We start from the raw sequence: 56950 nt of genomic DNA, 5'->3' as shown, positions 1-56950 counted from the left end.
GACGTCCTTGCAACCCAGCAAACGGGCGATTTCGTATTCCGGAACCTTGTCCACCGAGTACGAGCTGAAACCCTCGACTTCGGACGGGTCGATACCGGCATCTTTCAATGCCGCCAAGGTGGCTTCCAGCGCCAGGCGCAGTTCGGTGCGCCCGGAATTTTTCGAGAATTCGGTCGCGCCAAGGCCAACAATGGCCGCGCTGCCCGATAGTGACGATTGCGTCATGTGTGCTGTCTCCCGCGATCAGGGCAGAACCAGCGCGACCGTACCGGTCACGTGGTTGCCCATGGAATTTTTGCCGCTGAGGGTGATTTCCACCGTGCGGGTGGCGGAGTCATGGCCGGTAACCGCGCCATTGAAGGTCATGCTGTCGCCGGGATAATTCGGCGCGCCGAGCTTGATCTTCAGCGAGGCAAAACGCGCCTCCGGGCCGGCCCAGTCTTCGACATAACGCTGCACCAGCCCGTTGGTGGTGAGGATGTTCATAAAGATGTGCGGTGAACCCAGGGCCTTGGCTGCGTTCAGGTCATGGTGGCCGGGGAAGTAGTCGCGGGTGGCAATAGCGCCGCCGGTGACCAGGCCCACGGTGATCGGGATCGCCAGTTCCGGCAGGGTTTCGCCGGGGCGCACGTCGTCAAAGCGCTTGGTGTTCTGCAAGGTCATATTTCCATCCCAGCTTGTCGTTATGGCTCAGCCAGTCGCCGAGGCGTTCAAGGCTTGCTGCCGATCCACCCAGGGCACAGCCCAGAGCGCGGCTCCAGTAGAGAAAGCGATGCATCGGGTAGGTCAGGTCGACGCCGATACCGCCGTGTACGTGCTGGGCGTTATGCCCGATCAGATGCCCCGCTTCGCAGGCTTGCCAGGCCGTGGCCAGGGCCTCGCTCGGCGCAGGCAAACCGGCGTCGAGGCGGTAGCACAACTGCCACAGGCTGCTGCGCAACGCTTCAAGGGCGATATGGGCATTGGCCATGCTCATTTGCACCGCCTGAAAACTGCCGATACTGCGTTCAAACTGGCGACGCTCGGTGACGTACTCCACGGTGCGGCGGATCTGTTCGCTACTGACCCCCAGTTGCAGCGAGGCCAATGCGGCGATGGCACGGGGCTCCAGCCAGCTCAAGGCGCTGGCCGGGAGCAATTGCCCGGCGCTGATCAGCAACCCGTCGATATGCAAATCGGCAATCGCCTCGCCGTGAGTCATGCGCCCCGGTACGTGCTTGATCGCCTGGTTGACCAGTTCGATCAGAGCCAGCCGGGGCTGCCCCTCAACGCTCACCAGCAACAGCGCAGCCTGTGATTGTTCAGCCAGCGCCAGCGCGCCAACCCGGCCGTCGATGCGCCAGCCACCGTCAGTTGGCCGGGCGTGCAACTGCATGCCCTGGGCGTTATCCAAACCGCTCAAATCAAGGGTCAGCAGTGCCCTGCCCGCAGCCGCTTCAACTGCCCACGACTGCAATGCGGGATCGGCAAACTGCGCCAGGGTCGCGGCCGTCAGTTGATGACGCCACAGCGGCACCTGCCCCAGCGCCCGTCCCTGAGCCAGCAGCACCTGCATCAACTCGGTCATGCCCAGCCCGCTGCCACCCAGGGCTTCGGGGATGGCCAGAGCCTGCAGCCCAGTTTCCACGCACAGTTGCCACAGCGGCTGCATATAGGGCTGTTCGCTGGTGTCGAACTGGCGCAGGCGGTCATCGGTGCAATAGTCGGCAAATACGCTACCGGCCATTTCAGCGATAGCGCTCTGGTCTTCGGTAAATTCGAAATCCATGCTGGCTCCCTTACCCGACCACAGGTCTGAACAGAGGCAAGGTCAGCTCGCCGTCGAAAGTCTGGAACTCCAGTTGCAAGGGCTGGCCAATGCTCAGCTCTTCGCGCTTGACGCCCACAAGCCCTGCCACCAGACGCACGCCCTCTTCCAGCTCGATCAGACCGATCGGGTTGGGGTGGTCGAACGGTGCAACCTCGGGGTAATGCATGATCACGAACGAATACAGGCTGGCGCGGCCGCTGGCCTGCACACTGTCCCAATCGAACGAGTGGCATTCGATACACACTGGGGCGGGTGGATGGCGCAGGGTCTGGCACTGGGTGCAGCGCTGGATCAGCAGCTTGCCCGCATCACAACCTTCCCAGAAAAACCGCGTGTCATCGCTCATGCCCGGCTTCGGACGCTTGACCACAGGTTTGTCTTCAACCTTGGCCGGGGCAGCTTCAACGGTATGGTTGTTGGCCGGGCGGAACTTGAATACCCGAAACAGCAACTGGCCCACGGCTTCATCGCCACTTTTGTGCTCAACGAAGTAGTTCATCACCAGGGTGACGAAAAAGCCCGTGCCCAGACCTGTGGTTTTCTCATCACCGACCGAGTCCAGCCGAGTGGTGTAGTAGACTTTTTCGCCCGGGCGCAGATTGCGCTCGAAGGTCAGTTCGGAGTTGACCGCGACCACCGACGGATAGCCGTAAGACTCGATCAGCTTGAGCACTTCATACGGGTTCTCGGTAGTCGAACCCGGTGCGTAGTTGTTCAGGTGAAAGCCTTCCATGCACCACACCTGCAACATCGCGGGCGGCGCCACCAGCCCGTCATGGGCGCTGTTGGCGGCAAAGGCCGGGTCGGTATAAAGCGGGTTGTCCACGCCCATGATCTCGCACCATTGGCGGATCATCGGGGCGTTGACTTCGTCCCAGGCGTAGACGCGACCATATTCACGCCCCACCAGGGCGCGCACGTCGGTTAGCAATTGAGAATCAGCCAAGTTCGTCTCCTGCGTGTCAAGTGCAGCAACCCCGTGGTCGCCGCTGAAGGTCGTCAGTGCGCAGCGCTCAAAAAAGCCGGGCGTTCGCCGCCGCCGTGCAACAACAGATTGCAACCGCTGGCATAGCCGGCCATGGGCGATGCGATAAACAGGCAGGCATTGCCGATGTCTTCGGGTAGCGCCATGCGCCCGGCCGGAATCCCCGCACTGACCGCTGCGATGCCCTGTTCGTCGCCGTAATGCAGATGCGCCTGCTCAGTGCGTACCAGTCCCGGACTGACCGCGACCACCCGCACCTTTGGCGCCCATTCCACGGCCAGCGATTGCACCAGGGCCAATACACCGGCCTTGGCCGCGCCGTAAGCGGCGGTGCCCGGAGACGCGCGCAAGGCGCTGATGCTGCCGATAAACACGATGCAGCCGCCCTCGGCCTGTTGCTGCATCAGGGCGTTGGCCTGTTGCGCAACATTCAAGGGGGCGATGAGATTGAGGCGGATGATGCCTTCGTGAAAACGCGGCGAAGCGCTGCCAGCATCGGCCGGTGGGCTGCCGCCAGCATTGTTGATCACCACATCGAGCCGACCGAAATCAGCGCGAATACCATCGAACAACGCCTTGAGCGAGTCCTGATCGCGCACATCGCAGGCCATGAAAACCGCCTGCGCCGCACCCGCCTTGGGCAACACTTCTGGCGTCGCCCTGCCGCACACAATCACCTGTGCTCCTGCTTCCAGAAAGCTGCGGGCGATACCTGCGCCGATGCCTTTGGTGCCACCGGTGACCAGTACCACCTTACCGCTGTAGTCCAGCCCTGAGAGTTGGCCCATGACGTGCTCCTTTTCTACTGATGGAGCCACTCTAGGGACAATCCTGGGGCTGCTCGTCGTCTGAACGGACGATGAAGCCCACCCGGCTGAACGCAACAATCCAGCGCACGCTGTGGTGACAGCTCCCGTTAATGAGGAACCCCATGTCAGACCCATCTGCCGCGCCGGTATTGCTTGAATTCCCGACCCCGGGTGTGGCCCTGCTGCGCCTTAACCGCCCCCAGGCCACCAACGCCCTGAGCCTTGAGCTGCAGGCGCTGTTGTCGCGCTACTTCATTGAGCTGGCTGAAAACCCACAAGTGCGTTGCATCCTGCTGACGGGTGGCGACAAGGTGTTTGCTGCCGGTGGCGATATCAACAGCATGGCCGGTGTCGGCCCCATCGATATTTACCAGCGCCATACCGAGCGCGTGTGGGCGCCGATCCAGCATTGCCCGAAACCGGTGATTGCAGCGGTGTGCGGCTACGCCTACGGCGGTGGTTGCGAGCTGGCGATGCTGGCCGACATTATCGTGGCCGGGCACAGCGCGAAGTTTTGCCAGCCTGAAATCCGCATCGGCATCATGCCCGGCATTGGCGGCACCCAGCGCCTGGTGCGAGCGGTCGGCAAGGCCAAGGCCATGCGCATGGCCCTGACCGGGCAGCCGATCACGGCGCATGAAGCCTGGATTTCAGGCTTGGTGAGTAACGTTGTGGACGATGCCGAGGTACAGGCGTATGCCCTGGAGATGGCCCAACTGATCGCCGCCATGCCGCCGCTGGCTGCCGAACAAATCAAGGAAGTGATTCTGGCCGGGGTTGATGCGCCGCTGGAGACGGGCCTGGCACTGGAGCGCAAGGCCAATGCGCTGCTGTTTGCATCGAGGGATCAGAAAGAAGGAATGCAGGCATTTATCGAGAAGCGGGCGGCGCGGTTTGAGGGTAATTGAGAAGCCGCTGAGGAGCGCAGCCTCGCTGCGCTCCTCAGCGGCTACACCCCAGAATTGGGGCTAACCCTGCATCTGCGCCCTTAACTCGTTCTTCGCCACTTTGTTTGACGCATTCACCGGCAGCGCTTCATAGAACCGCACCATCCGCGGCACCTTGTAGTTGGCCATATGCTCACGCGCCCACAGGATCAAACCGGCTTCATCCATTTGCTGGCCTTGACGCAACACCACGCAGGCACACCCCACTTCCCCCATACGCTCGTCCGCCACACCGATCACCGCCACCTGGGCAATAGCCGGGTGCTCGATCAGGCCGGCTTCAATTTCCGCCGGGTAACAGTTGAAACCTCCAACGATAAACATGTCTTTAAGCCGGTCAGTGATACGCAAGTTGCCAGCTGCATCCTGCTCTCCAATATCGCCGGTGTGCAGCCAACCTTCACCGTCGATGGTTTCAGCCGTGGCCTTGGGATCTTCAAAATAGCCCTGCATCACATGAAAGCCGCGCAGGCAAATCTCCCCCGTGCCGCCCGCTGGCAAGGCGCGGTTTTGTGGGTCGCGGATGCTGACTTCGGTACCCGCAATCGCCCGGCCACTGGTGCCTGCAATGATGGAGGCCGGGTCGCTCGGGTCGCAAATGGTCGCCAACCCGCCACACTCAGTCAGGCCATAGGCGGTGGTGACGACCGAGAACCCCAACTCGCGGCGCATGCGTTCGATCAGGATCGGCGGGATGGTGGCCGCGCCCGTCACCGCAATCCGCAGGCTCGACAGGTCGGTTTCGGCCAGTTTGGGATGGGCCAGCATCGACAGGTACAAAGTTGGCGGCCCGGGCAACACGTTGATGCGTTCCGCGGCGATGCGCTGAAACACCGCTTCGGCATCGAACACCGGATGCGGCAGGATCGTCGCACCCGCCAGCAGGCAGGTCAGCCAACCTGCCTTGTAGCCAAAGGCATGGAAAAATGGATTGATCACCAGATATCGATCACCGGCCCGCAAGCCAATTACCGTCACATACTCGCTAAAGGCGCGGACATTTTGCCCATGGGCGCTCATCACGCCCTTGGGCTTGCCCGTAGTGCCGGAAGTAAACAGCAAATCGCTGAGGTCATCAGCGCTCACATCGGTCGCACGCAACAGCGCAGCAGACTCGCTGATGGCCGCCCCCAAAGATAAAAAGCCATCCCAGTCCAGACCGCTGCCGCTGTTTGCCGTGGTCTCGCCCAGCAACACCAGACAGTTGAGACTGGCCGGTCGATAAGGCGCCAGCAGAGCCAGATAATCCGTACCCAGAAAGCTCGGTTGCACAAATAACAGGCGACTGCCGCTGCGTTGCAAAATGTCGGCGGCTTCGCTGCCTTTCATTCGGGTGTTGATGGGCACCATCACGGCACCCGCGCAATGGATGCCCAGTGCGGCGATAATCCAGTCACGCCCATTGGGCGCCCAAATCGCCACTCGATCACCTTTACCGATGCCTTGGGCCATCAGGCTGCGGGTCACAGCCAGTGCCAGGCGCGGCAAATCGCTGTAATCGGTGCACTCGCCATGCTCTTCAATGGCTGTACGCCCGGCATGTAGTTTCGACGCGTTGAACAGCATGTGCGGAATCGAACGCGGCAGGCTCTGTTGCAGGCTGGAAGTCATCGGTCACTCGTCTGGCTGATTATTCGGGAAAGCACACGCGCAGTTGCTCGCTGTTAGGCACTGACTGACACGCCAGCACCCAGCCATCGTTCAGTTCTTGTTGGTCCAGGGCGTCATTGCGCAGCATCTCAACACTGCCGCGCTCAACTGTGCACATGCACGTTGCGCAGGAGCCCACCAGGCAGGAACTGGGCGGTTTCAAACCGGCGCGCTGCATGGCGTTAAGCAAGGTTTCGCCTTCGGCACAGGGCACTTCAAACTCTTCGCCGTCCAGACGCACCGAGAGCTGGCTGCCAATCACATCGGTGTTGACCGGGGCCGGGGCAGCTACGCTGCCCTCTTCGGGCAACGACACAAAGCGCTCGACGTGAATTCGCCCGTGGTCCATGCCGATGTCGTGCAAGGCACTGACGGCGGCATCCATAAACGGGCCGGGGCCGCAGATAAACGCCTGGGCATGCACAAAGGGCCGGGCCATTTGTGCCAGTTGCGCCACCGCCGGAATACCTTGTACCGAGTCCAGCCAGTGAATCACTTGCAGGCGTTGCGGGTAGGCACTGGCCAGGGCTTTGAGCTCGGCAGCGAAGATCACCGAAGCCTCATCGCGGTTGGCGTAGATCAACAGGATGCGACCTGTGCCTGCGATCAGCGCCGAGCGCAAAATCGACAGCACTGGCGTGACCCCGCTGCCGCCGCCAAACAGCACGAAGTCATCGTCAAAATGCCGTGGCACAAACACCCCGGCCGGAGCCAGCACCTCAAGCTGATCGCCTTCACGCAATTGCTGGCACAGCCAGTTGGATGCACGGCCATCGCGTACCTGCTTGATGGTGACGCGCAACGGCTCGTCTTGCAGCGGCGTGCTGGACAACGAATAACAACGCGGCAACCAGCTGCCCTCAAAGGGCACTCGCAAGGTCAAGAACTGCCCGGGCCTATAGGCAAACTGTTCACGCAAGGCCGGGGGCACGTCGAATACCAGGGATCTGGAGTCCGGTGTTTCAGCCACGATCTGCGCGACGCGCAGGGAGAAATAGGAAGGTTGGCTCATATCAGATACTCATCACAAACTGGCCGCTGTCGATCCGCAGCTCGATACCGCTGATGGCCCGCGACTCGTCACTGGCCAAAAACAGCACACTGGCGGCGACATCTTCGGGTAAACACATACGCCCCATGGGGTCGGCGTCGATGGTCAGGCTCCAGGGGTCCAGCCCGGCCGGCAAACTGGCGGTGGTCATGGGGGTGAGGATGCCGTCCGGGTGCAGGGAGTTGCAGCGGATGCGGTACTTGCGCCGACGGCACAGCACCGCCACCGTGCGCGACAACGCGGCAACCGCCCCTTTGGAGGCGCTGTACGCGACGTAGTCATCACGCCCGGCAATCCCGGCAATGGAGGACATGTTGATGATGGAGCCGCCCTTGCCCTCTTTCATCAGGCTGATGGCGGCCCGGCAGCCCAAAAATACGCTGTCCGAGTTGATTCGCTGCACCCGCTGCCAGTCAGCGTAATCGGTGTTTTCAATATCGCCCTTGAGCAGAATGCCGGCATTGTTGAACAGGATATCCAGGCGCCCATGACGCTGGCGGATAGTGTCGATCACCCGCGTCCAATCGGCTTCGCTGCTTGCATCGTGCTCAATGAACTGCGCCCCGGGGCCGATTTCTTCGGCCAGGGCCAACCCGGCAGCAACATCGATATCGCTGATCACCACGCTGGCACCTTCACGGGCCAGCAGCAGAACAGAGGCCTTGCCCACGCCACTGGCACCGCCGGTGATCAATGCAACCTTGCCTTCGACTCGTGCGCTCATAAGGTCACCCCTGTAGCTTCTGTGGGAGCGAGCCTGCTCGCGAAGGCATCAACCTGATCTGACTGATGTACTGCATCGCGAGCAGGCTCGCTCCCACAAGAGGCTGACAAGCCAGCCCGGCGCCCCGAAAACACGCAGTCAGCCAGTGACAAGCCGCTGATGTACAGGTGTGAAGCCACGCCAATAGCGGTGCGCCCGGCACTGAACAGGCCGGCAATCGGCAGGCCCTGTGTGTCGAGGACTGCGCCGTTGGATTCATCGACTTTAAGCCCGCCCAACGTCAGCGCCCCCAGGGGGAATATCGGGTTGCCGACGCTGATATCGCAGGCATAGAACGGCCCCTTGTCCAGTACCTGACGGCTGCCTTGGGACTTGCCAAAAGCGTCCGGCCCTTCGCCACGGGCAGCAGTGTTGTAGGCGCGTAACGCACAGCTCAACTCACCGGCCTGCATGCCACAGGCGTTTGCCAACTGGTCGGGGTTGTCGCCCTTGCGCACCTTGAACAACATCAGGGCCAGTGCAGGCAGGGTCTGGAACCACCAATAGCCGCCGAACAGCGCCTGGCGGATCGCCTGTTTGCGCAAACGCGCATCCAGCACCAGCCAGGCCTGACCGCCCTGTTCTTCGCACAGCGGTTGGCCGAGGGTGGCGCCGTACACTTCTTCATTGCAAAAACGCTGGCCGTTGGTATTGACCACAATCCCCTTGGGCCAGCAGTGCGGCGGGTTGATAAAGCGCCAGGCTGAAACCCGTCCCAAGCGCTCGCTTTTGCCCCCCACTGACCGCCCCAACAGCAAGCCACTGCCATCGCAACCGGTAGCACCAACCTTGAAGTTGCGGCGAAAATCGGGCGCGTAGTCGCGGATCAGCTCGCGATTGAAGATAAAACCGCCGGTGCTGAGAATGACTCCGCGTCGGGCCCGAATCAGTACCGGTTGACCGTGATCGCGCTCCAGCTGGCTGAGTTTTTGCCGCAGGCGGTCACAGTACCCGGGGGCGAAATTTTGCAGGCGCTCAGCTCGCGCCGCCAAGCGTGCGTGTAGCCGGGCCGCGCGGCTGCCCTCAGGCAGGCTCCAGAGCTCCGCGCCAATTACCCGGCCACTGCCATCCACCACTAACCGCCTCGCGGCGGATTGCAGCAAGGGTTGCACCCCTGCGCGCAGACACGCGTCTTTCAAGTGGCCGTAAAGCACAGCGCCACACTGGCCCTTGCCCACGGTGCGGTGCCCGCGTGGTGCCGGTGACTGAGTACCGGCATGGGATGGCACCAGCTCATTGCCGGAGTAATACAAAAAATAGCCATCGGACGGGTAAGAGGTTTTCCCCCCTGGCGGCACGCTGTGGGCGTAACTCGCACCATGACCTTCAAGCCAGTTCAGGTTACTGACACTGTCATCGCAAAATTTTTGCAGGGTTGTATCACTGACTACGCACTGAGTTTCATGCTTGAGGTAATCAAACATTGCCTGGGAACTGTCGCTAAAACCGGCAGCCTGTTGGTGCCGGGTTCCGCCGCCTGCATACACCACGCCACCGCTTTTAGCGCTGGCGCCGCCGCCGGTAAAACGGTCGGCAACGATCACATGGGCACCAGTACTGCAGGCTTCCAGCGCGGCACAGGCACCCGCCGCACCCCAGCCGATCACCAATACATCGCAGGTGTCGTGCCAGTCGCGGCCGCTCAGTCGGTCGGCTTGCAATGGCGCCAGGATCTTGCTTTTGCTGCTGGTGTTTCTGCTCCGGCTCATAACAGCACCCGTGCCTTGTTGCTCGCTGTTGCCGATACGCCGCTGGCGATATGGTTAGCGGCGATATAGCCGAAGGTCATGGCCGGGCCCAGGGTGCCACCGGCGCCGGGATAGCTGATGCCCATCACCGAAGCCGAACAGTTGCCGATGGCATACAGACCGGGGATCGGCTCACCGTCTTCACGTACCACCTGAGCGTGTTGGTTGGTCAGCAATCCGCCTTTGGTGCCGATATCCCCGGCATCCAGACGCATAGCGTAATACGGGCCTTTGCGCAGCGGCGCCAGGCACGGGTTGGGTTTGATATTGCTGTCGCCGTAATAACGGTCAAATACGTTACCACCACGGTCGAAGTCCAGATCGACACCGGTTTGCGCGTAGCGGTTGACCTTTTCCACGGTGCTGCTTAATCCTTGGGTATCAACCCCGATTTGCCGGGCCAGCGCTTCCAGGCTGTCGGCCTTCCAGTACACGGTGTTGAGCCATTCCTTGCGCAGTCGACTGTCAGGCACCACCTGGGCGGGCATCAGCGGGCCCATGGCGTAGGTGAAACGGAAATGACCGTCAAAAATCACCCACGACGGCACCGAGCGGCCGCCCGTCTTGTGGTTGTCGGTGTACATGGCGTCGACGAACTCCAAATACGGCGCTGCCTCGTTGACAAAGCGCTGCCCCAGCCCGTTGACCACAATCGCCCCAGGGAACGCCCGCTCGGCAAATACGCCACGGGGTTTTTCTTCGCCGGGTACGGCAATGGTCGGTGCCCACCAGGCCCAATCCATCAGTGCCGTGGCGGCGCCAATATTGAGCCCGGCTTCAAGCGCAGCCCCGGTGTTGTTGCCCGGCGGCGTGGCGCTCCAGCTGGCACGGGTGGGTTGCGGCAGGTACTTCTCGCGCAAGGTCTGGTTTTGCTCAAAACCGCCCGAACCAAAAATCACCCCACGACGGGCCTTGAGTTCGAGGATTTTGCCGCCGGTTGCAACTTTGATCCCGCACACCCGATCACCGTCGAGCAGCACATCCTCAAAGTTGGTGTTGAGCCAAAGCGGTACGTTGCGGTCCATCAGGGAGCGGCGCAACGAGGCCACCAGCGAACTGCCCAGGGCAGCGCGACGATCGTATTTGCTTTTGCGGCGCCATTTGAAATCAAGCTTGTAGCGTGCCATCAGCTTGAAAATCAGCCATTGCCAGCCAAAGCTGCGGGCCATGGCCTTGTGTGCGTCGCGCGCGGTCCAGGCGATGCGCCCCATCAACAGGGTCGAGGGCGAAGGCTTGCGCAGGTTGGGCAGTTCTTCGGCAAGCAGGCTGGTGTCGAACAACTCGGGGTCCAGGGTACGACCGCCCGGCAATGCGCCGGGCAGTTGCGGATAGTAATCGGGGTATTTGTCGGCCACTGCATAGCGCACGCGACTGTTGTCGGTGAGCTTTTTGATCATCGGCGCAGCGTTATCCAGATACGCCTGCAGGCGCTGAGAGTCACCATGCTCAGCGGTGGCGGCCTTGAGGTACTGCATCGACAGTTCAGGGCTGTCCTGGCCGCCTATCGCGGCAAAGTAATGGTTGTTCGGGATCCAGATACCGCCGCCGGAAATCGCAGAAGTCCCCCCATATTTGTCGCTTTTTTCGACAATCAGAACCGACAGGCCCTGATCAGCCGCAAACAGGGCCGAGGTCATGGCGCCGGCACCGGAGCCGACAACAATTACGTCATAGCTGGACTGAGACTGATCGTGAGCCGTCATTATTGTTATGCCTTGCGCTGAGGTCTGAGGTTTAGTGCAGGATCAAGTCAAACAAACGGGTCTGCATTGGGCAGGCCCAGTTGCACAAGGCCATAACTACGACGGTAAGCCGCCTCGTTATTGGCGATATGCCCGCGTGCCTGGTGCAGATCGCGGAAGAAACGCGCCACCGGGTTGGTGTTGTACAAGCCCGAAGCCGCCATGCAACGCAGCAAGTCGCTGACTCGGTCGGCGCACACATTGGTCACATGGGACGACTGGTAGCGATACAGCAGGCGGGTCTCAACATCCGGGTATTCTCCGGCGCCAGCCAGCGCCAGCAGGTGTCCGTAGTTGCGCATCAGCACCAGTTTGAGCGAGTCGACAGTAATGATGGCTTCGGCCACGACGGCCTGGGCAGCCGGGTCTTCGGCAGTTTTGGCACCGTGCTTGCCGATGTGTTTTGCCGCGTTGTCACGGAACTCGTTGATTGCCCCTTGCAGCGCGCCCAGGGCCGAAGTCGATACGGCGCGGGCAAACACCTGGGCAAACGGGATGGAGTACATCGGGTTGGTATTGACCAGGCGCCCCGGTGTGGCTTCGATGCTGTAGTTGTTGGTGCGCTGTACCCGATGGGCCGGGACAAACGCATCTTCCACGACGATGTCGTGACTGCCGCTGCCGCGCAGGCCCACGACGTCCCAGTTCTGCTCAATGCGATAGTCGCTGGCCGGGATCAGGAAAGTGCCATGTTCGGTGGGGCCGGTTTCGTCTTGCGGCACGATGCCGCCGAGCAGGCACCACTGCGCATGCTGGCTGCCGCTGGAGAAACCCCAGCGCCCGCTGACCTGATAACCGCCCTTGACCGGCGTGACCTTGGCCACCGGCATATAGGTCGAAGCCACCAGTACTGAGCTGTCTTCGCCCCAGACATCGCGCTGGGCCTCGACCGGGTAACGCGCCAGTTGCCACGGATGCACGCCCACGACCCCAAAAACCCAGGCGGTGGACATGCAGCCTTCGGCCAGGGTCATCTGAATTTCAAAGAAGGTGCGCAGGTCGACTTCATGCCCGCCCCACATCTTCGGTTGCAGGGCACGAAATAAACCGGCTTCTTGCATATCGCGCACGGTTTCATCGGGCAGTTTGCAGTCCTTGTCCGCCTGGGCTGAACGGCTTTTGAGCGCAGGAATCAGATTGCGTGCGCGTTGCAGCAGCTCAAGCTCAATCGGACTTTTCTCTCGTAGCTGATCCATCCGTGTGTTCTCCGTCAGTCTCTCGCTGCGCGAATGCGCGGGCGGTGTATGACGGATAATCCCGCCAGGCGGGATGTGGATCATCGTCAAAGTGGACTAGTCGGGATATCGCGGGGAGGCTGGCTATCACCACAACCCTCTCCCAAAGAGAGAGGGCTCGGGTGAGGATGCCTTTAAAGTACTGGCAACTTCGCGAAAGGACGATCCAGCTCGATCTGTGCCCCCAGGCGCAGCAACACGTCTTCCCCACCCAGCGGCCCGGTGAACATCATGCCGATGGGCAGGCCGTTGTCGCTCATGCCGACCGGCAAGGACAGCGCCGGTTGCCCGCTGACGTTGGCCAGCACGGTAAAAGACGCGCTGCCCATGGCGTTGTGGGCATAGCTCTCCCAGGGCTGATTGAGGCTCAACAGGCCCAGATCCGGAGTGACGTTGGCTGTCACCGGCGACAGGATCACGTCGTACTTCTGAAACTGATCTTCCATGTAGCCGCCGATGCTTTCGAACGATTGACGCGCCCGGTACAAGCCCTCCCCGGTGACCTTTTGCGCATTGCCCAACACTACCTGAGTGATGCGCTCGTAGTCGTCGGCTGTGGCGCTGCGGCCCAGCACTTGTTCGCGGTCGTGAACCATCGTCAGTAACGCATCGCCAATTACCGAACCGTGGGCACCGAACAACTGTCGCGGGTCGATGTTGAGTCGCAGTTCTTCCACTTCATGCCCCTGCGCTGCCAGGCGTTTGGCCGTATCGTCGAGCACCCTGACTACGGCGGGGTCCAGCGGTGCGCCGGTCAACGAGTCGCGCACTACGCCGATACGCAAACGACCGGGCGCAGTGCTCAGCCCTTCGACATAGGGCCGGACCAGTGGTTTGGCCCAATACGGGCTGCCAGCCTCATGCCCCTGCCCGACATCCAGGAACAACGCCATATCGCGCACATTACGCGACACCACGTTAGCCACGCTGGCACCAAACCAGCCTTCATATTTACCCGGCCCGCTGGGGGTGCGGTAGCGCGTCGGCTTAAGCCCGACCAGGCCGCAATAGGACGCCGGTATACGGATCGAGCCGCCACCGTCAGTGGCATGGGCCACCGGCACAATACCTGCGGCAACGGCCGAAGCCGCACCACCGGACGAGCCACCTGCGCTCTTGGCCAGGTTCCACGGGTTGCGGGTTTGCCCCCACAGCAGTGACTCAGTGGTGGTGGTCAGGCCGAATTCCGGGCAAGTGGTTTTGCCAAACGGCACGGCACCGGCCGCCTGATAGCGCGCAATCAGGGTGCTGGTGTGAGGTGCTGGCGGCGCATCCTTGTACAGGCGGCAACCGTTGGTGGTACGGGTGCCTTCAAGGTAGGTATTGAGGTCCTTGATCAGGATCGGCACCCCGGCCAGCGCGCCAGTGCTCGATGCGCCACTGGCGCGCCGGGCCTTGAGCAGCGCGTTGGCGTATTCGTCATGACGCATATTGACGGCGTTGACCTTGGGGTTGACCGCATCGCAACGGGCCATCGCCGCTGCAAGCAGGTTCTCCGGGCTCAGCTCGCCCTTTTGCACGGCGCGGGCCATATCCGTGGCATCCATCGCCCCGTACTCGGCGGGCGAGATCCCGGTGCCGCTGGTGGCATTGGCAAAGCGCCCCAACAGACCGGCCCCCACAGCCAGGGCGCCTGCCTTGAGTACGTGACGACGCTGCCAGCCAGTAGGTTCTTCAGGTGTTTCAACAGGGTTTTGCAAGGTCAATCTCCAGAACATATCTTGTTTTTATTGAGGACTTACACACGGTGGGAGCGAGCCTGCTCGCGAAGGTTACGACGCAATAGAAGTCTTCGCGAGCAGGCTCGCTCCCACAGGGCAGCCGTTTTTCAGTCGGCCGTTACCATCGATTGCATGGTCGGCAAAAAATGCTCGCCATAGGGCGGCAGGAGGCCCCATTCGCGGCGCGGATCATGGGTTGGGGCTTTGTAAACACTGCGCATGTGGCTGAACTCAAGAAACCCTTCGCGGCCATGGTAGTGCCCCATGCCAGAGGCGCCTATCCCGCCAAACGGTGCATCGTGCAAAGCTGCGTGCATCATCACATCGTTGATGCTCACACCACCGGAAATGGTGTTTTGCAGCACATGACGCTGCTCCTCTTCACTTTGGCCAAAATAGTACAGCGCCAGCGGACGCTCCCTGGAGTGGATGTCATCCAGCGCTGACTGAAGTTGCTCATAGGGCAGCACCACCAGCGCCGGGCCGAAAATTTCTTCGCGCATGACCTGGCTGTCGCAGGGCGGGTTGATCACCACTTGTAATGGCCGCCGACGTGAACCGGCATCGGCCTCAAGCGCCTGCGGATAGCTTTCGACCCGGGCACCACGCGCGCGGGCGTCTTGCACATAACCTTCTACACGCTGCAAATGCCTGGCGTTGACCACCGCCACCACATCCGGGTTGTCTTGGGTGGTGGGCAATAGCTCACTGTAGGCCGCACCCAGCAGGTCGATAAAATCTTCCATCTGCTCTCGCGGCACGTACACCAGGTCCGGGTTGATACAGATTTGCCCGCCGTTATTGGCCTTGGCCACCGCAATGCTGAAGGCTGCCTTGCTCATGTCAGCGCTGCGGGAAATGATCACCGGGGACTTTCCCCCAAGCTCAAGAGTCAACGGCACCAGATTCTCTGCGGCATTGCGCATCACCGAGCGTGCTACCGCGGTACTGCCAGTGAACACCAGATGATCAAAAGGCTGCGCAGTAAACACCTGCGCCAGTTCGGCATCACCGGTCACCAGAGCAATTTCCAGCGGGTCGAACCACTCGGCAAAAGCCTGGGCCAACACCTGAGCGGTACGTGGCACCACTTCCGAGGGTTTGAGAATGGCCCGGTTGCCCGCCGCCAATACGCACGCCAGAGGGCTGAGCAAGGTAAACAGCGGTGCATTCCAGGTGCCAAGAATGCCGATGGTGCCTTTGGGTTGATGCATCACCCAGGCTTTGGCGCCCATTTGGTCATAGGGTGAAAACACTTGGCGTGGCTCGTCTTCAACCCAGTGCTCAAGATGATCGCGCGCATATTTGAGCGATGCCAGCGAGCCCAGTACATCATTCATCAACGAAAAACCCTGGGGTCGGCCGCCAAAATCTGCATCCATAGCCTCGATCAGCGGCTGCTGGTAGCTCACCAGCAGTTCTATCACGCGCTGGATCCGCGCCCGGCGCAGCTCTGCGCTGACGGGCCCGGCCGCGACAAAGGCCTGTTTCTGCGCCGCCAACAGGCTGGGCAGCTGTTCTGGAGCAGTGCTGCTGAACGTCATGGATGAGTCCTCTGATACACCGGTTCGATGAGCCGACGCTAGCGAACTGCGCCCCGGAATGCCTCGTCCAATCGGACGATAATCGGCTGGATTCGTTAGTCCATTAAGACGATGTAGCACCCTGCGCCGAGGGGAATACTGCCAGCACGAAAATCCAATCCATGAGGTTCGTCATGGCAATGCAAAGCAGTTTCGATCCGCAGGCATTCCGTACCGCGCTGGGCACCTTCACCACCGGGGTGACGATCATCACCACCCAGGCTGAAGACGGCTCTCCCATCGGCATTACCGCCAACAGTTTCAATTCGGTGTCGCTCAACCCGCCGCTGGTGCTGTGGAGTCTGGCCAAGTCCGCTCGCAGCCTGCCGGTATTCAGTTCCGGCAAGCACTGGAACGTGCATGTGCTGTCGACCGAGCAGGAGCCTCTGTCTGGGCGCTTTGCGATGCAGGGCGAGAACAAATTCGCCGAGATTGAACTCGACAACGGGATCAGCGAAGCGCCGCTGCTACAAGACTGTACCGCCCGCTTCCAGTGCCGCACCGCCTTTCAATATGAAGGCGGCGATCATGTGATTTTTGTTGGCGAAGTGCTCGCCTTCGATCACAGCGACCGTGCCCCGCTGGCCTTTCAGAGCGGCCAATACGCACTGGCGACCCGCAAACCACGCAGCGAGTTGCGCTTGGCAACCACCCCGCCACCGCCGGAGTGCAGCTACACCGAGGACTTGCTCGGGTATTTGTTGGGTCGCGCTCATTACCAGTTGCTCGATGCCCTGCATCGCCTGCTGAGCAACCAGAAACTGGACGAGCATGCATTTTTTATCCTCTCGGTGCTGTGCATCCGCGACAACCTGACCCTCAACGAAATCAACACCTTCGTCAGCTACACCGGGCATGTGGTCAGCGTGGCGAGCATGCGTTTTCTCGAGAAGCAGAACCTGGTCGCCCTCGAAGGCAGCCAGCAAGATCCGTGCTATGTACTGACCGCCACCGGCCGCGAAGCTTCGCTGCAACAATTGGCGCTGGCCAAGGCGGTGGAAGAGAACGTGTCGGCCAAACTCGGCCCCGGGGATGCCCAGGCCCTCAAGGTGCTGCTCAAGCGCTTGATTGCCGCCAGTGATCCCGGTTTGCCTGATCTGTGGGCGCCCCGCTAAGTCTTTAGCCAAAAAGGAACAGGACCCCTTATGAACATTATTCAGCGCTTCAACCTGACCGGTAGCGTGGCCGTGATCACCGGCGGCGGACGCGGCATTGGCCGTGGAATCGCCTTGGCCTACGCCGAAGCAGGCGCCGATGTGGTACTAGCAGCCCGCACCCTGAGCGACGTTGAAGGCGTGGCCGAAGAAGTACGTGCCCTTGGCCGCCGGGCCCTGGCCCTGACCTGCGATGTGAATGACAGCGAGCAGCGCAGCGCGCTGGTTACCCAAGCCCGTGAGCAGATGGGGCGCATCACCCATCTGGTGAATAACGCTGGCGGCGCCGGCCCTAATGATCCGCTGACACTGAGTGTTGAACGCTTTGAAGAAATCATGCGCTTCAACGTGTCTTCGGCCTATCACCTGAGCCAGCTGTGTGTGCCGCATATGCGCGAGGCAGGTAACGGCAACATTATCAATATCACCTCGGGTGCGGCGCGTTATGCGCAAACCCAATTCAGCGCCTACGGCACCGCCAAGGCTGCGCTGAGCCATATGACCCGCTTGCTGGCCCAGGATTTCGCACCACTGGTGCGGGTCAATGCGATTGCTCCTGGCCCGGTCCTGACCGACGCCCTGAACCGCGTCCTGCCGGTGGCCATGCGCGAAGGCATGATCAAGGCAACCCCGCTGCAAAGTCTGGGCGAAGTTGAAGATATCGCCGCCGCTGCGCTGTACCTGGCCACCCCGGCTTCGCGCTGGGTCACCGGCAAGATCCTGGAAGTGGACGGCGGCGCCGAATCGAGCGTTTGGCCGGGCTAATCCAGCACACATAACAACTGTGGGAGCGGGCTTGCTCGCGATCGCATCAATGCGGTTTATCAGATAGACCGCGTCGCCTGCATAGCGAGCAAGCCCGCTCCCACAAAGGGATTGGGTTTTAGAGAGAGCGTATTAATGGACACACAGTTGATTGAAGCCCTGGGCGATGAGTTGTTTCACGCCTTGCGCGAGCGCCGCAGCCTTGCGCCCCTGACCCAGCGCTACCCGGACTTGACCCTGGAAACCGCCTACCGGATTTCACTGCGCTTTTTGCAGCGCCGCCAAGCCCTGGGCGAACAGGTAATCGGCAAAAAGATCGGCGTCACCAGCCGTGCCGTGCAAGAGATGCTCGATGTGCATCAACCCGACTTCGGCTTTTTAACCGATCGCATGCAAGTGGCTGACAACAGCGATGTGAGCTTTGCCGCCAACCATCTGGTTCAACCACGAGCCGAAGGCGAAATCGCTTTTATTCTTGGCGAAGATTTGCACGGTCCCGGCATTACTGCCGAGGACGTGATGGCCGCCAGTCAATGGGTGGTGCCGTGTTTCGAGATTGTCGACTCGCGCATCGCCGACTGGAAAATCCGCATCCAGGACACTGTGGCCGACAACGCTTCGTGTGGCGTGTTTGCCCTCGGCGAGCAGCGCATCAACCCCCGTGAGCTGGACCTGGCCAAGGTCGAACTGCACCTGCTGAAAAACGGCCTGCCCGCCGGTAACGGTTTTGGCTCTGCAGTCCAGGGCCACCCCTGCGAGGCCGTAGCCTGGCTGGCCAACACCCTGGGCAAGTTCGACATCCCGTTTCGCAAGGGTGAAATCATCCTTTCCGGTGCTCTGGCGCCGCTGGTGCCGGTGCAACCCGGCGATGAGGTCAGCCTGACCCTCAGCGGCCTGGGCTCGGCCCGACTGCGCTTTGTGTCCTAAACCCCGTTCGAGACCTTTCCCATGACCAAAAAGATCAAATGCGCCCTGATCGGGCCGGGCAATATCGGCACCGACCTGCTCTACAAGTTGCTGCGCAGCGACGTGCTGGAGCCGGTCTGGATGGTAGGCATCGATGCCACGTCCGAAGGCCTGAGCCGTGCCCGCGAAATGGGCTTGAAAACCACCAGTGACGGGGTCGACGGTCTGCTGCCGCACGTGCTGGCGGACAATATCCAGATCGCCTTCGATGCTACATCGGCTTATGTCCATGCCGAGAACAGCCGCAAACTCAACGAGCTGGGCGTGCTGATGATCGACCTCACCCCCGCTGCCATTGGCCCGTACTGCGTGCCACCGGTCAATCTCAAGGCCAACCTCAAGCGCGGCGCGATGAACGTCAATATGGTCACCTGCGGCGGCCAGGCGACCATTCCGCTGGTAGCTGCAGTAAGCAGCGTACAACCCGTGGCTTACGCCGAGATCGTGGCCACAGCAGCGTCCAAGTCAGTCGGCCCGGGCACACGTAAAAATATCGACGAATTTACCCGCACCACCGCCAGCGCCATCGAGCAGGTAGGCGGCGCGAAAAAAGGCAAGGCGATCATTATCGTCAATCCGGCCGAACCACCGCTGATCATGCGCGACACCGTGCATTGCCTGACTGAAACCGAGCCGGATCAGGCCGCGATCAGCCTGGCCATTGCCAACATGATCGAGCAAGTACAGCAGTACGTTCCAGGCTACAAGCTGGTGAACGGGCCGGTGTTTGACGGCAATCGAGTGTCGATCTTTATGGAGGTCGAAGGCCTGGGCGACTACCTGCCCAAGTACGCCGGCAACCTCGACATCATGACCGCCGCCGCTGCGCGCACTGCCGAGATGTTCGCCGAGGAAATCCTCAAGGGCGAGCTGCAACTCAAGGCATCTAACCCTCAACCTGCCCTCGCTTAAGGAACCGACCATGGATCTTCGCGGCAAAAAAATCACCGTGCATGACATGTGCCTGCGCGACGGCATGCACCCCAAGCGTCACCAGATCAGCCTGCAACAGATGAAAGACATCGCCTGTGGCCTGGACGCTGCTGGTGTGCCACTGATTGAAGTCACCCACGGCGATGGCCTGGGCGGCAGCTCGGTGAACTACGGCTTCCCGGCGCATACCGATGAGCAGTATCTGTCGGCGGTAATCCCGATGATGAAGCAGGCCAAGGTCTCGGCCCTGCTGTTGCCCGGGATCGGCACCGTGGATCACCTGCAAATGGCTTATGAGCTGGGGGTCAACACGATCCGAGTCGCCACCCATTGCACCGAGGCCGATGTTTCGGAGCAGCACATTTCCTATGCACGCAAGCTGGGTATGGACACCGTGGGCTTTCTGATGATGGCCCATATGAACAGCCCTGAAGGGCTGGTCACGCAGGGCAAGCTGATGGAGAGCTTCGGCGCCAACTGCGTTTACCTCACCGACTCGGCCGGTTACATGCTGCCCCACGACATCAAGGCCCGCGTAGCAGCCTTGCGTGAAGCGCTGCACCCGGACACCGAAATCGGCTTTCACGGCCATCACAACCTGTCGATGGGCGTGTCCAACTCCATAGCCGCCATCGAAGCCGGGGCGACGCGGATTGACGCCGCTGCTGCCGGGCTGGGCGCCGGTGCGGGCAACACACCGATGGAAATTCTGGTGGCGGTGTGTGACCGCATGGGCATTGAAACCGGAGTCAGTGTGTTCGGCATTCAAGATGTCGCCGAAGACCTGGTGGTGCCGATCATGGACTTCCCGATCCGCAGCGATCGCGATGCCCTGACCATGGGTTACGCCGGGGTATATGGCTCGTTCCTGCTGTTCGCCAAACGCGCCGAGAAAAAATACGGTGTACCGGCCCGCGAAATCCTGGTGGAGATGGGTCGTCGCGGCATGGTTGGCGGTCAGGAAGACATGATCGAAGACACCGCTATGACCCTGGCCCGTCAGCGGGCCTGAGGCTTTGCTCCTTGCCAAAGGCGCTGACCGGGTCAGCGCCTTTGGTGTTTTTATCTGACAGGAAATCAACCATGCCCAATGCTCAGGTCGGCTGGCGCAGCCATGCTTTGCTGTTATTGCTGGCGGCCATGTTTGCCGACAACTTTGTCGGTCGCCAGATTTTGGCGGTGATGATTGAGCCGATCAAAGCAGAATTCGGGGTCAGCGACACAGCGATGGGGCTGATTTCCGGTCTGGCCTTTGCTGGGGTCTACGCCCTGCTCGCCTTGCCTGCTGGGCGCCTGGCCGATCGTATGTCGCGCACCCGTTTGCTGGCGATGGCCTGCCTGTTATGGGCCGTCGCAACCATGGTTTGCGGTCTGGCGGTGAGCTTCTGGATGCTGGCCTTGGCACGTATGGCGGTTGCGGTCAGCGAGTCGCCGACCACCTCGGCGTCAATGTCGATCATTGCCGATTTATACCCGCCCCATCGGCGCTCGTTTGCCATCAGTTGCTTCACTGCGGCACCGACCTTCTCCGCGGTTATTGGCCTCAGCCTCGGCGCGTGGGTCGTCGAGCACTATGGCTGGCGCACGGCATTTATCGTGATCGGCATGCCCGCATTGTTGTTTTCCACGCTGCTGGCCTTTGTCGTAAAAGACCCGACCCGGGGCCGCTGGGATCTGGCCAGCGCCCATGCTGCACACCCGCTGCAAAGCATGGGCAGCGAGGCGCGCAATCTCTGGGCCCTGCCCGCCTACCGCTGCCTGGTCATGGCGGGTGGCCTGACTACGCTGGGCTCCTATGCTATCGGCATGTGGAACACCAGCTTCCTGGTGCGCTCCCACGGTTTGTCGCTACAACATGCGGGGCTGCTGGCCGGTTTTATCTGTGGCGGGTTTGCCGGGATCGGCGCGTTGTTCAGCGGCTGGTTAAGCGACCACCTGACCCCGCGCAATCCGCACTGGCAAGTCGGGATCCCGGTGATTGGCCATGTAGCGGCACTCAGTGCGCTGTTCGCCTACCTGCTGTGGCCCAACACGGTGTGGACGCAATTGGGCAGCGTGCCCATCCCCAGCTCAATGCTGTGGTGTGCGTTCTACAGTTTTTTTGCGGTGTGGTGGGTGGCGCCGTCTTACAACCTGGTCACGCAACTGGTCCCGGCCAACCGCCGAGGTACGGCGATGGCCTTGCAGACCATTATCTCGACACTCCTGGGGGTCGGGGTCGGGCCATTGCTGGCCGGTCTGTTCAGTGATGCCCTGCAACCAACCTTCGGCGTTGAGTCGCTGCGCTATGCGTTACTGCTGGTAAGCCTGCCGGTGGCGGGTGCGATCGTGCTGCTGATCCGCACCTCCAGCCATGCCGCGCAAACCCACTATTTGCCTGCAGAACGTGCCGCGTAGTCATCGACAAATTTGCGGGTCAGCTCATAAGACGACAGCTCAGCCGTGCGGCCGGGACTCAGGGCAAAACCCTGGCCTGCCCACAGATTGATAAAGTCCCCAGAGCCTGCGGGCTCTGACTTGGCCTTGAGTGGCAGCAACACACCGCCGGCCAGTGGAAAGGCTGGCGCCTGGGGATTGATCGGGCCCAGTTCGCGCATCACTCGATTGACGATGCCGCGAGCGGGTCGGCCGGTAAACAGGTTGGTCAGCGCCGTGTCGCTGGAACCCGCTTGGCGCAATGCGCGGTGATGAGGTATGGCCAGCTTGGCCTGCGGGCAAAACAGATACGCGGTGCCGATTTGCACAGCACTGGCACCCAGCGCAAACGCAGCGGCAATACCGCGCGCATCGGCAATACCGCCAGCGGCAATCACCGGCACGGATACCGCATCGACAATTTGCGGGACCAGGGCAAAGGTGCCGATTTGCCGGGTCAGCTCATTGCTCAAGAACATCGCCCGGTGCCCTCCAGCCTCGTAGCCTGTGGCAATGATCGCATCGCAACCGTGGCGTTCAAGCCACTGCGCCTCCTCCACCGTGGTGGCGGAACTGAGGATTTTCGCCCCACAGGCCTTGACCCGAGCCACCAGTTGCGGCGCCGGCAGGCCGAAGTGAAAGCTCACCACAGCCGGGCGCAGCTCCTCGACCAGCTCACACGTAGCCTCGTCAAAAGGCGCCCGGCTCGACACTGGTGTCGGTGCGTCGTAGTCGACGCCAAGCTCGGTGTAATAGGGCTTGAACAGCGACTTCCACTGCAACACTGCCGCTTCATCGTACTCAGGGGACTGATGGCAGAAAAAATTCAGATTGAATAGCTGCTCGCTGCCAGCCCGAAAAGCCGCCACCTCGGCGCGAATCGACTCCAGATTCAACGTGGCGCACGCCAGAGAACCCAAACCACCGGCCCTGGCAACGCCAATCATGATCTCGGCGCCAGCACCCAGCATTGGTGCCTGGATGATGGGATGGGCGATACCCAGCAAATCGATAACACGAGTATCGGGCCAGCGGCTCATGGGGGGCTCTCACGGTCAATGATCGGGAGCTGGATACTAGGGGCGGATTTACGGTTGAGGCAAGCTACATAGTGTTCTCCAGAGACTATGGCGCAAATCCTTGTAGCCGCGGCCAAAGGAACGAGGCTGCGTCCGGCGGCGCAACCGTCGTAGAACCTGGCGCCGAGCATTGCCTGACGCACCGCATAAACTGATTTCTCGACGGCTGCGCCGCCGCACGCAGCCTCGTTCCTTTGGCCGCGGCTACAAGGGTTGCATGTGCCCAAGACTATTTTTTACCCGCCAGCGCCGCGATCAACACCGGATCGTGACCATAGATATCCGGCGCATAGGTCACCTTGCCCTCCTTGTCCGCCTGGGCCGTCCAGTAAGTCATCAGGATCGGCATGGGGTTGGACAGCCTGAATTCGTGGGTCAAGCCGGTGGCCAACAGCTCTTCGGTGCGCGCTTTCTCGGCCGGGGTCACCAGCAAGTCACGCAGCTGGAATACCGATTCGACCCGCACACAACCCGAACTGAAGGCCCGTGGGCCCTTGCTGAATAACGCCTGGCTGGGCGTGTCGTGCAGGTACACCGAGAACGGGTTGGGGAAGCGGATGGCGATTCGTCCCAGCGGGTTTCTCGGCCCGGCACCCTGGCGCAGCAGGATATTGCCCGGGCGGTCCCAGTCAACATCCTGAGCCGCCAGCGGCTGGCCGTTGCTGTCCACTATCTGCAAATCCTGGCGACTGAGGAAAGAAGGATCACGGCGGATCTGCGGCAGTTTGTCTTCGCGAAAAATGGTCGGCGGTATGGTCCAGGTGGGGTTGAGGGTCAGGCGGTTGACCCGGGATTTAAGCAGCGGGGTCTGGCGTTCGGCACGTCCAACCTGGGTACGGGTCTGCCACACAGGCACACCGCCCTGGTAAACGGTCAACTGCGCGGCGGGTACGTTGACCAGCAGGCTGGTAGGCTCGAAGTCTTGCGCCATCCAGCGAAAGCGCTCCAAATTGATACGCAACTGTTCACGCCGCTCTGCTGCCGTGACGTTCAGCTCCTTGAGCGTCCCCGCCCCGATCACCCCATCCGGCTGCAACGAGTGATCAAGCTGAAAGCTCTTCACCGCTGCCACCAGTTCATTGTTGTAGGTGTTATCGATAATCGGCGGCTGATGACTCAGGTAACCTTCGCTGACCAGCCGTTTGGCCAACTCGGACACCCGCGAATCCTGCATCCCTGGACGCAGTAACGGACCACTGGCCAGAGGTTGCCATTGCTCCAGCGGCTGCTGACGCTGGCGGGCATAAACCCGGCGCAGGTTTTGATACATCTCGCTTTGTGGGCGGGCCCGTTCGAAGGCCCCGGGAATGTCTTGCAGGCCTGGACCGGCAAGGGCCAGGATCGCCGCCTGGCGATCTTGCGGCACTTCGCTGGCATGCCAAACCGGCTCAAATCGTGCTTGCGGCAGGCGACCATAGTGCAAATCCTGCAATGCTTGCAGGTACTGCTGGCTGATCTGGATGTCGGCACACAGATCCCGGGTTGCAGGCAATTTGTAGTGATTGGGGTCCAGACCGTCATCCGCCAGTTGTGCCAATGCCCCTTGCAAGGCGCTCAGGCGTCCGGCATCGGTCCATACCGGCTGGTCGTTTTGACCCTGATAAAAAGCCCGCAACAGACTCTGGGTAGACTCATTGACTGGCGGGGCCAGGCTCGGACAAGTCTGGGGCAGTTGGCTGAGCGCCTGTTGCACCGGGTTGGCGGCATCCGATTGTAGGGGATCGGCTACAGCGACCAGTGGCGCAGTCAGTAAGGCAATGCTCAAGTAAAATGCGCGTTTTTTGAACAACTGCTTTACTCCAATCAATGGCCGTCACCTGAAAGGTCAACTGGTTGAGCAGTCACGGCAAACCCACAGGCTAGCATCTAAAACAGGACCGCCAAGTTATCGGCGCAGGATTGCTGGTCTGACCACATCGAGAAAACGCTCCTTATGCTCATCTTTTTACGTCGCTTCTGTTTGGCAGCCATTGCATTGAGTGCAACCTGTAGCACTGCATACGCGGCCAACCCGGTATTACTCAACAAACTCAGCCATGCTGCTCCCGAACTCAACCCACAGGCGCTGAAAAGCGCTCTAAGCGCCATGCAATGCGCGGTCAACAATGGTGCCAAACAAGCACGGCATCTGGCGGTGATCGATTACTCGCAACCTTCAACCGCGCGCCGTCTCTGGATCTTTGACCTGAACCGCAAGACGTTGGTTCTACGCGACCTGGTGGCCCACGGGAAAAAATCCGGCGAGAACTTCGCCACCAGCTTCTCCAACGCAGAAGGCAGCAACCAGTCCAGCCTGGGGCTGTTCAGTACCCGGGAAAGCTATATAGGTAGCCACGGCTATTCGTTGCGCATGGATGGCCTGGAGCCGGGCATCAACGATCAGGCCCGTGAACGTGCGATCGTGATCCACCCCGCCGATTACGTGAACCCGCTGTGGAGCAAGAGCCAGGGCCGCATCGGTCGTAGCCTTGGCTGCCCGGCGGTACGCCCGCAAGTGGCACGTCAAGTGGTCGATAAACTCAAGGACGGCCAGTTCATGTTCGCCTGGTACCCCGACAAGCGCTGGCTGCAATCCTCAGCTTACCTCAACTGCCAGCCACGGCAGGTGGCGAGTATTGTCTCGGCCCGGCATGAAACCATGCCTGGGGGTTGAAAACGCAGGCGCAATACCGGTAGATAGTGCGCACATGTTCAAGGAGATTCACCATGTCCGCTCTGCATCAGACTGCCTGTGTTTATCGCCCCATGACCCGGGCGGATTTGCCCGCGGCCCATGCGCTGTCTTCACAGTTGAACTGGCCCCACAACCCGGAAGACTGGGCCCTGTTGCATCGGACGTTTAAAGGGTTTGTGGCTTGCGCGGATGGGCGTTTGATCGGCACGGCATTCGCTTGCCCCCAAGGCGCGTATGCAACCATTGGCCTGGTGGTGGTCAATCCCGATTATCAGGGCCAGGGTATTGGCCGCCAATTGATGGAGCAGGTGCTCGACGCTTGCCTGCCAGGTGTTGCAATCCTCAACGCCTCGGTTGCCGGAGCGCCGCTCTATCTCAGCCAAGGCTTTGTCGAGTTCGGCACCATTGAGCAGCGCCAAGGCCTGGCGCAAGCGGTGGCACTCGAGCCCCTGGCCGAAGATGAGCAGTGCCGCGCCCTCTGCGCAACAGATCAGGCCCGGCAACTTGCCTTGGCCAATGCAGGCAGTGGACTTGATCGTCACGCCATCTTAGCGCAGTTGCAGGATACGCTCGAACATTCGATCGGCATCGAGCGCGACGGTCAGTTGCAGGCTTTTGCCCTGCTGCGGCGCGCCGGACGCGGTCACTGTATTGGCCCGGTGGTTGCTGAAAACCTCGAACAGGCCAAACACCTGATCGCCAACCTGCTCGCCCGGATTGCCAACCGCTTTGTACGCATCGACGTCCCGGCGGGCAGCGGCCTGAGTGAGTGGCTGACCCTGGCAGGCCTTGAGCCGGTAGACAGTGTGACGCAAATGGCCCTGGGCACGCCCCCGCAACCCGCCGACGGCATGCGCCAGTTCGCCCTCGTTTCGCAGGCCATTGGCTGATACACCGGGTTGCTCGCGATCACATCACCTGCGTTGCAAGCAACCACTCTTCAAGGTCCAGCAAGTCTACTGCCGCAACTTCTTATCGGTTTACGACCCTTTGCCACTGAAAGCGACACCTCGCCCGGCCAGTTATTGACTGATCGGGCTCAGCGCTATTTATTACTATTAATCCGCATTAATACGATAAATAGAAAATATGCTCAGTCGCCCGCTGCACCGTAAACGTCAGAAGCTCTCCGATGTGATCGTCGAGTCGGTCAAGCGCTCGATTGTCACCGACGCGCTCAAGCCCGGCGACCGTCTGCCCACCGAGCGAGAGCTGATGGAGAGCTTTCAGTGCTCCAAGGGCTCGGCCCGTGAGGCACTCAAGGCGCTGGAAGTCGAAGGGCTGGTCAATACCCGCACCGGCCCCAGCGGCGGTGCCTACCTGAACCAGGCCGGGACCGAACCGGCCAGCCGCGCCCTGCGTAATTACCTGCACTTCCAGCATCTGGACGGTGAGCAGGTCTATCAACTACGCAAGGTGATCGAGGTCGAACTGGCGGTGTCGGTGATTGGCCGCCTGAGTGCCGAGGATTATCAGGCCTTGCAAGCCAACGTGGACTTTTGCAGCGCGCCGGAAGACAGCGAGGCCGGTCAACGCGAGCAACGCCTGGCTGAGCTGGAGTTTCATAACCTGCTGGCACGGGCCTGCCCCAATCCGCTGCTGAGTTTTATGGCGCAGTTTCTCAACGATCTGCTGCGCGATCTGGTGGTGCTGAAAAAAGCCTACAAACCCAAACGCAAACAGTTCGACGCCGCCAACCTCGATTATCACAAACAACTGTTGATTGCCTTACAGGCCGAGGATGAAGCCTCTGTGCGCAGCCTGATGCATGAACACATGTGTGACGCCGAACACCATATGACCGCCCTTGAAGGCCAGGTCAGCCCACATTTCCTGCTGGAATTCGATCACAACCACTAGTTAAAAAGCTGTCCCAATAAAAGGCCTGCCCACAGGCCCTGATCCGCCGTTTGCCATTGCTACTCCTGCCAATAACTAATCAAACCAGGGAGTTTCCCCATGCAACGTCGTACTTTGTTGAAAGCGAGCCTGGCTGCGGCCGGCGCCCTGAGCCTGCCGCTGGGCATGCGTCATGCCTTCGCCGCAGAGCCCTTTACCTTTTATGGCCTCAAGTCCATGTCCGGTGCCTTTGCCAGTTATGGCAAGTTCGCCGACATGGGCTCACGCTTGGCTGTCGAGCAGTATCCACAGTTACTGGGCAGGCCCTTGAACTACAAGGTGATCGACACCGAGGGTAATGCAGGCAAGGCGGTGCGCAAGGTACAGGAGGCCATTGCCCAGGACGGTGCACGCTTCTTCCAGGGCTGCACCCTGTCGTCTTCGGCGCTGGCGGTGGCCAAGGAAGTCGACAAGGCTGGTGGCGTATTCATGACCCCGGTGGGCGCCGATGAAGTGACCGGCAAGGACTGCAACAAAGCGACATTTCGTTGGTCGGTGCCCACCTACGGCGCAGTGCGCGAAACTCTGGTGCCGTTGATCAAACGTCTGCCCGAAGCCAAGCGCTGGTACACCATCACCCCACAGTATGTGTTCGGCGAAGCGCTGCTTGATGGCACCAAACAGGTGCTCAAGGAGCATGGCCTGGAACATGTCGGCAACAGTTATCACTCGCTGCAGGAACAGGAGTTCTCGGGTTATCTGACCAATGCCATTGCTGCCAAACCCGATGTGCTGGTGTTGCTCAACTTCGGCAGCCAGTCGTCCAACACCCTGCGCCAGGCGGTTAACTTCGGGATTAAGGAGCGGATGAAAGTCCTGCTGGTGTGGTCGGCCGGGCTGGATCAGTTTCAGGAACTGGGCAGCGACATACTGGAAGGCGTGTACCTCGGCGCCCAGTACTGGCATCAAGTTGATACCCCGCTCAATTGCGAGCTGGTCAAGATCACCAAGGCCAAGTACGGGATCAACCCCACCTACCCGCTGGCCGCTGATTACATCAGCACCAAAGTCATGCTCGACACCATCGCTGCCACCGGCAGTTTCGATGGCCCCACAGTGGCCAAAGCCATGCAGGGCTTGAGCTACGAAGGCCCGACCGGCCCCGAGTCGATCCGCGCCGGTGACCATCAGGTGATCAAGAATTACTACCTGTTGATCGGCAAGCCAGCTGACCAAATGAGTGACAAGGACGACCTGGCCCAGGTGGTCAGCTCCGGTCAGTCGTTTGCGCCGGTACAAGACACCGGCTGCGTTCTGGGCTGACCCCCGGTCACTTTTCAGCTTTTGCTACTGGCAGCCGGTCACCCGTGATCGCCTGCAGAGGGTATCTGCATGCTCGAACTTTACCTGTTTCAGATTCTCAATGGCCTGGGCCTGGGGATGATCTACTTTCTGATTGCGGTCGGATTGACGATCATTTTTGGCCTGCTGAACTTCGTCAACTTCGCCCACGGTGCATTCTTCCTGCTGGGCGCTTACATCTGCTACACCGCGGTCAGCCTCACTGGCAGCTTTTGGCTGTCGCTATTGCTTGCTCCATTGCTGGTGGCCGCTCTGGCCTGGGTGATCGAGCGATTGCTGATCCAGCGGATCTATCACTTGCCGCACATGTTCCAGATTCTGGTAACCCTGGGGATCGCGCTGATCATCCAGGAAGCCAGCGTGATGATCTGGGGCCCGGTGGGCAAAAGCGTCGCGGTCCCGCAATTGCTGCGCGGGGTGCTGGTGATCGGCGATTTTGTGTACCCCTACTATCGCCTGTTCCTGATTGTGTTCTCTGCGCTGGTGGGCTTCGGTCTATGGCTGTTGCTGGAGCGCACGCGCTTTGGCGCACTGGTGCGTGCAGGCAGTGAAAGCACTGAAACCGTATCGCTGCTGGGCACCAATATTTTCCGTCTGTTTTCCATGACCTTCGCACTCGGCGCCGGGCTGGCAGGCGTTGCGGGTGTGCTGTTCGCACCTTTGCGCGGGGCCCAGCCCTTTGTTGGCCCGGAAATTCTCGGGGTCGCGTTTGTGGTGGTGGTGATCGGCGGCATGGGTTCATTCAGCGGCGCGCTGGTGGGTGGCCTGCTGGTGGGCGTGGTGCAAAGCCTGATGACAACTATCTGGCCCCAGGGTGCCAGCCTGATGATTTATGGCGCGATGGCCGTGGTCATTCTGCTGCGTCCTTACGGCCTGTTCGGGAGAGCCTGACATGAGCGAGAAAAACCCCCTGCCCTTCGCCAAAACCCAGTCGCGCTCCATGCTGCTGTTGGTGGTTGCGGTATTGATCGGCCTGCCATTGGTGTTGCCATCGGCGACCCTGGCTACCGAAATTCTGATCTTCGCCATGGCGGCCCTGGCCTGCAACCTGCTGCTGGGCTACACCGGACTGTTGTCGTTCGGCCAAGGGATCTTCTTTGGTGCCGGAGCCTACTGCGCGGCATTGTTGATGATCCATCTGCAACTGGGACTGTTCAGTGCCTTGCTGGGCGCAGCACTGGCTGGCGGCTTTCTGGCGTTTCTGGTGGGCGCTCTGGCGATTCGCCGTACCGGTATCTACTTCGTGATGCTGACCCTGGCCTTCAGCCAGATGGCGTACTTTCTGACCTACACCCTGAGCGACTGGACCGGTGGCGACAACGGCCTGCTCAACGTGCCACGGCCCGAAATCCGCATCGGCGATACCGTGCTGATGTCCCTGAGTGACGCACGTTACTTTTATGCTTTTGTCGCGGTGCTGTTCCTGCTGATTTTCATCGGCGCCCGCCGCGTTATCGCTTCGCCCTTTGGCAGTACGCTGATGGCGATCCGCGAAAACGAAACCCGCGCCGCTGCCATCGGCTACGACACCCGGCACTTCAAAATTCTGGTGTTTATGCTCTCGGGCGCCGTCACCGGGATCGCCGGGGCGCTGTACGCCATGCTCCTGCATTTTGTACCACTGTCCAATATCGACCTGGCGATGTCGGAAAACATTCTGATCATGACCATTGTCGGCGGCACCGGCTCGTTGTTCGGTTCCTTGCTGGGTGCGGGCTCCATCGTGCTGCTGGGCGAGTTCCTGTCTGATCTATGGCCACGCTGGCTGATGCTGCTGGGGGTCATCCTGATTCTGGTGGTGGTGTTTATGCGCGGCGGCTTGTGGGGCGGTTTTTCAAGCTTGTACGAACGTATCAAGGGCCAGCGCAAACCTAGCCTGCCCACTCAGGAGGAGCTGCCATGAACGCGCCTGAATATCTGCTGCAAACCGAAAACCTGGAGCTGGCCTATGGTGCGTTTCATGCGGTCAACGGCGTCAGCCTGAAGGTCGAGCAAGGCACTATCCATACCGTGATCGGCCCCAATGGCGCAGGCAAAACCAGCCTGTTCCACTGCCTGACCGGCGAGCGTCAGGCCACCGGCGGCGCGATCATGTTTGATGGCAAGAACATCATCAAAAAACCGTCCCACGGCCGCGTTGGCCTGGGCATGGCCCGCTCGTTCCAGCTGACCAGCCTGTTTCAAAACCTCAGCGTGCGGGAAAACCTGCGCCTGGCCGCACAGGGCCGCGATGGCCTGGCAGCGTTGAACTTCTGGCGCCGGGTCGACAGTCGTCGCGAGCATCTGGAAATGGCCGATCAGGTGCTTGAGCGCCTGCAACTAACCCGCCGCGCCGACACCCTGGCCGGTGAGTTGTCCCACGGGCAGCAACGGGTGCTGGAGGTGGGCATGTCGATCTGCTCCAAACCCCGACTGCTGATGCTCGACGAGCCCACCTCCGGCATGGGCATTGACGATATTCCGATCATGACCCAGTTGATCAGCGATCTGGGGCGCGATCACACGGTGCTGTTAATCGAACACAACATGAGCATCGTCATGTCCATCAGCCAACGCATCACCGTCATGAGCCACGGCCAGATTCTGGTCGAGGGCACACCCGAGTTCGTGCGTGCCGATGAGCGCGTACGTGTCGCCTACCTGGGAGAAGCCGCCTGATGCTGACCGTCGAAAACATCCATTCCTACTACGACAAAAGCCACGTCCTCGAAGGCGTCTCGCTGCAGGTCAACCCTGGAGAACTGGTGACGTTGCTAGGCCGCAACGGTGCGGGCAAGACCACTACATTGCGCAGCATTCTGGGGATTATCTGCCCGCGTCAGGGGCAAATCCGCTTCAACGGCCAGGACATGGTCGGGCGCAAGATTTTCGAAATCGCCCGCGAAGGGTTGGCGCTGGTGCCTGAGCATCGCGGCATCTTCCGCCTGCTCAGCGTCGAGGAAAACCTGCGCATTGCCCAACGCAAAAGCAGCCGCTGGCAGTTGGAGGATGTCTACAGCATGTTCCCGCGCCTCAAGGAGCGGCGCAAAAATGCCGGTCATGCGTTGTCCGGCGGTGAACAGCAAATGCTCGCCATCGCCCGGGCGCTGATCAATGACCCCAAGCTGCTGATCCTCGATGAGCCTACCGAAGGCCTGGCCCCGGTGATCGTCGACGAGCTGGTGAAAATCCTGCGCAAGATCAAGGACGACGGCCTGCCGGTGCTGCTGGTGGAGCAGAACCTGATGGTCTGCGACAAGCTGGCCGACCGTCATTACGTACTGGAGCAAGGCCGCGTGGTGTACGAAGGCAGCGCCGCTGATTTTCGCGCCAACCCGGCCATCAAGAACCGTTACCTGGCCCTGAGCGCCTGAAGGGAGATCCGTGTCCATGAGCAGTCCAATCCTGTTATCCGAGCTTTTCAACAGCAATGCGCCCCTGATCAATCGCGATCGCCTGTGGCAATCGCTGATGGATCTGGCGCAACTCGGCGCCACGGCCAAGGGCGGTGTCTGCCGCCTGGCCCTGACCGACCTCGACCGTCAGGCCCGCGATCTGTTTGTGCAATGGTGTGAGGAAGCCGGGTGCAACGTCACGGTGGATGCCATCGGTAATATTTTTGCCCGCCGCGCCGGGCGTCAACCGCACCTGGCACCGGTAATGACCGGCAGCCATATCGACACCCAGCCTACGGGCGGCAAGTTCGACGGTTGCTACGGAGTAATGGCCGGACTAGAAGTGATCCGCACCCTGAATGATCTCAACCTGACCACCGAGGCCCCCATCGAAGTAGTGGTGTGGACCAACGAAGAAGGCTCACGCTTCCCGCCGTGCATGATGGGTTCCGGGGTCTTCGCCGGCAAGTTCGACCTCGACGAAACCCTGAATAAACAGGACGAGCAAGGACTGTCAGTGGGGGCCGAATTACAGCGCATAGGCTATGCCGGCACCCGGGCTGTGCTCGGGCATCCGGTGGGGGCCTATTTTGAGGCGCATATCGAGCAAGGCCCGGTGCTGGAGGATCGCAATATCACCTTGGGCATAGTAATGGGTTGCCTGGGCCAAAAATGGTTCGACCTGACACTGACCGGCGTCGAAGCTCACGCAGGCCCCACGCCGATGCATTTGCGCAAGGATGCGCTGGTGGGCGCTGCGCATGTGGTCAGCGCTGTCAACCGTATTGCCCATCAACATCAGCCCCACGCATGCGGTACGGTTGGTTGCCTGACCCTGCATCCGGGTTCACGTAACGTGATTCCGGGGCAAGTGCACATGACCATCGACCTGCGTCACCTGCATGCCGACCGGTTGCAGGCCATGGTGGATGAAGTGCGCGAAGCCATCGAAGTCGCCAGCGCCGAGCACGGTCTGAGTTTCGAACTGACGCCAACTGCAGATTTTCCGCCGCTGGACTTCAACCCCGCCTGTATCGAAGCCGTACGCCAGGGTGCGCAACAACTGGGACTGAGCCATATGGAGATTGTCAGCGGCGCAGGCCACGACGCGATCTTTGTCGCCGAACTGGGCCCGGCGGGAATGATCTTCGTACCCTGCGAAGGCGGGATCAGCCATAACGAAATCGAAAACGCCGCGCCTCAGGATCTGGCCGACGGCTGCGCAGTCCTGCTGCGCGCCATGGTCAATGCGGCACAATCAGGAGTCGCACGATGAGCACGACGGATATCGGGCAAATGAACGCGGTTGAGCTGCTGAACCGCTTTCGCGACAAAAGCCTGTCGCCGGTGGAAGTTACCGAAGACGCCTTGTTGCGTATCGAACGCTACAACCCGGCGGTCAACGCTTACTGCCACGTGGCTCACGAAGGCGCACTCCAGGCTGCCAAGGCATCCGAACAGCGCTGGTTGAAAGGGCAGCCCTGCGGTGCGCTGGATGGCGTGCCAGCATCAATCAAGGACCTGACCCTGACCCGTGGCATGCCCACGCGCAAAGGTTCGCGCACCACCTCGGCGCTGGGCCCCTGGGAGGTGGACGCACCCTTTACAGGCTTTATGCGCCAGGCCGGAGCCGTGCTGCTGGGAAAGACCACCACCCCGGAATTTGGCTGGAAAGGTGTCACCGACAACCCGCTTTACGGCATCACCCGCAACCCGTGGGACACCCGCCTGACAGCGGGTGGTTCTTCGGGCGGTGCGGCGGCGGCGGCGTCACTCAACCTGGGGGTGTTGCACCAGGGCAGCGACGCGGGCGGTTCGATCCGTATCCCTTGCGCCTTTACCGGCACCTTCGGGATCAAACCGACCTTCGGCTATGTGCCACAGTGGCCTGCCAGCTCGATGACCATCCTCTCCCATCTGGGGCCGATGACCCGCACCGTGGAAGATGCGGTGCTGATGCTGCAAACCGTGGCCCAACCGGACCCTCGCGACGGTCTGATCGGCGCACCGCGCAGCACCCCGTGGCTGCCTGAGGGTGACAGCCTCAAAGGCATGCGTATCGCCTATAGCCCGGATTTCGGGCATGTGAAAGTCGATCCGCAAGTTGCCAGCGTGGTCGCGCGCGCCGTTGCAAGGCTGGTGGAACTGGGTGCCCAGGTGGAGCAGATTGATCCGGGGTTCAGCGACCCGCTCGACACCTTCAACACTTTGTGGTTTGCCGGTGCCGCACGCTTGGCCGGGCAACTCGACAGCGCACAGCGCGACCTGCTCGACCCGGGCCTGCAACGTATTGCCGCGCTGGGTGAACGCATCACCTTAAGCGAATACAGCGCGGCCCTTGAAGCGCGAGCGGCTTTGGTCGCACAGATGGCGGCATTCCATCAACGCTACGATGTACTGGTCTCGCCGATGCTGCCCATCACCGCGTTTGCCGCCGGGCACAACGTGCCGCCTGATTCGGGACTCACCGAGTGGATGCACTGGACGCCCTTCAGCTACCCCTTCAACCTGACCCAGCAACCGGCGGCTTCAGTCCCTTGCGGCCTCGCCCAAAACGGTTTGCCGGTGGGTTTGCAAGTGGTCGGTGCGCGGTTTGCCGATGATCAAGTGCTGCGGGTATGTCGCGCGTACGAAAAACACTTTGCCGCCACCCATCCCAAAACCCCGATGACCGAGCAGGACTGATCCGGCCAAAATGCGGCCATGCTGCTGAAGCCGGCATGGCACGCAGAAAGACTGTTGGCGATATAGCAAAGGAGTGGGTTACTGGCGATGATGCGTCAGGCCGGACGGCGTTGACGCTGAACTTGAAGATTCTGGTCCGTGTTGGACAAGATCTGAAAAATGGCAGGGGCGGCTGGATTTGAACCAACGCATGGCAGGATCAAAACCTGCTGCCTTACCGCTTGGCGACGCCCCTGTATCTGTAGCGATGAGTGCCTGGCACTCTTTTACTGATGCTTGCAGCCTGCAAATGTTGCCATTCGCTGCGAGCCTGTAAGGGTTCGCTGCAAGAACGGGCGCAAATATACCAACACTCTTTGGATTGGGGAAGCACTTTTTAAATAAATTTATTCAAAAACAGCTACTTAGTGATGATCCCGGGCAGACAGGCGCTTCTGGCCGGGGTTTATCCGGCCTTGAATTCCATTTTTCAGCCAACAGCCTGAGTGTTGATGTGCAGATAAGCTGCCGAAAATCAGACTAGAAGAACTCATCCAATTGCTCGAAAAACTCGCGTTTGGCGCAATGCTGCTCACGTAAGGTCCGTGTGGGCTCTGTGGGCTCTGTGGGCTCTGTGGGCTCTGTGGGCTCTGTGGGAGCGAGCCTGCTCGCGAAGATCTCGAGGCGTCGCGATTAGCCAGTAAACACGCACTATTGTTTACGACCTTCGCGAGCAGGCTCGCTCCCACAGCAGTACCGCTCGCTTGAGTGAATAGCATTGCGCGTTTGGCGGTGTATCCGGCTCCCCCGGATTTTTCGAAACCCTGTTGGCAGGGTCCAGTGATACCGCCCAGCGCAAATGATATCTTTGGCGCCATTACTGGCGAACATCAAGGAGCGATGAAATGGCTAACGAATACAATATGGCACTGATGATCGGGGCCGGGCTCAGTCTGTTGGCTGCCCTGATGCATATCGGAGTAATCATTGGCGGGCCTTCCTGGTATCACTTGTTTGGGGCGGGCGATCGCTTTGTGCGTGCGGCCCAGAACGGTCGCTGGTTTCCTGCAGTGGTTACGATGGGGATTACCCTGGTGCTTGGCGCATGGGCAGTCTACGCACTGTCCGGTGCTGGAGTGATCGAACCCCTGCCCCTGCTGCGCCCGGCATTGTGCGCAATCACCCTGATTTACCTGCTGCGCGGCCTGTTAGGCCCTTTCACGCTGCCCGGCACCGGGCGCAGCATGCGCTTTATCGCGATCAGTTCGGCGGTCTGTCTGGTGTATGGGCTGGTACATCTGTTCGGCCTGGTGCAAATGTGGGGCTCCCTGGCCTAGCGGATTGCCTCCTGTCTTCATGAGCAGGTATCAAGAGTAGAGGGCCTGCTCCCTTGAGGAAGAAAAGTACCGGACACAAACAGGTGAGTAAAATTGAAGGGTAGTTACGATACAGAGCGCTCCCGATATTAAGGGTGATTGCAAACGCATTAAGAATGCGCAAGCACAATTATCCTTGTTACCAGGAACAGGAGGCGTGCCCTCCTCCCGCCTGCCGAAAACAGCAGAGTCACCTTCTGGAATTATTAACCAGCGCCTCTACGAAGAACTCAACATGCCCCCTTGGACTACCCGGCATCGGCCAGGTACTCATATTTTTAGCAATAGCCCTGAATTCTTTTGCACTTTTGGAAGCAGGAAATTTTTGGTAGAGCGCGCGGTGTTGATGCGCGGCCTTGCGTATATCCTGGTCATACGGAATTGTGCCCACATACTGCAAGGTTACATCCAAAAAACTATCAATAACTTTCCTCAACCTAGCGAACAATCGTTGGCCGTCAATAGCATTGTGTTGCAGGTTAATCAGTACCCGAAAACGGTTTATTCCGTGCTCCCGATTAAGCAGCTTGATGAGTGCATACGCATCAGTAATAGAGGCAGGGTCATCACATACAACCAGCAAAATCTCCTGGGCCGCCCGGACGAAAGTAACTACTGATTCACCGATACCGGAAGCGGTATCAATAACCAGCACATCGAGCGTGTCCGCTATATCACTGAAGACCTGAATCAATCCTGCGTACTGAGCAGGCGACAAATGTGCCGGACTCTGGGCTCCTGATGCTGCATGGGCAATAAGCACCCCGCCAGGTCCTTGCATCAGCACATCGGACAACTCGCAACGGCCCTCCATCAAATCGGCAAGCGTGTACTGCGGGGAGAGCCCCAGCAGAACACCTATATTCGGCAATCCCAAATCGGCTTCCAGTAACACAACCCGCTTGCCAAGTTCTGCCAACGCCAACGAAAGGTTGATAGCTACAACTGTCTTTCCGACGCCCCCCTTACCGCTTGTTACGGCGATAACCTGCACAAAATGCCCGTGTTCCATGCTCTCTATTCCCTTCCATGTGCTACGTGTGGAGACTCTCGTAAAGCGCGGGGTAACTTGGTCACGTTAGCCATAAACTTGAAGAATCCTGCGAGATTGCAGCGGCGATACCTGAAGCCAAGTCAAAGTGCTACACGGCAAAATTAGTTCACCTCCCGCTACAGAAACCTGCCCAAGAACATAAAATACAGACGATTTATAACGATCATGATCCTGGAGGACCCAGGAGTCAGCCATGAGCGGCCTGTCAGATGATTTTTTGTTGTTATCAGGCGGATCCATGCCCCAGAAATTATTCAGCCTGCCGCGTAAGGAGCTAGAAACCCAAGCGATACAAGACCTGGCGTCATTATTGTCAATTTATAAAATTATAAAACAAAAGAAAAGCCATACAAAGCAAAAAGCAAGGGAGCACTATTAACCAGCCAGCCTAATGGCGCCAATAACCCGTCAACCCTGAGAACGCAAAGATGAAAGTTAATGAGAGCTTTACGCAAGCAACGACAACACCACGATCAACAGATACAATTTACCGCCAGCATGCAAAAGCCAATACTTGAACTTCAAGTACAATTAAAAACTCGCCACCCTATATAGCAGCGAACAACTATAAAAAGTGCCAACCCATGGCAACTATTAACTCACCCAAATATCCAAACCCTGCTAGTACCCGGCACTACAACAATTAAGCTTAAAGCACGCTGAGCGCAGCGTTATTCAGGGCAGCAAATCTGAGCAAGCTTGCGTTTAAAGTCAGCCCGTCGTCTTAGCCAAACTAACTGCCAAGTAGGCGGAATCAGCCCGGTGACATCAACCGTCCCCCTGCGAGCTGGACTCCAGTATCCGTAGCCAAGGCCAGCGCTCCTGATAACTTCTTGCCTTGTGCACGAATAAGTCCGGCTGGAGATTTTGGGGGTTGGGACGTAGCACGCCCCGCCCGACATCATCCAAACCGTAAGGTGCGTACACCTCCCCCGTCTCAGGATCCAAACCAATGCACGTCCCTGCAACAAGGTAACGATCAACTCCGTCCCTGGTGGACTCAAGCCGAGGGCAAGGTCTGCCAAACCGCTCGCCGTACCACAGATGGACACGGGCCTGATTCTTGATATCAACCTTGACGCCCAAATCCTTGAACAGCTGCTGGGTTTCAAGGATGACCTCGTTCTCTGCCTCCCAGGACAGATCCGAGTCGAAGTAGAAAATATCGTAGTCCTTCACACCCGATGCGGGTGGCAGATCCAACTGATAATTCCAGACAGCCTGAAACAGACAGCCAGCTGTCAGCATGCATTGGCTCAGCCCCAGAGAAGGCAAGCGCGACGCAATCTGAACATTAACTGGATTGGTCATGGCGATGCCAACCAGAACTTCGGGAGTCAATAGCACTGTCGATCCTCAGCTTTCGGTACGGCATACAGCACTCACATACGCGACGTGGTGCCCAGCAATATGTAACCCAAGGGACAGTGTTGATCAATAGACCTTAAGGAAAGAGGCCTGCGCGCAGCACTCGGATGGCGGAAAGGACGTGAACTGCTGTCACTCCTGCCAGACGAGATCGTCGGCACAGCAGTCGACTCCATATTGAATACAGCCACAGGGCATGTAGAGAACCTCCCGATATTGAGCGTGGCGTTCTCACGGCAGACGCTGAAGCGTCTTAATACCGAGCACCTGGATCCATCGGACACGATGAAGAACTTCCTGAACAACATGTCCTTCAAAAAAACCACAGGATTTTCGCCCGTACAGCGTGTCGAACTACCCCAGTCGGTTGTTAGCACTTAAATTACTGCTCGCGGTGGATGGTTTTCATCCACCGCTATCTCATACGATTTGAACTTCACAACCTCCTCCCCCAGCCAGCCATTCAACTGCGTCATACACGATTGAGTTGGCTCCAGTCCGTTGGCAATAAAGATCTGCGCCGCTTCCCGAATAGACCCAAACCCACCCGCGCTCGTAAGCGTATGCCAACACACGTTCACATGACCGGCGGTGTGTGGTTCAGCCCGTCGACTGCATCCAGTATTTGCCGTACGCGATCTGTAACGGACATATCCCCCTCAAGCTTTAAGACAGCACAAGTAAGCACAGACAGCCACTCCTGATGCCTGGCCAAGCTCCGTCCAGGGACGCCTCCCTCATCATACTGAGCTGCCCAAGCCAAAAACTCCGGCCTTGCTTGACCGAAGCGTTTTACCTCTCGACGTTTTAATCTCTCCAGCCTGAGTTCAACAGGAAGATAAAGGAACACCACAAGATCAAATTCATTCTCAAGCGGTTGACCCCAGCCCATTACTGATCCGGCAACCACGGCACGACCATGAGAGCGCATTTCTTGTAGTAAGCGCTCTCCTCGCTGCGTTTTGTCTGCCAGATGCTGATATGGCGGGTTACTCGGCAGCCACAAAAAATCATCTGTTTCCAGGTGAGTTGTGCTCAGTTCCTTTGCTAAAGCATCCGCTAAGGTCGAGGTGCCGGTACCTGCCGCGCCTGTGACCAAGATGTAACGTGCCGTCTCTTTTATCATTTCGCTTTCAACCACTCTAAAACGAGTTTGCCATCTCCGATAAATTAGCAGTGCCCCACTGATGCGGCAGCAGCCGAGCGATCTCACTCGCCCACTGCATTGGCAGGCGAGTAAAAACGTCCTTCAGTTACGCATACGGATCATACCCATTCATGCATGCAGACTGGATCAAGCTCAAGATTGCTGCAGCCCGTTTACCGCTGCGTAGCGATCCGGCGAACAACCAGTTGGAGCGCCCAAGTGCCCACGGCCTGATCTGGCTTTCGACTTGGTTGTTGTCAACGGGCACAGCCCCGTCGTCCAGATAGCGCGGCAGATCGAAAAACTTGCGACGGGCGTGGACCATGCAGCTAATTTCGGTGATGCCTTTCTCGAAACCGGCTTTGTAGCCAGCGACATCGTCGCATAGCAGCTTGCCGTTCCATCGCCCAAGGAAGTTGCGCGCAGCCCGATACGGTTTGCTCGCTCAATGGCAACGGGTTGATCAAGTTCCACTTCCAGCTTACGAACCCATACTTGAGCGGCCTGTTTACGGGCGAAGGTCTGGCTCTCTTGGTCGACTTGCACCCCATCACGGATCAGGCGTATTTGTGCCGTGTAACTGATGCTGCCGTCTGTGCGTTTTCGAGCTCTGATCGTGGCCATAGTCAACTGGTACAGTTATTGTTTGGATTGGTTATTTGTACCAGTCGACTTCAAAAAACGCCCTTTTACCCCCTAAAACCGCTTCAAAAACGTTGAGCAAAATGGTACAAAAAATTGCTTCAAAGCCAGTAAATACAGGGCCTTCGCTGTCTCGGCGCTTATCTGTTGCACCCATGATGGATGATACGGACTGAGCCGCCAGCCCCTGTAAAACAAGGGGTTACGCCCTAAGTAATTTTTCTCTGTACCATTTTCGTACCAGCCAACATTCACTTCCTTCCCCTTAAAGCCCCAGTATTGAGCCTTCTCGTCGCTCACAGCACATCCAGTGCAGCAAACAATATCGATCCAATAGATCTACCCAATGCATCTATCCCATCCCATGCACCCTCAAGCGGTATGGTCGGGGCTGTAGAGTCGAGCACGTCAGACAGAGCTTTCCCACCGGCCAGAATGAATTCTCCGGTTGAGATTTAAAGTGACTATTAAAGGTATTTTATTTACTTACCTACTCTCTAACCCACAGAGACAAAGGCTTTCAGAGCTTTCATAGACAATATTTTCAAGACCACCCCAGCTATTAATGGGGCTATCAGGACTACTATTTTACTAACCTCGTCAACTATCTGATTTATATGGGTTTTATATTTAAATACCTTTCTAAATAGTCCTCCTGACCTTTTCGTCGCCATGTATCAAAGCCACGCTCTACAAGGGTTGCAGAGCATTAATCACCCCGTTCTTCAGGGGGTGGCGAAAAATAGCCACTTTTGACGGCAACCCGGGATTGGTGTTTTTAAAGGACTTTTCCTGCCCGCTCTCAGAAGCTCCGCATCGCTCACATGCCCAAAAGCATTTCGATATATACACCTATTCAAAATGCAAACAACCTGATGTCTCAACCTCACCAACTAGGCCTTCAGCGGGATGGCGCTAGCGCATTAAAAACATTGAAAACCCCCAGCGACATATACTCAAAATCATCTAACACCTGACCACTAAGATTGCCCCTAAAATAACCTTGATATAATATTTTTTTATGACAGTTCTGAGTCAGAAAATAATTATTACGCTATTTGACGCGCCTGCCTTTTCAAAAAAACTGTCATTACATATTTTCACCAATACTTCATCTGAACCATCCACCTGTCACTTCCCACTATCTAGCAGCAAGACACTAACGACAAAAGGCTCAAGGCCACTCAATATAACCTTACATAACATAATTCTAACAGCCAAAGACTAATCACACATACAAACTCAATCAACAACCCACCACAATACTTATAGAAAAAATACACACCTTGAAAGGCTCCCTTGTAACAACATTTCCTCGCGACCTCTACAAAATCAAATGAATGTCATTTTCCAGTGAATAATCAAACCCTATCGACACCCTCCAATATATGATATCGTAAAGCCATCACCAACAGTACTATGCAAGTCACACCTCAATTTATATTGGAGCCTAAAATGGAACACGAAACAGATACTTATAAAATAAAAATTGACAACATAGCAAAAGAAATTTTCAGCCTGAGCGAAGACACCCGGTTAGAAATACAAAAAAACGACCTTAAAACAATAAATGAATTCAAAAAAACTTATGATCAATTAGAAAGTCTTTTTTTGAGTAGTGATATCGACATTAAAGATATACTTAATCACATTGCATCTGCCGCAAGTCTCGCCAATAAATTAGGCATAGGCCTCGACATAAGATATAAGTACGGCACCCGACTGAAGACTTTCGGCACTAGACTCATGCAAGCTTCATCATCACTTATCGATTCTCTACGCGCCGTTGGAGTTACTGTTACCACGAACCGCACAAACGCAGAAGCAGATATAGATTTTTATGAAAAAAGAATATTAGAAGGTGAGCTTGAATTTGACAGACTAAAACAGAAAACTTCAGATTACTTTCGTGATACAAAGATTGAAATTTCAAATATTTCGCAGATTGCAGAAAACCTTAGAAATGAGATAAACACACTTCAAGAGAACATGCTCGCAGAATCGAAGAAGGCATCAGAAATATCTGATGCAGCAACTGAGCTCGCTAAAGAAGCTCAAACAAATATAGACAAACTACTCGAAACAACCTCATCCAAAGTATTACTTCTAGAATATTCCACCACCGCAGACGAAGAGGAAACCTCTGCCAACAACATGAGATGGCTCTCCCTAACATGCATGGCACTTACTGCCGCAATTCTTTTGTTCACACTATACGACACTTTGAATAGTGAGCTTGACTGGAAACAATCCATCTTTAGAATGTTCATAGCCATAGCCTTATCAGTTCCAGCGGCTTACTTAGCACGAGAATCTGCGAAGCACAGATCTCAACAGCATACTAGTCGACGCATCGCACTAGATCTTAAAGCAGTCACACCCTACATTTCATCTTTGCCAGACGTAGATCAAATTAAAATAAAATCTGAAGTAGCATCAAGAATATTCGGCATGCACAACAACGAAGCACCTTCTGACAGTTACCCACTTAACATTCAGGAACTAGTAAAAGCCCTAATTGAAAAAATACCAACCAATAAAGATTAACCAACCCGTTCGATTAGATATTTTCCTTCGAATACACTCTAGCCAGCAGCACCTTAAATGCTGCTGCCTAGATATCCCCCCATAGAAAAATAGCCTCAGTAAAGATAAAAGTCTTGATCAAAGGACGATCAATTGCATTAAAGGAGAACTGATCAGTTATCGTGCGTAAACCAATGATACCCTGCACGCAAGCCAAAGCCCCGTAGCACGCACCCTACAGTGAACTTAGCCTCTCCACGCTCATCATCAACACCCGCCGTAAAACGATCGTGCACGTTTTTGAAAACTCGATGAAACCGGTGTTTTAAAATTTTTCGCCCAATGTTTCCGGGCACTTGGCCGTACCCCCTTCTGTTGCCTGCCGTGGGCAGCTGTGCAACCGTGCTTCATTTCCATTCAAAACTTTGCACTTTGTGAAAATGCCGATCCCCTGCAGAGCCCCACGGCCGGCCTGGGCTGTAGGTTCGTTTGCACTACATCTGGTTTTGCACAAAAAAAGGACACAAAGCCCGTCGGCGGGAGGGGGATAAGTGCTTTTTCTCTGCTTTTTATTTCTTGCAGGATTTTTTCGATACACCGGCCTAGAGCCCATGTTGTGCCCTACGTGTATAATTTTCTTGTGGATGACCGCATCCCGTGCATCATACGGAACATGCTAAAGGTTTTTTTGGAACAAAATGGCGTAAGGACTATTGTCTTTCTCAGATTGTTCCAGTTTTCTCGGCAGATTGCTCAGCCACTGTAGAATTACGAAGTCTAAGTTATAAAAACTCCTGATAAACTCTCGGACTTGAATAAAAAATGGATGATTTTTTTTACAGATTCAGAAGTGCAGATCGTCTACTAGGCAAAGATGGTAAGCCGGGAGAGCTTGAAAAAACTGAAATATTTTTCGCATCTCCAGAAGAGCTAAATGACCCCCTAGAGGGTCAACTGAGCATTTACTGGAGTGGTGATACAATAGTTTGGAAAAATCTGTTTAAGCACTACTTATACGAACTTACAAGCACTTACCTTAACGTAATGATGTTTGGAGGTGACGCGGCGCAAAATGAAAATATTAGAATTCCATCAAGCCTTGAGACTAACGACGCCAAGGGGAAAATCATAATTGACCAAGTTTTTTCCATTTACAACAACAACTATATTCTTTTAGAGACAATTGAAAGCCTAGCACACAACAACGCCAAGGTTGACGAATCTCAACTATCTGCGCTAATCCTGCCACTACACCAAGAACTTCTGCATTGCGTATACAAAGCATTCAAACAACTAAAATATCCTGATATCGGATTAAGCTTTCTTGAAATACAAGCAGCCCAAAGGGCAAAAGCATTTAAGCATGCAATTATTCCGACTAATAGAAATCAAGCTTTCACAGATAAAAACGCCAGAGCCAGAGCATTCCGTAGTTTGCACTTAAACGCTGAGCAACACCGAGTAATGCTGAGATATAACGAAACAACTCCACGCCCCGGCTTCAACTTCATAACTCATGTATTTCCATTTTCTTTCATAAAAGCACTGAAACGAATGATGTATCCTGATTGGTATACAGCATGCTTTATGTCTAAGTGCGATGACTCTTCGCTATGGGGAAGTTACGGCATAAACCATACCGGCCTATGCCTAAAATACAAGGCGCTGCGGGAGGGGGACAGGTATAGACTGCCAGTAACTCTACCTGTTGGCACGCGCTCAATAGACGAGTTGATATATGAAACTCGAAAAATGCCTCTTCGCGAAGTCACCTACGACAGAAAGGTACAAGAAGTTAATTTCTTTAACTCCATAGGCAACTATCCAGAAAGTAGCCTTCGAGATAACTGGTTTACCAGCGACGAAGGAAAAGCAAGCAAATGCATGCAGTGGCTTGACAACTTCGACACTGAACACATAGGTCATCACTGGAAAGTTTTTGAAGACGCAACCACTACAAAACTAAATGTATGGAAAAGCGAAAATGAGTACCGCCTGGTATTACACCCTACAATATTTACCCTACCAAAAGAAAAACGAGCTATTCGTTATGACTTTAATTCACTGGAGGGCATAATATTTGGAATTAGGACAACCATAGAAACAAAAGTAAGAACCATGAAAATCATCAAGCAATTGATGACAGATCATGGGCGATCGGAATTCACGTTCTATCAAGCAAGTTACGATTGTGACACCAATCTTATTCGACATGACGAGCTAAAATTAATAAACCTATAAAGTCATTTTAATCAACATTGTTGATAGCAGCCGCGCATGGTTTGACTTGTCTGAGAATGCAGAAATATCTCCAGGGCTTGGAGTGAGATTTGTAGTATGCGTATGTCCCGCCAACTGCGTGTTCATCTCCTGCACCAAGTCGAGCAAATCACAAACCACCTGAAACAAGTTCACGCTTTCAGAGCCGATCCAGTTTTTCGGCGCGACCAACCGCTGGCCATCCCCGGCCACGCTTTTGCGCAGGCCCTCGATCCGCTCCTGCATATCGCCACCCACGGTGGCGTTGTATTTATCCCCAACCACCAGATTCAGGTCGCGGCCCGTGGCCTGGTGCAAATCATCCACAGCCGCCACGCTCATTGATCCGCCTGACAGCAGTTTTACGGCGCCCAGCGCTTCTATGGTTTTGACCCCGCCGACTGTCTCTTTTGAATGGTCGTCCACGGTTTGGCTGTGGCTTTGATAGTGCTCCTGGTTGTCCAGGGCCTGCACTTCGCGATCAGCCGAGAAGTCCTGTATGCGGCCATCGGTCTGCCGCGACCAGTTGCCGTCGGCGTCCACGCGCTGCTGGGCGGTTTCGCTGTGCTGCCAGACTTGATCCCCTTTGGGCACCTTGGGCAGGCTCAGGCCGTGGGGCAAGATGGTCTGGATAAAGGGCTTGCTGGGCATGCCATAGGCGAAGTTGACCACCACCATGGTGCCTTCTGCCGGGAAGGCAAAAAAGCCCATCTCATCGCCGCCCACGGGTACGGGCAGCGGTACACCGGCCAGGATTGGCAGGTTGGGGTCGGGTTCGCCGTCCTCGGCCAGTACCTGCAGGTCAACCGCGTACCGGGGCCGGAAGTTGTCGCAGATGCCGGACTGCGCCGGGGCATCGGCCACGCCTTGCACCAAGGCGAATCTGGGCAGGTGGTAGCCGCCGCTCAGCTCGGGAAATTGACGTTCTACGGCGCGTTTTATTGCTTCTTCCACTTCAAACCCATTTGATTCGCGGCCAGCGACACCGAAACGATGCGTTGTGCCTGGTTAAAGGTTGCACCAGGGCGAATGCCTGGCATGGCGGCGACCATGGCGCTTTCATTGCCCTGGTAGCCGTCGAACAATTCGATTGGCAGCTGCAGCGGCTCCCGGGCACCAAAAAAGCTGTCGGCCCAACTGCCCACAAAGACTTCGCCGTCGCCCTGCTGCTGCCAGATCGGGTCGGGGATGCTGAAAACCCGGGCCAGGCTATCCATGGCTAGAATGCCGGTGGCCAAGTTGTAAAAGAACGGGGCTTTTACCTTTGCATAGGCCTGGTCTGGCACACGGAACGTGAGCCCGGTTTTGTTGCTGATAGCGGTCAGCACTGCACGTAAATCCACGTGACGCAGGTTCAGCGGCAGCGGCTGGCTCAGGATTGCAGCCAGCTCGCGACAGAACAGCACCTGCTCTACGGCGTTCACGCTGGTACTGCGCTCGACGTAGCCAATGAAAAACCGCTGTAGCGGCTTGTCGTTGTAACCAATGTCCAGCGTCACCAATCCTTTTAATGGGGCTTTGGCTTGCACCGTGAACGAGGCTCGCCCCGGGGTGCGCAGCTCCAGCCGGACATCGTCTTTGACCAGCGGGTATACGGTGCCGCCGATGGTCAGCACTTTGTGCAGTTTCATGGCGGTCAGCCCATCCAGTTATCAATTTTTTTCAGCACGGCTTCAAAGCCGGTCAACTCTTGCCCGGGCTTTTCCGGATCAATGCCGTTCTCACCGGCAACGCCTTGCCCGGGCGCCGACTGACTGGCCACGGTGTTGCCCGTGCGACGGCCTTCTACCCGCTCGGGGTTGCTCAGCTTCTCGGTCAGCGTGAACTGGATCAGCCAGGCCTGCAGCGTGTCGTGTTCCCGGGAACTGACCCCGTCGCTGAATTGCACCTGGCGCATGCCGAAGGCGGCGGCCGTGTCGTGAACGATGCGATAGGTTTTGAGTTGTCCACCGCTCTCTGTCGCTTCGGCCAGGCGCATCAGCGTGCGCAACCAGTCCGCATCGGCATGCCGGATAAGCCCGGAAAAGGTCAGGGTCTTGGGTTTGAAGCCGGTGTGGGCCGTGTCGCTGTTGCTGGTCTGGCCCGACATATCTCCGCTTTCAATGCGCAGGTTTGCCGTGGCTTTCATGTTTTTGCAGCGCACTTGTTCGCCATCGAGTAGCAGCGTCATAGGCCGATCATCTCCTGTACAAAGCTCAGCCCTTTGCGCGACCCCACCAGCACCATGCCAGCGCAGATCCCCCATTCATGGCCCGGGGCTTGGCCTTCCAGCAGTTGGGCACTCAGCTCGGCGCCGTTCCCGGGGCCGATCAGGCGGCATTGCATGGTGGTTTCAGCGGTGCTCCCGGTCAGCAGCTGCTGCAGCTCGGCCAGCTTTCGGTCGTGGGCTTCGGCCTGAGTGGCTTTGCGTGTAGCCAGGGCCGCCAAGTCGGCCATGGGCGAGCTGTCAGCGGCGTAGCCCTCCAGCGCGGCCAGCTGGCTGGACAGTGCCTGGCTTGCGGCTTTGGTCACGGTGCAACGCTCCAGGGGCATCTGCCCCCAACGCGGCAGCGCACCGGCAGAAGGTAGCTCCCACTTTTCCGCCTCCAGCTTGAACAACTGTTGGGCACGGCGCTGGGCGCGCTCCAGATCAGGGAACGGCAGCAAGGCGTTGAAGCGTGCCAGGGTGGCGGCGAACTGGTCGTATCGAGTGCCCAGGAACAGGATCACCAATGCGTATTGCTGGCCGGTGGGTAGCCCGGTGTCGTGACTGTCCTTAAGTTTGGCGCTCAGCAGCTGCAACAGGTTCGGCGCAGCCAACGCACGCAATAAGCCGGTGCCCTGACCAACCCCACTCTGGAACGGTGTCACTACCAGGCACGCCGGGACTTCACCCAGGGCGTCAGCCATTGCCGAGCGCCCGGCCTCGATCCCCTGCTTTGCAAGTTCAGCAACCGGCCCCGGGCTGGTCGTGGCCATGCCCTTGAGCGTTTCGAGGCGTGACGCGGTGTTGGCCAGTTCAGAACCGGCCATCTGTTTGGCGGTGGCCAGCTGGCTCAGCCATTGGGTTGACTGGCTTGGCCAGCGCATGGTGACGGGCGCCCAGTTCATGCTTGGCCTGCTACCCAGCTCACCGCCTTGATCGCGGCCAGGTCGTTGGCGGTCAGGGCCACATCCAGCTGGTCTTTGAGCAACTGTGCTTTTTGCTGACAGGTCAGCCGGTGATGGTTGAACGCGGCGCTGACCAGGTGCAACTGCTCGGCGGTGTGCTCGCGGTAGGCTTTGACGCCCAGGGCATCACGGCAGGCCAGGTGCCCGTCGTTGCCCAGTACCACCTGGCTAGTCAGGTTGACCTGGTCAATCAGGGTACTGTCGTAGCAGTGTGTTTCGCCCAGGACATCGCAGGAAAAACCCATTGTGATTGCTTGTTCACAGGCCGCATTTACCGCGTCCAACTGTTCGGCGTGACGAATTTTTACCAGTGCCGGCACATCGTCAACCCACTGGCCTTTGCTCCATACCTGGTGCTCACCGGGTGCTCTCAAGGTGTAACCTTTTGGCAGTGGCGCAGGGGTTTCGATCAGCAACGGCTGCCCGGTGATCTTGTGATAGACGATCTCGCCCTGGTACGACTCGATCAGCTTCCACGCCTTGCCGTTCCAATGGGCCGCTTGGTGTGCAGGGATCGCTGGGGGCGCTACTTCCACGCAACCGCCCGGGATCAACCAGACATCTGGCTCTAAAGGGCAGCGGTCAGCACAGGTTTCACCTGTGTAGATCCCATGATGATCAGTCTGAAAAACGATTTTGGTGTCCATATCGGGTCTCAATACTTAATGCAGGCTAGGAAGGCGGTGTTTTGCGGGCGTGTTTCTGCGCCCCCTAAATAACCAATGGTGATGGCGTGGCTGTGGTCGCCGACTGATCCAATGGAAATATTGTGTGTATGCGCCCCTTCCCTTGACGTCGTCGAGTAGCTGTAAGGGATATAGGTCAGGTCATCCCCGGATGTCAGGACTTCTCCCGAAGATCCATCGGGCCCAACAGAGCCTTCCTTGACCTTGTGTGTATGAGCCCCCTGCATGTCGCTGGATGCACCATGTGTGTGCCCACCTGCTCCTGCCGCACTACCCGTGTGGTTGTGGCTGCGGATCTCGTCTGCCTGATTACTGCCCAGTTGTCGCCCTGGGTCGATGCCTCTTCCTTCATCCAAAAAACGTGGAAATAGTCCACGTGAATCTCGAAGGTTGAAGGTGTTAACACCATCGCCTGCACCGAAACGTGTTCCGATCTTGGCGAATAAACGAGCGTAAACAGTTCGCGATACCGCCGCGCCGTTTTCCTTTAGCCACCCCATAGGTGCATTTGGAGTTGAAAACAGCCCTGTCATGCCGACCATGTCCTCTTCCAATTGCAGCCTGAGATTCTGCAGTGCCTTAGTCGTCGCCAGGATGTCGCTGTTGTTGGCCTTTGGATCATCGCTTTTAGCGTTGGGCAACTCGCTGAGCCCGACGTCCTCTTTTGTCGTGCCCCGGGCTCGCAGCTTTTCATAGTCGCCATTGCGTAAGGCCAGATGCTCGATCAAGGCAACGTCGACCGGTTGAGGCAGACGCAAATCGGTCACGGTATTGGAGTTGGGCAGATCCGCGATCGGCACGAAGTAATGACGGGCACCGGCACTGTCGGTTTGGTCGACCAGGTTGGCGCCAAAGACCACTTGGCAGGTGGTGACCATATCGCTGCCCTTGCGCTGTAAAGCGACCTCCAGCCAGGCTTTGGATGGCACGTTGGCCACGTTGATGATGGTCGGCTCGGTCTGCACAACGCGAATGCCTTCAACGTAGGCAATACCCGGCTTGAGCTGATAGCTATTACCTGTTTTGACCAACTGCAGGCCGCTGTCGAAAAAACACGCTCGACCAAAAAAGTCGCGATTGTGCAGACGCTCGCGCTCATCGATGCCGCTTAGGCGTACGGTAAAATCGTGTTGCCAGGTACTGGCGTCGATCGTGATGCCGGTCATGGCCTGGGCGCCGCTGAAGGCGACCATAAAGTTTCGGGTCAGGTTGTTGCCAACCTGGTACGGGTGCCGGTTCTTGCGCTTTTGCTGCACGGGCACATACGCCACGGCTAACAGCACGTTTTCAGCAGTCTGCAGCCCTACCCAGTTGAAGTCCCAGTCGCCTACGTCAGAACCCAGCATCACGCTGTAGACCACCTGATTGGGGGTCACGTAGCCCGATCGCTGAATGGGGGCCGTGTGGACGATTTGCGCTGCAGGCGGCAGGGTTGAGGCGCGATCCACTTCGCTTTCGGGGTTCAAGCCCGGGATGAGTGCGAACACAAAACGGCTGACTTCCAGCGCTTTCTGTTCACCATGCTTTTTCGCGATAAGGTTTTCACCCGCGATCGTGATGTTTGAAGACATGCGTCTACCTGTTCAGTAATTTTTAAGCGTGTGGATGGCGGTCGAAAATGCTCGCCCCGGGGCCAAGTTGTTTAAGCAAGATGTACATGCCCAGGCCGCGCAGGATCTCCCCGGCCCAGAAGCCAAAGAACATGCCGTTATCGGTTCCAAGGCGAACCGCCGGACTCCAGCAACCGTTCATGGGTTGACCAGGTACAGGCGTTACCACGTAGTTGTTTTGCAGCTCGGTGACGCACGCCTCGATCAACGTGTTCAGCTGCGGGTGCTCACAGCCCGCCATGGCAGCCATGCACGCGCCGGACAACCACAGGCCGGTCATATGCCCGGTGAAGTCGTCAGGCACTGGCTGGGGAACGCTGGTCATTGGAAAGTCGGTGGGCAGTACGCCGTTGTGCTGGCTGACAAACTCGCCCAGCCACTGCTGTTGCTCAGCTTGCTGCCCTGGGCTGCCACTTCGGCCTCCCATGCCTGACGCAACTTGGCCTTGGTGGTCGGGATGCCAGCATCTGCCAGCGCCTGTTTAAAATCTATTTCGCTCACACAGCCACCTCGATAAGGCCAAATTCAACGGTTTGGGCAGTGACCAGGTACTGCCCGTCTTTCTGGTCGATGATCCGAGCCGTCCCGGGCACCAGACGCTGGTCGTCTTCCACGATCAGCTCCATTTGCTGGATGCAGTCGGCTCGCTGGAAACGGTCGCGCTCGGCTACCAGCCTCACCAGCAGCCCGCTTTCGCGGATCATGTGGGCGATGTCCTGGGCGATGCTGCCCCGGTCATCGATCAGCACGGGCTGGTTGGACGGGTCTAGGGTCAGGTCGTTGTCAGTGATCAGCAGATCGATATAAAGCGTCATCAGCCCACCGCCATGCCGATCATGTTTTCCATCTCCAGCGGGCTCATCGGCTTGCTGTTGTGGATCTCGACTTTCTCCACGTGCGTGCCTTTGTTCTGGGTCTGGTTGTTCTGGATGCTTTTCAGTAATCCGCCCTGGGGCACAGCGCTGGCCCGTGTTGGCGACAGGCTGGGCATGGATGAATTGAGGGTTTGTTGGAGCTTTTCGCCACGTCCCGCCTGGTCGGCTGCAGACATGGCCATCTTCATACCGGGCATCTCTGGCAAGGCGCCAAAGGCCGCATCGATCTTCACGCCGGGGATCTTGTTCAGCATCTCGATCAAGCCATTGATGGCGTTTTTAAAGATGTTGATGATCCCGTCCCACGCGGCCTTGGCCATGCCTGACCAGCCGCCCATCGAGCTGAACCAGTCACTGAGGCCCTGCAACTGGTCACTGACCCACTTGAACGCGGCACTGTTGAGTAGCGCGGATGTCCACTCGTCCCAGTAATAGGCAGCGGCCAGCTGGCTGCCGGTCATGCCCTTGATCGCACCCTCAATCGTGTACGCCGAGGCCACAAAGTCCCGGGCGCTAGCCCCGTAGGCCACGGAGAATTCCAGCGACTTGCGGTTGAGGGCATCTAGCGCGTCTTCGGCCAACCGCCTGTACTGGGCAAAGTTTGATCTGCACAAGCTCGATGAGGAACAACGTGAACTCCTCAACAGCGATGACCATGACGACCAGCTTCTGAACGCAAAGGCAGCCCGACAAAAAGCGTTGGATAGCGCTTGCTCGTTGAAGCAGTTGGCGAACTGCACTTTTGAAACGCTCTACAAGCAACTAAACGAAGCAACTGGTGAGGCGTGGTATTACGTCCGTATCAATCCGCACGGTGATGCTCCAAGCGAAAAGATCACTTTCACCCTGAAACAGTTTTCATCGAGCACCGAGTTTAAAGCCCGTCTTCTCTACTCCAGCTCCACATGGCTGGGTGCCCAAAAGCACCTTGACCAGATTTCAATGAAGCAAATCGAAGGTATCAAAACCGTAGAAACAATCGACTTTGTTGGGTATAGCAAAGAACATCAGGCTTACATTTTCAATGGTCTTGCCTGTCATAACGGTGTCGTTTACCAGGTCAATTCCGATGATTACTTTGAGTTCGGCAAGCGCCGGGTTAAATGCCTGGTCAAGAACGTAAAAATCAATCCCAAGGCAACCAACAAAGGCTATCGCGATGACTGGCTGGCCAAGCTGTGGCTGTGCTTCGGCGAAAAGGGACTGGCTGCACTGACGTTTTGGTTTGGTTCGCTGTTCTCAGAACAGATCCGGGAACAGTACGAAAGCTTCCCGTTCTTGGAGGCCACTGGCGAACCGGACGCGGGTAAGACCACGTTGATTATGTTCCTGTGGAAACTCTTCGGACGGCCCCATTACGAAGGCTTCGACCCAATGAAAGGTACTGCATCAGGCCGTAGTCGTGCGATGGGCCAGGTCGCAGGGATGCCGGTCGTGTTTATCGAAGGGGATCGCGACAACGACGCATCAAATAACAAATCGTTCGATATGAACGAGCTGAAAGACTTCTTCGGTGGCGGCCTGCTGGGTACCCGTGGTGTGAAAAACAACACCAATGAAACCTATGAGCCTGAGTTCCGCGCAGCAATCGCAATCTGCCAAAACGCTCCCGTCACTGGCAATGAAGCGATTATGAGTCGGATAGTCAAACTGCACTTCCTCAAGCCAAAGATCACAGCCGAAAGCAGCGCGGCCGCAGATGCACTGAGTCAGATGGCAACAGACGAGGTCAGCAACTTCCTTGTTCAGGCCATCAGTCTTGAACCACAGATTATGGCCAAGTTCGCCGAAACCTATCCTAAGCACCGCGAGCACCTGCGCTCGTTGCGCACGCTGAGCTCAGCTCGAATAGTCAAGAACCACAGCATGATGCTTGCACTTGTTGATTGCCTTGCCCTGGTGCTGCCATTGACCGACGCAATGATCACGAGCACCCGTGTAGAGATCATCGAAATGGCGCACGAACGCCAGTCTGCAATCGTCATGGATCCACCAGCGGTAGTCGAGTTCTGGCAGGTCTATGAGTACCTGGAGTCGCTCACCAGCGAACCGTTGGTAAACCACAGCAAGAAGCCTGACGTCATCGCAATCAACCTCAACGGCTTCGCCAAGATAGCGGCAGAACATCGTCAGAAGCTGGCAGACATCGGCACCTTGCGTCAGTTACTGCGTGAATGCCGATCGCACAAGTTGATTGATATCAATCGCACCACATCCAGCGCCATCAACAGCATCCAGCGGAAAAACAACTTGGTGAATCCCCCACCTGAGTCGGTGAGCTGCTGGCAGTTCAAAGCCTGAATTCGAAATGCGGTGTCGAGGAGTTGCAGCTCCCCGACACCAACCACCACTGAGGACTACACCATGAAAGTGACAAACCAAAGCAGCAGCGAAGTAAAGGCTACCACACCGGCCAGGCACCTGGTGGCCACAGCTATTATCGGAGCTGCAGTGATCGGTTACCTGGTACACAAAACACCAGAGGCACGTGTGCGCCTGGAAAGTTTGAGCAGTATGGCCCAAACCTTGGGCGAGCTATCGGAGCGGGATGCTGCCGTAGTTGCGCAGTTACTCGCTAAATCCATGTCCCTGGGAGCTAACTAATGACTGACTCACGCGCTCAAGACAAGTTTGTAATCCGGTTACCCGATGGTCTTCGTCCTGAAATTGCCACCGTCGCCTATAGAAACCAACGAAGCATGAACGGTGAAATAATCTATCGACTGGAACGCTCGCTCGCCTTGGAACTGGTGCTCGATCAGAAGAACAAGGTTATTGCCCAACTGCTAAATCGCATTGCTGAACTGGAAGCCGGGAAATGAAAACTCTGTTTGTTCTGATGGCCCAATACGATGCCCAAGTAGTGATCCCTTTGCATAAGGTCTGCACGGATTACTTTACCCACCTAACCACCAATATGTTTGAGCGCAAGGTGATGGCCGGACTGATTAAAATCCCCATCACTCGGATGGAGGCCAGCCAGAAAAGTGCCAAGGGGATTCATATCTCGGATCTTTCCGAGTACCTGGACAGCCAGCGCGCTGCAGCGATGAAGGAGAGTCAGCAGCTCAACAGCGCACCTCGTAGGGGTTAAATCACTTTAAGGTCAAGGCGCCCAGCTTCACGGGCGCCTTGACCACAATATCCAACCACTTCCAGTTTTCATAAGCGTCCCCCCGTCCACGCAGGTGGGTATAGCGACGCATCGAGTTCCAGTCGCGATGCCCCGATACGCTAGCCACCCTCGGTATATCCCAATCCATTTCAAACAAGCGACTGACACCCTCATGGCGCAGGTCGTGAAAGTGCAGATCGATGATCCCCAAAAACTTGCATGCCCGTGTCCAGGATGCGGAAGTTGATTCAGCACTGTAGGGAAAAATCACGTCAACGGTCTTCGGCATTGACTGCAGGATGGCCAAGGCTTCTGACGGTAGGTGACACCACACATCGTTGCCAATCTTTTGCCCGGGGTTCTTCATATCCCGCACCAGGACTCTACTCCCCTCCGCGTCCAGATCCGCCCACTTGATCCGGGTGATCTCTTCCTGACGCCGCGTCGAGAATAAGGCGAACGCTGTCATCTTGAGCATATTGATGGAAGTCGGGCGCCTGTCCTGAATCGATTGGAAGTACTCCAGCAGCCTATCCAGCTCATCCAGAGTCGGGCGGCGGTCACGTTCTCGACTGCGCATGTTGTAGCCCAGCTTGCGTAACACCTTGCGGGCATCGGCCATCAGGTGAGGGTCGACCTCATAGCCCCATGCCGGGCGAGCAATTGAAAGCACAGCCCCAAGGTGCGCCAAATCGTTGCCAGCGGTCTGAGGCAGCACTCCACCGCCTTCCGGCCCCATTCGCCAGACCGCATACTCAACCAATATCTGGCAGCTCAAGTCCTGGTCATTTACCTCACCCAGGTAGGACTCACTGATAGCCTTGAGCGTGGCAAGCTTGGTTTTACCGAGGCCGCGGGCTTTTTCCATTTCGACCATGTAACGATCGATCATTTCTTTGACAGTCGCCCCTATGCGGTTTGCCCGCTCAATCGCCCCGGGTTGATCCAACTCGGCTTCTCGCTTACGCGCCCACGCCTGAGCGGCCTGTTTACGGGCGAAAGTCAGGCTCTCTTGGTAGACTTGCGCCCCGTCACGTTTTACACGGATCTGAGCGGTATAACGCACCGTGCCGTCGGCTAGCTTTCTGGATCGGATGGTTGCCATAGATGAAGTGGTACACGCCTGTTTTGAAGTGGTACATTTTACCACTCACTTCAGAAAAACGCCCTTTTACCCCCTAAAACACGCCTTAAACACGTAGAGCAAAATGCTAGAAAAATCAGCTACAACCCACGAAAACAAAGGCTCTTCGGTGTCCAGGCGCTTTAGCGTGGCCCCTATGATGGATTGGACAGATCGCCACTGCCGCTACTTCCTGCGCCTGCTATCCAAAAACGCGCTGCTATACACCGAAATGGTCACCACGGGCGCATTGCTCAATGGGGATGCCGAACGCTTTTTGCGTCATGACGAGACTGAGCATCCGCTGGCCCTGCAGTTGGGCGGCAGTGTGCCGGCCGATTTGGCGGCGTGCGCGCGTATGGCTCAGGATGTGGGTTATGACGAGGTGAATCTTAATGTCGGCTGCCCGAGCGATCGGGTGCAGAACAATATGATCGGCGCCTGCTTGATGGCGCACCCGGCGTTGGTTGCCGACTGTGTGAAGGCAATGCGTGATGCGGTGTCTGTTCCGGTTACGGTCAAGCACCGGATCGGCATTAACGGGCGCGATAGCTACGAGCAGTTGTGCGATTTTGTCGGCACCGTTCGTGATGCGGGTTGCACCAGTTTTACCGTGCATGCGCGTATCGCCATTCTGGAAGGGCTGTCGCCGAAAGAGAATCGCGATATCCCCCCCCTGCGTTATGACGTGGCTGCGCAGTTGAAAACCGACTTTCCTGAGCTGGAGATTATTCTCAATGGCGGGATCAA

At 57.7% G+C, this 56950-nt stretch carries 53 protein-coding genes, 1 tRNA gene and 4 pseudogenes (2 of these 58 only partly in view); 26 read left to right on the top strand and 32 right to left on the bottom strand.

Going from position 1 to position 56950, the window contains the following annotated elements; translation table 11 throughout:
- The 5 genes in view from V6L79_RS14290 to V6L79_RS14270 are tightly spaced (at most 53 nt apart) and all read right to left on the bottom strand, a layout consistent with a single transcriptional unit that may run on beyond the window.
- Window positions 1-225 carry the start of a lipid-transfer protein gene (locus tag V6L79_RS14290; RefSeq protein WP_261742138.1) on the bottom strand. The gene continues 954 nt to the left of window position 1, outside the view, so 225 of the gene's 1179 nt are visible here — the first part of the coding sequence; it begins with the start codon at window positions 223-225; its stop codon lies beyond the left edge, outside the window.
- Between the two features lie 18 nt (window positions 226-243).
- Window positions 244-663, bottom strand: a complete 420-nt coding sequence (locus V6L79_RS14285) for a MaoC family dehydratase (protein WP_261742137.1) — start codon at window positions 661-663, stop codon at window positions 244-246.
- Window positions 635-1768 carry an acyl-CoA dehydrogenase family protein gene (locus V6L79_RS14280; RefSeq protein WP_261742136.1) on the bottom strand — a complete coding sequence of 378 codons (1134 nt, stop codon included), beginning with the start codon at window positions 1766-1768 and terminating at the stop codon, window positions 635-637. The genes V6L79_RS14285 and V6L79_RS14280 overlap by 29 nt, the downstream gene beginning before the upstream one ends.
- Before the next feature lie 10 nt (window positions 1769-1778).
- Complete coding sequence (locus V6L79_RS14275) at window positions 1779-2756, bottom strand: OB-fold domain-containing protein (protein WP_321837158.1); 978 nt, start codon at window positions 2754-2756, stop codon at window positions 1779-1781.
- Window positions 2757-2809: 53 nt separating this feature from the next.
- Window positions 2810-3583 (bottom strand): SDR family oxidoreductase, encoded by a 774-nt coding sequence (locus tag V6L79_RS14270; RefSeq protein ID WP_261742134.1) that lies wholly within the window; start codon window positions 3581-3583, stop codon window positions 2810-2812.
- Window positions 3584-3726: 143 nt separating this feature from the next.
- Here V6L79_RS14270 and V6L79_RS14265 point away from each other — a divergent pair, with 143 nt between their 5' ends.
- Entirely contained in the window at window positions 3727-4512 is a 786-nt protein-coding gene (locus tag V6L79_RS14265) for an enoyl-CoA hydratase (RefSeq protein ID WP_261742133.1), read from the top strand.
- Window positions 4513-4572: 60 nt separating this feature from the next.
- Here the strand turns inward: V6L79_RS14265 and V6L79_RS14260 are convergent, their stop codons facing one another.
- The 8 genes from V6L79_RS14260 to V6L79_RS14225 form a co-directional block, all read right to left on the bottom strand.
- The gene (locus V6L79_RS14260; protein ID WP_338579016.1) at window positions 4573-6162 is read right to left on the bottom strand and encodes a FadD3 family acyl-CoA ligase; all 1590 of its coding nucleotides are present in this window, start codon (window positions 6160-6162) and stop codon (window positions 4573-4575) included.
- A gap of 19 nt (window positions 6163-6181) precedes the next feature.
- Window positions 6182-7213: a ferredoxin--NADP reductase gene (locus V6L79_RS14255; RefSeq protein ID WP_261742131.1), complete on the bottom strand. Its 1032-nt coding sequence runs from the start codon at window positions 7211-7213 to the stop codon at window positions 6182-6184.
- Window position 7214: 1 nt separating this feature from the next.
- Complete coding sequence (locus V6L79_RS14250) at window positions 7215-7976, bottom strand: SDR family oxidoreductase (protein WP_321837163.1); 762 nt, start codon at window positions 7974-7976, stop codon at window positions 7215-7217.
- Window positions 7973-9724: an FAD-binding protein gene (locus V6L79_RS14245; protein ID WP_338579015.1), complete on the bottom strand. Its 1752-nt coding sequence runs from the start codon at window positions 9722-9724 to the stop codon at window positions 7973-7975. The genes V6L79_RS14250 and V6L79_RS14245 overlap by 4 nt, the downstream gene beginning before the upstream one ends.
- Window positions 9721-11466: an FAD-binding protein gene (locus tag V6L79_RS14240; protein ID WP_261742128.1), complete on the bottom strand. Its 1746-nt coding sequence runs from the start codon at window positions 11464-11466 to the stop codon at window positions 9721-9723. Before V6L79_RS14240 ends, V6L79_RS14245 begins: the two co-directional genes overlap by 4 nt.
- Window positions 11467-11513: 47 nt before the next feature.
- Complete coding sequence (locus V6L79_RS14235; protein WP_261742127.1) at window positions 11514-12701, bottom strand: acyl-CoA dehydrogenase family protein; 1188 nt, start codon at window positions 12699-12701, stop codon at window positions 11514-11516.
- A 173-nt stretch (window positions 12702-12874) separates the two neighbouring features.
- Entirely contained in the window at window positions 12875-14458 is a 1584-nt protein-coding gene (locus tag V6L79_RS14230; protein ID WP_338579014.1) for an amidase, read from the bottom strand.
- Window positions 14459-14568: 110 nt separating this feature from the next.
- Window positions 14569-16005 (bottom strand): coniferyl aldehyde dehydrogenase, encoded by a 1437-nt coding sequence (locus V6L79_RS14225; protein ID WP_338579013.1) that lies wholly within the window; start codon window positions 16003-16005, stop codon window positions 14569-14571.
- 173 nt (window positions 16006-16178) lie between these two features.
- On the opposite strand from V6L79_RS14225, the gene V6L79_RS14220 reads away from it, so the two are divergent.
- The 6 genes from V6L79_RS14220 to V6L79_RS14195 all read left to right on the top strand — a co-directional run bounded on the left by V6L79_RS14220 (window position 16179) and on the right by V6L79_RS14195 (window position 22259).
- On the top strand, window positions 16179-17159 hold the full coding sequence (locus V6L79_RS14220) for a flavin reductase (protein ID WP_261742124.1): 981 nt from the start codon (window positions 16179-16181) through the stop codon (window positions 17157-17159).
- A 30-nt stretch (window positions 17160-17189) separates the two neighbouring features.
- Window positions 17190-17963, top strand: a complete 774-nt coding sequence (locus V6L79_RS14215) for a glucose 1-dehydrogenase (protein ID WP_261742123.1) — start codon at window positions 17190-17192, stop codon at window positions 17961-17963.
- A 135-nt stretch (window positions 17964-18098) separates the two neighbouring features.
- On the top strand, window positions 18099-18890 hold the full coding sequence (locus tag V6L79_RS14210; protein WP_321836395.1) for a fumarylacetoacetate hydrolase family protein: 792 nt from the start codon (window positions 18099-18101) through the stop codon (window positions 18888-18890).
- A 21-nt stretch (window positions 18891-18911) separates the two neighbouring features.
- Window positions 18912-19841: an acetaldehyde dehydrogenase (acetylating) gene (locus tag V6L79_RS14205; protein WP_261742121.1), complete on the top strand. Its 930-nt coding sequence runs from the start codon at window positions 18912-18914 to the stop codon at window positions 19839-19841.
- Window positions 19842-19851: 10 nt separating this feature from the next.
- On the top strand, window positions 19852-20874 hold the full coding sequence (gene dmpG / locus V6L79_RS14200) for a 4-hydroxy-2-oxovalerate aldolase (RefSeq protein ID WP_321836393.1): 1023 nt from the start codon (window positions 19852-19854) through the stop codon (window positions 20872-20874).
- A 71-nt stretch (window positions 20875-20945) separates the two neighbouring features.
- The gene (locus V6L79_RS14195) at window positions 20946-22259 is read left to right on the top strand and encodes an MFS transporter (RefSeq protein WP_338579012.1); all 1314 of its coding nucleotides are present in this window, start codon (window positions 20946-20948) and stop codon (window positions 22257-22259) included.
- Here the strand turns inward: V6L79_RS14195 and V6L79_RS14190 are convergent.
- Window positions 22232-23317 carry a nitronate monooxygenase gene (locus tag V6L79_RS14190; protein ID WP_338579011.1) on the bottom strand — a complete coding sequence of 362 codons (1086 nt, stop codon included), beginning with the start codon at window positions 23315-23317 and terminating at the stop codon, window positions 22232-22234. The two genes, V6L79_RS14195 and V6L79_RS14190, sit on opposite strands and share 28 nt — an antisense overlap.
- A 268-nt stretch (window positions 23318-23585) precedes the next feature.
- Window positions 23586-25145, bottom strand: coding sequence for a L,D-transpeptidase family protein (locus V6L79_RS14185; RefSeq protein ID WP_321836390.1), 1560 nt, complete (start codon window positions 25143-25145; stop codon window positions 23586-23588).
- A 144-nt stretch (window positions 25146-25289) separates the two neighbouring features.
- On the opposite strand from V6L79_RS14185, the gene V6L79_RS14180 reads away from it, so the two are divergent.
- The 10 genes from V6L79_RS14180 (at window position 25290) to V6L79_RS14135 (ending at window position 35290) form a co-directional block, all read left to right on the top strand.
- A complete protein-coding gene (locus tag V6L79_RS14180; protein WP_261742117.1) occupies window positions 25290-26009 on the top strand; it encodes a murein L,D-transpeptidase catalytic domain family protein in 720 nt (239 codons plus the stop codon).
- Window positions 26010-26062: 53 nt separating this feature from the next.
- Window positions 26063-26920 (top strand): GNAT family N-acetyltransferase, encoded by an 858-nt coding sequence (locus tag V6L79_RS14175; protein ID WP_338579010.1) that lies wholly within the window; start codon window positions 26063-26065, stop codon window positions 26918-26920.
- Between the two features lie 199 nt (window positions 26921-27119).
- Complete coding sequence (locus V6L79_RS14170; protein ID WP_338579009.1) at window positions 27120-27890, top strand: FCD domain-containing protein; 771 nt, start codon at window positions 27120-27122, stop codon at window positions 27888-27890.
- A gap of 99 nt (window positions 27891-27989) precedes the next feature.
- Window positions 27990-29192, top strand: coding sequence for an ABC transporter substrate-binding protein (locus V6L79_RS14165; protein ID WP_338579008.1), 1203 nt, complete (start codon window positions 27990-27992; stop codon window positions 29190-29192).
- Between the two features lie 69 nt (window positions 29193-29261).
- A complete protein-coding gene (locus V6L79_RS14160) occupies window positions 29262-30122 on the top strand; it encodes a branched-chain amino acid ABC transporter permease (protein WP_261742113.1) in 861 nt (286 codons plus the stop codon).
- Between the two features lies 1 nt (window position 30123).
- Window positions 30124-31134, top strand: coding sequence for a branched-chain amino acid ABC transporter permease (locus V6L79_RS14155; RefSeq protein WP_261742112.1), 1011 nt, complete (start codon window positions 30124-30126; stop codon window positions 31132-31134).
- Entirely contained in the window at window positions 31131-31889 is a 759-nt protein-coding gene (locus V6L79_RS14150; protein ID WP_261742111.1) for an ABC transporter ATP-binding protein, read from the top strand. Before V6L79_RS14155 ends, V6L79_RS14150 begins: the two co-directional genes overlap by 4 nt.
- Window positions 31889-32584, top strand: coding sequence for an ABC transporter ATP-binding protein (locus V6L79_RS14145; RefSeq protein WP_261742110.1), 696 nt, complete (start codon window positions 31889-31891; stop codon window positions 32582-32584). Before V6L79_RS14150 ends, V6L79_RS14145 begins: the two co-directional genes overlap by 1 nt.
- A 16-nt stretch (window positions 32585-32600) precedes the next feature.
- On the top strand, window positions 32601-33881 hold the full coding sequence (locus V6L79_RS14140; RefSeq protein ID WP_321837172.1) for a Zn-dependent hydrolase: 1281 nt from the start codon (window positions 32601-32603) through the stop codon (window positions 33879-33881).
- Window positions 33878-35290, top strand: coding sequence for an amidase (locus V6L79_RS14135; protein ID WP_321836386.1), 1413 nt, complete (start codon window positions 33878-33880; stop codon window positions 35288-35290). Before V6L79_RS14140 ends, V6L79_RS14135 begins: the two co-directional genes overlap by 4 nt.
- Window positions 35291-35450: 160 nt before the next feature.
- Here V6L79_RS14135 and V6L79_RS14130 read toward each other — a convergent pair.
- A tRNA-Gln gene (locus tag V6L79_RS14130) sits at window positions 35451-35525 on the bottom strand.
- A 649-nt stretch (window positions 35526-36174) separates the two neighbouring features.
- Here V6L79_RS14130 and V6L79_RS14125 point away from each other — a divergent pair.
- Entirely contained in the window at window positions 36175-36606 is a 432-nt protein-coding gene (locus V6L79_RS14125) for a hypothetical protein (protein ID WP_321836385.1), read from the top strand.
- A gap of 229 nt (window positions 36607-36835) precedes the next feature.
- On the opposite strand, the gene V6L79_RS14120 is transcribed toward V6L79_RS14125, so the two are convergent.
- Entirely contained in the window at window positions 36836-37657 is an 822-nt protein-coding gene (locus tag V6L79_RS14120; protein WP_261742107.1) for a MinD/ParA family protein, read from the bottom strand.
- A gap of 235 nt (window positions 37658-37892) precedes the next feature.
- Here V6L79_RS14120 and V6L79_RS14115 point away from each other — a divergent pair, with 235 nt between their 5' ends.
- Window positions 37893-38078, top strand: coding sequence for a hypothetical protein (locus V6L79_RS14115; protein ID WP_261742106.1), 186 nt, complete (start codon window positions 37893-37895; stop codon window positions 38076-38078).
- Window positions 38079-38467: 389 nt separating this feature from the next.
- Here the strand turns inward: V6L79_RS14115 and V6L79_RS14110 are convergent, their stop codons facing one another.
- From V6L79_RS14110 to V6L79_RS14095, 4 genes and pseudogenes are all read right to left on the bottom strand, one after another.
- The gene (locus tag V6L79_RS14110) at window positions 38468-39046 is read right to left on the bottom strand and encodes a nucleotidyltransferase family protein (protein ID WP_338579007.1); all 579 of its coding nucleotides are present in this window, start codon (window positions 39044-39046) and stop codon (window positions 38468-38470) included.
- 598 nt (window positions 39047-39644) lie between these two features.
- Entirely contained in the window at window positions 39645-40208 is a 564-nt protein-coding gene (locus tag V6L79_RS14105; protein WP_338579006.1) for an AAA family ATPase, read from the bottom strand.
- A gap of 1 nt (window position 40209) precedes the next feature.
- A pseudogene (locus V6L79_RS14100) lies at window positions 40210-40638 on the bottom strand (transposase); the annotation flags it as partial.
- Window positions 40638-40838, bottom strand: a pseudogene (locus V6L79_RS14095) (site-specific integrase); the annotation flags it as partial. The pseudogenes V6L79_RS14100 and V6L79_RS14095, both read right to left, overlap by 1 nt.
- A gap of 1473 nt (window positions 40839-42311) precedes the next feature.
- Here V6L79_RS14095 and V6L79_RS14090 point away from each other — a divergent pair.
- Both V6L79_RS14090 and V6L79_RS14085 read left to right on the top strand, forming a co-directional pair.
- The gene (locus V6L79_RS14090) at window positions 42312-43403 is read left to right on the top strand and encodes a hypothetical protein (protein WP_338579005.1); all 1092 of its coding nucleotides are present in this window, start codon (window positions 42312-42314) and stop codon (window positions 43401-43403) included.
- Window positions 43404-44204: 801 nt separating this feature from the next.
- Window positions 44205-45623 carry a hypothetical protein gene (locus tag V6L79_RS14085; RefSeq protein WP_338579004.1) on the top strand — a complete coding sequence of 473 codons (1419 nt, stop codon included), beginning with the start codon at window positions 44205-44207 and terminating at the stop codon, window positions 45621-45623.
- Here the strand turns inward: V6L79_RS14085 and V6L79_RS14080 are convergent.
- The 10 genes and pseudogenes from V6L79_RS14080 to V6L79_RS14035 form a co-directional block, all read right to left on the bottom strand.
- Window positions 45618-46595, bottom strand: coding sequence for a hypothetical protein (locus tag V6L79_RS14080; RefSeq protein ID WP_338579003.1), 978 nt, complete (start codon window positions 46593-46595; stop codon window positions 45618-45620). The genes V6L79_RS14085 and V6L79_RS14080 overlap by 6 nt on opposite strands.
- On the bottom strand, window positions 46580-47272 hold the full coding sequence (locus V6L79_RS14075) for a hypothetical protein (RefSeq protein WP_338579002.1): 693 nt from the start codon (window positions 47270-47272) through the stop codon (window positions 46580-46582). Before V6L79_RS14075 ends, V6L79_RS14080 begins: the two co-directional genes overlap by 16 nt.
- A gap of 5 nt (window positions 47273-47277) precedes the next feature.
- The gene (locus tag V6L79_RS14070; protein ID WP_338579001.1) at window positions 47278-47811 is read right to left on the bottom strand and encodes a DNA-binding protein; all 534 of its coding nucleotides are present in this window, start codon (window positions 47809-47811) and stop codon (window positions 47278-47280) included.
- Entirely contained in the window at window positions 47808-48731 is a 924-nt protein-coding gene (locus V6L79_RS14065; RefSeq protein ID WP_338579000.1) for a hypothetical protein, read from the bottom strand. Before V6L79_RS14065 ends, V6L79_RS14070 begins: the two co-directional genes overlap by 4 nt.
- Window positions 48728-49438, bottom strand: a complete 711-nt coding sequence (locus tag V6L79_RS14060; protein ID WP_338578999.1) for a phage tail protein — start codon at window positions 49436-49438, stop codon at window positions 48728-48730. Before V6L79_RS14060 ends, V6L79_RS14065 begins: the two co-directional genes overlap by 4 nt.
- A gap of 8 nt (window positions 49439-49446) precedes the next feature.
- Window positions 49447-51048 (bottom strand): phage tail protein, encoded by a 1602-nt coding sequence (locus tag V6L79_RS14055; protein WP_338578998.1) that lies wholly within the window; start codon window positions 51046-51048, stop codon window positions 49447-49449.
- A 22-nt stretch (window positions 51049-51070) separates the two neighbouring features.
- Window positions 51071-51412 (bottom strand): hypothetical protein, encoded by a 342-nt coding sequence (locus V6L79_RS14050; RefSeq protein WP_338578997.1) that lies wholly within the window; start codon window positions 51410-51412, stop codon window positions 51071-51073.
- Entirely contained in the window at window positions 51409-51588 is a 180-nt protein-coding gene (locus V6L79_RS14045; RefSeq protein ID WP_338580351.1) for a hypothetical protein, read from the bottom strand. The genes V6L79_RS14050 and V6L79_RS14045 overlap by 4 nt, the downstream gene beginning before the upstream one ends.
- Window positions 51585-51902, bottom strand: a complete 318-nt coding sequence (locus V6L79_RS14040; protein ID WP_338578996.1) for a DUF2590 family protein — start codon at window positions 51900-51902, stop codon at window positions 51585-51587. Before V6L79_RS14040 ends, V6L79_RS14045 begins: the two co-directional genes overlap by 4 nt.
- Window positions 51902-52405, bottom strand: a pseudogene (locus tag V6L79_RS14035) (phage tail tape measure protein); the annotation flags it as partial. The gene V6L79_RS14040 and the pseudogene V6L79_RS14035, both read right to left, overlap by 1 nt.
- Before the next feature lie 133 nt (window positions 52406-52538).
- Here V6L79_RS14035 and V6L79_RS14030 point away from each other — a divergent pair.
- The 4 genes and pseudogenes from V6L79_RS14030 to V6L79_RS14015 form a co-directional block, all read left to right on the top strand.
- Window positions 52539-54263: pseudogene (locus V6L79_RS14030) on the top strand (bifunctional DNA primase/helicase); the annotation flags it as partial.
- A 63-nt stretch (window positions 54264-54326) separates the two neighbouring features.
- Window positions 54327-54566 (top strand): hypothetical protein, encoded by a 240-nt coding sequence (locus V6L79_RS14025; RefSeq protein WP_338578994.1) that lies wholly within the window; start codon window positions 54327-54329, stop codon window positions 54564-54566.
- Window positions 54566-54784 (top strand): Arc family DNA-binding protein, encoded by a 219-nt coding sequence (locus tag V6L79_RS24755; RefSeq protein ID WP_405046593.1) that lies wholly within the window; start codon window positions 54566-54568, stop codon window positions 54782-54784. Before V6L79_RS14025 ends, V6L79_RS24755 begins: the two co-directional genes overlap by 1 nt.
- Window positions 54781-55056 (top strand): pyocin activator PrtN family protein, encoded by a 276-nt coding sequence (locus V6L79_RS14015; protein WP_153380016.1) that lies wholly within the window; start codon window positions 54781-54783, stop codon window positions 55054-55056. Before V6L79_RS24755 ends, V6L79_RS14015 begins: the two co-directional genes overlap by 4 nt.
- Before the next feature lies 1 nt (window position 55057).
- Here V6L79_RS14015 and V6L79_RS14010 read toward each other — a convergent pair whose 3' ends face one another.
- Window positions 55058-56182 (bottom strand): site-specific integrase, encoded by a 1125-nt coding sequence (locus tag V6L79_RS14010; protein ID WP_338578993.1) that lies wholly within the window; start codon window positions 56180-56182, stop codon window positions 55058-55060.
- Window positions 56183-56285: 103 nt separating this feature from the next.
- Here V6L79_RS14010 and dusA point away from each other — a divergent pair, with 103 nt between their 5' ends.
- Window positions 56286-56950 carry the 5' portion of a tRNA dihydrouridine(20/20a) synthase DusA gene (gene dusA / locus V6L79_RS14005; RefSeq protein WP_338578992.1) on the top strand. The gene runs 346 nt beyond the window's last position, so 665 of the gene's 1011 nt are visible here — the first part of the coding sequence; its start codon is at window positions 56286-56288; its stop codon lies beyond the right edge, outside the window.

Origin of the sequence: Pseudomonas sp. ML2-2023-6 (assembly GCF_037055265.1) — a bacterium.
Lineage (GTDB): Bacteria > Pseudomonadota > Gammaproteobacteria > Pseudomonadales > Pseudomonadaceae > Aquipseudomonas > Aquipseudomonas kulmbachensis.
Note: the sequence above shows the minus strand (reverse complement) of the source record. Positions and strands in the feature narration are given on the sequence as shown.

What these genes read in the sequence shown, in the direction of transcription:
- V6L79_RS14285 (WP_261742137.1), bottom strand. Translation starts at nt 663, where the DNA reads ATGACCTTGCAGAACACCAAGCGCTTTGACGACGTGCGCCCCGGCGAA.
- V6L79_RS14280 (WP_261742136.1), bottom strand. Translation starts at nt 1,768, where the DNA reads ATGGATTTCGAATTTACCGAAGACCAGAGCGCTATCGCTGAAATGGCC.
- V6L79_RS14270 (WP_261742134.1), bottom strand. Translation starts at nt 3,583, where the DNA reads ATGGGCCAACTCTCAGGGCTGGACTACAGCGGTAAGGTGGTACTGGTC.
- V6L79_RS14265 (WP_261742133.1), top strand. Translation starts at nt 3,727, where the DNA reads ATGTCAGACCCATCTGCCGCGCCGGTATTGCTTGAATTCCCGACCCCG.
- V6L79_RS14260 (WP_338579016.1), bottom strand. Translation starts at nt 6,162, where the DNA reads ATGACTTCCAGCCTGCAACAGAGCCTGCCGCGTTCGATTCCGCACATG.
- V6L79_RS14255 (WP_261742131.1), bottom strand. Translation starts at nt 7,213, where the DNA reads ATGAGCCAACCTTCCTATTTCTCCCTGCGCGTCGCGCAGATCGTGGCT.
- V6L79_RS14250 (WP_321837163.1), bottom strand. Translation starts at nt 7,976, where the DNA reads ATGAGCGCACGAGTCGAAGGCAAGGTTGCATTGATCACCGGCGGTGCC.
- V6L79_RS14245 (WP_338579015.1), bottom strand. Translation starts at nt 9,724, where the DNA reads ATGAGCCGGAGCAGAAACACCAGCAGCAAAAGCAAGATCCTGGCGCCA.
- V6L79_RS14240 (WP_261742128.1), bottom strand. Translation starts at nt 11,466, where the DNA reads ATGACGGCTCACGATCAGTCTCAGTCCAGCTATGACGTAATTGTTGTC.
- V6L79_RS14235 (WP_261742127.1), bottom strand. Translation starts at nt 12,701, where the DNA reads ATGGATCAGCTACGAGAGAAAAGTCCGATTGAGCTTGAGCTGCTGCAA.
- V6L79_RS14230 (WP_338579014.1), bottom strand. Translation starts at nt 14,458, where the DNA reads ATGTTCTGGAGATTGACCTTGCAAAACCCTGTTGAAACACCTGAAGAA.
- V6L79_RS14225 (WP_338579013.1), bottom strand. Translation starts at nt 16,005, where the DNA reads ATGACGTTCAGCAGCACTGCTCCAGAACAGCTGCCCAGCCTGTTGGCG.
- V6L79_RS14220 (WP_261742124.1), top strand. Translation starts at nt 16,179, where the DNA reads ATGGCAATGCAAAGCAGTTTCGATCCGCAGGCATTCCGTACCGCGCTG.
- V6L79_RS14215 (WP_261742123.1), top strand. Translation starts at nt 17,190, where the DNA reads ATGAACATTATTCAGCGCTTCAACCTGACCGGTAGCGTGGCCGTGATC.
- V6L79_RS14210 (WP_321836395.1), top strand. Translation starts at nt 18,099, where the DNA reads ATGGACACACAGTTGATTGAAGCCCTGGGCGATGAGTTGTTTCACGCC.
- V6L79_RS14205 (WP_261742121.1), top strand. Translation starts at nt 18,912, where the DNA reads ATGACCAAAAAGATCAAATGCGCCCTGATCGGGCCGGGCAATATCGGC.
- dmpG (WP_321836393.1), top strand. Translation starts at nt 19,852, where the DNA reads ATGGATCTTCGCGGCAAAAAAATCACCGTGCATGACATGTGCCTGCGC.
- V6L79_RS14195 (WP_338579012.1), top strand. Translation starts at nt 20,946, where the DNA reads ATGCCCAATGCTCAGGTCGGCTGGCGCAGCCATGCTTTGCTGTTATTG.
- V6L79_RS14190 (WP_338579011.1), bottom strand. Translation starts at nt 23,317, where the DNA reads ATGAGCCGCTGGCCCGATACTCGTGTTATCGATTTGCTGGGTATCGCC.
- V6L79_RS14180 (WP_261742117.1), top strand. Translation starts at nt 25,290, where the DNA reads ATGCTCATCTTTTTACGTCGCTTCTGTTTGGCAGCCATTGCATTGAGT.
- V6L79_RS14175 (WP_338579010.1), top strand. Translation starts at nt 26,063, where the DNA reads ATGTCCGCTCTGCATCAGACTGCCTGTGTTTATCGCCCCATGACCCGG.
- V6L79_RS14170 (WP_338579009.1), top strand. Translation starts at nt 27,120, where the DNA reads ATGCTCAGTCGCCCGCTGCACCGTAAACGTCAGAAGCTCTCCGATGTG.
- V6L79_RS14165 (WP_338579008.1), top strand. Translation starts at nt 27,990, where the DNA reads ATGCAACGTCGTACTTTGTTGAAAGCGAGCCTGGCTGCGGCCGGCGCC.
- V6L79_RS14160 (WP_261742113.1), top strand. Translation starts at nt 29,262, where the DNA reads ATGCTCGAACTTTACCTGTTTCAGATTCTCAATGGCCTGGGCCTGGGG.
- V6L79_RS14155 (WP_261742112.1), top strand. Translation starts at nt 30,124, where the DNA reads ATGAGCGAGAAAAACCCCCTGCCCTTCGCCAAAACCCAGTCGCGCTCC.
- V6L79_RS14150 (WP_261742111.1), top strand. Translation starts at nt 31,131, where the DNA reads ATGAACGCGCCTGAATATCTGCTGCAAACCGAAAACCTGGAGCTGGCC.
- V6L79_RS14145 (WP_261742110.1), top strand. Translation starts at nt 31,889, where the DNA reads ATGCTGACCGTCGAAAACATCCATTCCTACTACGACAAAAGCCACGTC.
- V6L79_RS14140 (WP_321837172.1), top strand. Translation starts at nt 32,601, where the DNA reads ATGAGCAGTCCAATCCTGTTATCCGAGCTTTTCAACAGCAATGCGCCC.
- V6L79_RS14135 (WP_321836386.1), top strand. Translation starts at nt 33,878, where the DNA reads ATGAGCACGACGGATATCGGGCAAATGAACGCGGTTGAGCTGCTGAAC.
- V6L79_RS14125 (WP_321836385.1), top strand. Translation starts at nt 36,175, where the DNA reads ATGGCTAACGAATACAATATGGCACTGATGATCGGGGCCGGGCTCAGT.
- V6L79_RS14120 (WP_261742107.1), bottom strand. Translation starts at nt 37,657, where the DNA reads ATGGAACACGGGCATTTTGTGCAGGTTATCGCCGTAACAAGCGGTAAG.
- V6L79_RS14115 (WP_261742106.1), top strand. Translation starts at nt 37,893, where the DNA reads ATGAGCGGCCTGTCAGATGATTTTTTGTTGTTATCAGGCGGATCCATG.
- V6L79_RS14090 (WP_338579005.1), top strand. Translation starts at nt 42,312, where the DNA reads ATGGAACACGAAACAGATACTTATAAAATAAAAATTGACAACATAGCA.
- V6L79_RS14085 (WP_338579004.1), top strand. Translation starts at nt 44,205, where the DNA reads ATGGATGATTTTTTTTACAGATTCAGAAGTGCAGATCGTCTACTAGGC.
- V6L79_RS14075 (WP_338579002.1), bottom strand. Translation starts at nt 47,272, where the DNA reads ATGAAACTGCACAAAGTGCTGACCATCGGCGGCACCGTATACCCGCTG.
- V6L79_RS14070 (WP_338579001.1), bottom strand. Translation starts at nt 47,811, where the DNA reads ATGACGCTGCTACTCGATGGCGAACAAGTGCGCTGCAAAAACATGAAA.
- V6L79_RS14065 (WP_338579000.1), bottom strand. Translation starts at nt 48,731, where the DNA reads ATGAACTGGGCGCCCGTCACCATGCGCTGGCCAAGCCAGTCAACCCAA.
- V6L79_RS14060 (WP_338578999.1), bottom strand. Translation starts at nt 49,438, where the DNA reads ATGGACACCAAAATCGTTTTTCAGACTGATCATCATGGGATCTACACA.
- V6L79_RS14055 (WP_338578998.1), bottom strand. Translation starts at nt 51,048, where the DNA reads ATGTCTTCAAACATCACGATCGCGGGTGAAAACCTTATCGCGAAAAAG.
- V6L79_RS14050 (WP_338578997.1), bottom strand. Translation starts at nt 51,412, where the DNA reads ATGACCAGCGTTCCCCAGCCAGTGCCTGACGACTTCACCGGGCATATG.
- V6L79_RS14040 (WP_338578996.1), bottom strand. Translation starts at nt 51,902, where the DNA reads ATGACGCTTTATATCGATCTGCTGATCACTGACAACGACCTGACCCTA.
- V6L79_RS14025 (WP_338578994.1), top strand. Translation starts at nt 54,327, where the DNA reads ATGAAAGTGACAAACCAAAGCAGCAGCGAAGTAAAGGCTACCACACCG.
- V6L79_RS24755 (WP_405046593.1), top strand. Translation starts at nt 54,566, where the DNA reads ATGACTGACTCACGCGCTCAAGACAAGTTTGTAATCCGGTTACCCGAT.
- V6L79_RS14015 (WP_153380016.1), top strand. Translation starts at nt 54,781, where the DNA reads ATGAAAACTCTGTTTGTTCTGATGGCCCAATACGATGCCCAAGTAGTG.
- V6L79_RS14010 (WP_338578993.1), bottom strand. Translation starts at nt 56,182, where the DNA reads ATGGCAACCATCCGATCCAGAAAGCTAGCCGACGGCACGGTGCGTTAT.